The following is a 57671-nucleotide window of genomic DNA, read 5'->3' on the forward strand; positions in this document are numbered from 1 at the left end:
GGTGCTGGTTCTAAGGGTAAAACTGGAGGAAATGGGATGAACGGAGCTATGATAATAACTTATTTATGTCCAGCTGCTATTACTATTACGGCTCAAGCTCAATCTAGCACTGAATCCTGTGATTACTCTGTAAGTTTAGAAACCAATGGCTCAAACACAACTTGGTCACCAGCAACTGATTTATATATTAACTCAGACCTTACATTTCCTTACACAACGGGAACAGTAGCAAGTAAAGTTTTTGCAAAACCTTCTGCAACTACCACTTATACTGCAACCAATAACACTTCATCATCATGTACTTCAAGCACGACATATGAAGTAAAAAACTACAGCAAAACATTCATTCAAAACGGTGAATGGAACGATCCTAACAATTGGTCTCCATATGGTGTACCAACAAGTGAAAATTGCGTAACCATAGCTTCAGGAAAGACAGCAACAATAAGCTCAGGAGCTAATGCTATGGCTAAAACAGTGACTATTACCAATTCAGCTCAATTGATCTTAAAATCAAATCAAAGCTTAATAGTTACTAACCAAATAATAAATAATTCAGCTCCTCAAAATTTTGATATTCAAAACAACGCAAGTTTAGTTCAAATCAACAACGTAGCTAATACAGGCCAAGTGACTTACAAAAGAAATGCAACCGTAAAAAAATACGATTACGTGTATTGGTCATCACCTGTCATAGATTTCAACATGAACGGCATACCTGCATCAGCAAGATATGCATGGAATCCTACAGCTCCAAATGCCAACGGTGGCCAAGGAAACTGGTATGCAGCTTCAGGAAACATGGCTACTGGAACTGGATACATTTTTAGAGTACCAAATAGCACCTCAACAACTTCTACACCAGATAACCTAACAACTACGTTTAATGGAGTACCCTTCAACGGTACAAAAAATATAACTGTTTCGAGAGGTGATGATTTTACTGGAAACGGAACCTTAGGCACTCCAAGAACAATTAGTGATGACAATTGGAATTTAATTGGAAATCCATACCCTTCTGCAATTGGTGTAAATGAATTCTTAGAAGCAAATTCTGCTATTGAAGGGTTTGTATATGTATGGACACACGGGAACTCACCATTATCAGGTAATTACCAAAATCCATTCTATCAAAACTATGCCTATAATTACAATCCAAATGATTATATTCAAATTAACAAAACAGGATCTACATCAGGGTCAGGTGAGTACAAAATTGCATCAGGACAAGGATTCTTCGTCTTAATGAACGCAGGTTCTGTTCCCGGACCAGCATCTGCAACGGTTACTTTCAACAATTCAATGAGAAGTGAAAACTTTTCAAATAATATGTTCTATAAAAATGCTAATACAAGCAATAATTTAACCCAAGATAATAATAGAATTTGGTTAGACTTAAACTCAAGTGCTGGTTCTTCACGAATTTTAGTAGGATATATCCAAGGTGCAACTAATCAAAAAGACCGTATGTTTGACGCGTTTACTGAAAATAAAGACGAACAAAACTTTTATTCTATCATAGATAATGCAAATAATGAAATGTTTAAAATTCAAGGAAAAGCACTTCCTTTTAATGATGACGATATAGTTCCATTAGGAGTAAAAATTATTGCTAGTGGAAACCACAGCATTGCTATTTCTGAAGTAGACGGACTATTTCTACAAAATCAAGACATCTATTTAAAAGATGAATTATTAAACATTTATCATGATTTAAAATCAGCTCCATATACATTCACGGCTACTGCTGGAGTTCACAACGATAGATTTAAATTAGTCTACAAATCAGCAACCGTTTTAAGCAACCAAACTTTCAATGAAAACGAAATCCAAATTGCAAAAAACAACAACATTATCAATATCGAATCAGGAAATGAAACGATGGATAATGTAAAAGTATTTGACACTAGAGGACGATTAATTGTAGATAGAACAAAAATCAATAACAATACAATCTCAATTGATGTAAATACTGTTCAAGATCAAGTTTTAATCCTAAACATTACAACTACAGAAGGAATTAAAATAATTAGAAAAATACTTTAGACTTTAAATAATCAATACCCTTACGAAAAGCCTTTACTTCAAACAGTAAAGGCTTTTTTTATAAAAACAAAAACAGATTAAATGATAAAGCTAACTATCAACATTCATACTTCATACATACTTCATACATACTCCATACATACTCGATACATGCTCGATACATAAAAGATGGTTCTAGTACCTAAATTCTATAAGAATATATATATTTTACGAATATCCAACTGCGATAAAACAAGCAATCATTATATTCATTAAAACGTAATATATCTAAAAAAACTCCAAAAAGACCTTTGCTTTAAATAATGAAGGTTATTTTCATTTTGATACGCTTCTCTTTCAAAAGAAATATTCAAGTAAGCCGCTTTCCAATTTCTAAATTGAAACAATCGAATCAAATATTCTATTCCATACCATAGAAAAAAAGGCAACACTAACAATTCTATTTGTTGTCTAATATGAATTTTTTCATGATTAATTAAAACCACATTTTCCAAATCTTGTTTATAAGAAAGCACTATAAAAGGAAAAATTGTAATTCCTCTTACCCACTTTGGCGTTAAATATTTAAAAACAATTAGTATCATTTGATGCAAAGTTGCTAAATTTGTACATATGAACAATGAAATAAATCCGAATAATTTAAAAGAAGGTGAAGATTTCTATTATACACCTGAAGGATATAAGTGTTTCACTGAGAAATATCACCTAAAAAGAGGCTATTGTTGCAAAAGCGGATGCAGACATTGTCCATACGGATATGATAAAAAAACAGGAAAAATTAAGAAATCAGATATTCAGATACCAGATATTCAGACCAAACAATCCGAAAATCCAATATCCGAAAATCTAAAATCCAAAATAATGACTTTCAAAGAACAAATACAACAAGGAATTCCAACTATTTTACCCAATGTAAAACCGTACGAAACCGAAATAAATCATGCACCAAAACGAAAAGAAATTCTATCAGATGCTGAAAAAAAATTAGCGCTACAAAATGCTTTGCGTTACTTTGAACCAAAACATCACGCAACTTTACTTCCTGAATTTAAAGAAGAATTAGAAAAATACGGAAGAATTTACATGTATCGTTTTCGCCCCGATTACGAAATGAAAGCGCGTCCAATTTCAGAATATCCAGGAAAAAGCGAACAAGCAAAAGCAATTATGTTGATGATTCAAAATAACTTGGATTATGCCGTAGCACAACATCCTCATGAATTAATTACTTATGGTGGAAATGGTGCTGTGTTCCAAAATTGGGCTCAATATCTATTAACCATGCAATATCTGTCTGAAATGACAGACGAACAAACCTTAACTATCTATTCAGGTCATCCAATGGGTTTATATCCAAGTCACAAAGATGCTCCAAGAGTTGTAGTTACAAACGGAATGGTTATTCCAAATTATTCAAAACCGGATGATTGGGAAAAAATGAATGCATTAGGTGTTTCGCAATACGGACAAATGACAGCTGGAAGTTATATGTACATTGGTCCACAAGGAATTGTACACGGAACTACAATTACCGTTTTAAACGGATTTAGAAAAATCAAAAAATCACCAAAAGGTGGATTATTCGTTACTTCTGGATTAGGTGGAATGTCAGGAGCACAACCAAAAGCAGGAAACATTGCAGGTTGTGTAACGGTTTGTGCCGAAGTAAATCCTAAAATCACGCACATTCGTCATTCACAAGGTTGGATAAATGAAATTATAGAAAATATTGACGAATTGGTTCCAAGAGTAAAAAAAGCTTTAGAAAATAAAGAAGTAGTTTCCATTGCTTATTTAGGAAATGTAGTAAATGTTTGGGAGCGTTTCGATAAAGAAAATTTACACATTGATTTGGGTTCAGATCAAACTTCTTTACACAATCCTTGGGCTGGTGGCTACTACCCTATTGGATTTACCTTTGAAGAATCTAATGAAATGATGGCAAATAATCCATCTAAATTCAAAGAAGAAGTTCAAAAAACATTACGTCGTCACGCAGCTGCCATTAACAAACACACTGCAAAAGGAACTTATTTCTTCGATTACGGAAATGCGTTCTTACTAGAAGCTTCTCGTGCTGGAGCAGATATTATGGCTGAAAACGGCATCGATTTCAAATATCCAAGTTACGTACAAGACATTATGGGACCAATGTGTTTTGATTACGGATTTGGTCCTTTCCGATGGGTTTGTGCTTCAGGAAAACCAGAAGATTTAGCCAAGACAGATAAAATTGCTTGTGATGTTTTAGAAGAAATGATGAAAAATTCCCCTGAAGAAATTCAGCAACAAATGGCTGATAATATTCAATGGATCAAAGGTGCGCAAGAAAATAAGCTAGTAGTTGGTTCACAAGCCAGAATTCTTTACGCTGATGCAGAAGGAAGAATAAAAATTGCTGAAGCTTTTAACCAAGCTATTGCAAAAGGAGAAATAGGATACGTTGTTTTAGGTCGCGATCACCATGATGTTTCAGGAACGGATTCTCCTTACAGAGAAACTTCTAACATTTATGATGGTTCAAGTTTTACCGCAGATATGGCCATTCAAAATGTTATTGGAGATAGTTTCCGTGGAGCAACATGGGTTTCCATCCATAATGGAGGTGGTGTTGGTTGGGGCGAAGTTATAAATGGTGGATTTGGTATGGTTCTTGATGGTACTAAGGAAGCTTCAAGACGCTTAGAATCAATGCTTTTCTGGGATGTAAATAACGGAATTTCAAGAAGAAACTGGGCAAGAAACGAAGGAGCCATTTTTGCTATAAAAAGAGCTATGGAAACGCAACCTTTATTAAAAGTAACCATCCCTAATATAGTGGAAGATCATTTGTTCGAATAGTATTTTATTTTCGAACAATTCTATTGTCGAATATTTTAAATAAAAAACGCTATGAAAAAATTAATCCCTTTATTTATACTCTTCATACTGGCTTCATGCAGTTCAGTAAGAGTAAACGCAGACTATGATAAAAAAGTAGATTTTAATCAATATAAAACGTATGCTTATGTAAAAGCTAGTATTGATAAAGTTGAAATTTCTGATTTAGATAAAAAAAGAATTTTACATTCGATTGATGACGCTATGAGTACTAAAGGTTTTTCAAAATCTGAAAATCCAGATATGCTAATCAGTATTTTTACCAAAGAAAGTGAACGTGTAGACGTTTACAACAACAATTACTGGGGAATGGGCTTCGGTTGGGGTTGGAATCCTTATTGGGGAATGAACCACAACAGAGTTAGCACTACTCCAGAAGGAACTTTATTCATTGACATTTTTGATGGGAAAACCAAAGAAATGATTTGGCAAGGGGAAGGAAGTGGTTATTTAACGAAAGACACCCATAAAAAAGATGAAAGAATCAAAGAATTTGTAGATAAAATTCTAGAACAATACCCACCTGTTCTAAAAAAATAAGAATTTAAAACAAGAATTAATATACAAACCGTAGCAAAAAAAGTTACGGTTTTTTTAACACTTTCTCACTCTTTTGTAATTTCAAATCTGAATATTCATACCTTTGCAAAAAATACATTTCAGGTTATGGCAGAAGGTAAAAAAATGCTTTTTAAAATCCTAAAGATCTCTGGGATTACATTTGTTGTTAGTCTGTTGCTTCTAACCCTTTTACCCATTTTATTCGCTGATACAATTACAGAAAAAGTAAAAGTATTAGCCAATGAAAATTTGGAAGGAGAATTAAATTTTAAAGATTCAAATTTGTCTTTTTTCAAACATTTCCCTTCATTGACTTTAACTTTAGATGAATTTTCTTTGAATGGTTCAATTCCATTTAAAAATGAATCATTGATTACTGCTAAAGAAATTGGTTTTGGTATAGATATTCCAAGTATGCTTTTTGGAAGTGAAGCTCAAATAGACAAAATATTTTTAGAGAATGCTAAAATAAATGTTCAAGTAAATAAGAATGGAGAAGCCAATTATAACATTTATAAATCAAACGCAACAACTGCTTCAAATGACAAATCTGCTTCATTAAATTTAAAAAGCATTATAATTGAAAACAGTGAAATCATTTACAACGATGCTTCCACAAAAATATTGATTGATGCCAAAGGTTTTAATTACAAAGGAAAAGGCAATCTTTTAGATGTCAATTTCAGCTTAACAACTTCGGCTAGTATTGATGATCTTAATTTTACTTTTGATTCTAATGAATACCTTAAAAACAAAAAAGTTAAAGCAGATTTAATTACCAAAATAAATACCAATTCTTTAGCTTTTGTATTTGAAAAAAATGATTTAATCATCAATAAATTGCCCGTAGAATTTAGAGGTTTTTTCAACTTTCTTACGAACGGTTATGATATGGATTTTAACCTAAAAACCGAAAACAGTAATTTAGAAGATTTGTTTACAGCTTTACCTGCAGAATATATTTCATGGAAAAGCGAAACTCAAATGAAAGGAACAACTTCAGCTTCATTTTCATTAAAAGGAAAATATATTGCTTCCGAAAATTTGAGTCCAAATGTGGAATTTAAAATTAATGTTCGTGAAGGATTTGTAAAAAATAACAAAGCTCCCTATCCAATCGAAAATATTTATTTAAATTTAGAAACACAACTCCCAAATTTAGACATCAACCACTTAAAAGTTCAATTGGATTCCTTGTATTTTGATGTGAATAAAAATAAATTAAGTGCTATTTTAAAATCAGAAGGTTTTGGTAAGAAAATCAATATTGACACCAAAATAAAATCAAAAATTGATTTAAAAACACTTTCAGATGCACTTCAAATTCCTAACATGAAAATCACAGGAAATCTTGATACAGATATTGTTTCCAAGGGAGTTTATAATGCTGAAGAGAAAAAATTTCCAATTACAAAAGGATATTTCAATGTAACAAACGGTTCGTTAAAAACAACTTATTACCCAAAACCAATTGAAAAAATAAACTTTAAAGCGGATTTGAATTGTCCAACTTCTGATTTCAAAGATGCTAGTTTAAAAATTTCACCAGCAACTTTTACTTTCGAAAACGAACCTTTTACGCTGAATGCTTCATTTAAAGATTTTTCAGATTTAAATTATGACATTCAAGCCAAAGGAATTATCAACCTTGCTCCTATTTATAAAGTTTTTGCTAAAAAAGGATTAGACTTAAATGGAATTATAAAAGCTGATGTGTCATTAATTGGTAAACAAAGTGATACTTCAAACGGAAAATATCAAAACTTAAAAAACATTGGAACACTTGATTTAACCGACATTCAAACAACAAGTGATTTTCTTCCAAAACCATTTTTAATAGAAAAAGGACTTTTTACGTTCAACCAAGAAAAAATGAATTTTGCAGATTTTAGAGGAAAATATGGAGCGTCTGACATTACAATGAATGGGTATGTTTTGAATGTTATTAATTTTTATTTATCCGAAAAAGAAACTTTAAAAGGAAACTTTACTTTACAATCAAATTATTTGAACATCAATGAATTTATGCCAACTGAAACTACAAAATCAGAAGAAAATCTAACTTCTACTGCAGTTTCAGGTGTGATTGAAATTCCTGCTAATTTGGATGTAACTATTAAAACATTAGCCAAAAAAGTTACCTACGATGATTTAGTCATAGAAAATTTAGGAGGAATTATTCAAATGCAAAATGGTGTTGCTTCATTGAAAAATGGTACTTTAGGAATTATTGGTGCAACAGCCAACATGAATGGAACCTATAAAAATGAAGGTAAAGAAAAAGCCTATTTTGATTACAACATCAAAGCCAATGATTTTGACGTAAAACGAGCTTACAACGAAATAAAACTATTCAAAGAAATCGTAACAGCTGCCGAAAATGCAGAAGGAATCATTTCCTTAAATTATGCCATAAAAGGTGTTTTAAACAACCAAATGCAACCTGTAATGCCATCACTTGAAGGAAAAGGAACACTTTCTGTGAAGCAAGTCAAAATGAAAGGGTTCAAATTACTAAACACAGTCGCTTCAAGAACAGAAAATCCAGATATTAAAGATCCAGACATTACTAAAGTTGACATCAATTCGACCATTAAAAATAACATTTTAACGATTGAACGCTTTAAATTTAAAGTTTCAGGATTTCGTTTGCGTTTTGAAGGACAAAGCAGTTTGGATGGAAATCTTAATTTAAAAATGCGTGTTGGTCTGCCACCACTAGGAATAATAGGAATTCCAATAAAAGTTACTGGAAATCAAGAAAATCCTGAAATTGAAATTGGCAAAAAATCAGAAGAATTAGAAGAAACTATCTACGAAGATGGCGTAACTCCTATAAATGCACCCGTTAAAAGTGATAGTATCCCAAAGGCAATTATTCCGGTTGAGAAAGTGGAGTAATGTTAGTGTTCAGTTGGCAGATTATAGTTGGCAGTTTTATCAAACTTGTCTTTTTTAATTTGATTTAGAATCTTAAAAATTCATAATTAAAATTTTATCACAAATTATTCTTTTAAAGACTACTACCCTAGCCCAGATTGTAACGGCATCCTTTTCTTTTTTTCTTTAAAAAAGAAAAGATATAGTGGAAAGCTGGAAATTGCTCCAAAAAAAAAGTAAGCAATGTTCAGTGTTTAGTATGCAGTAACTGAACACTAAAAACTGAACACTGATCACTAATAATTCAACAACTCCTCTATCTTAACTTTCACTTTATCCACATTTGGAATCATAGTGAATTCTAAAGTACTGTTTAAAGGAATGGCTGGCATATTTTCAGAACCGATAACCATCACTGGAGCATCTAAATTCTTGAAACATTTTTCTTGAATTAAACCAGCTAAACTTCTGGCAAAAGAATTATTGGTAGGTTCTTCGGTTACTACTAAACATTTTTTAGTCTTTCTTACTGATTTTAAAATCGCTTCTTCATCCAAAGGATATAAAGTACGTAAATCGATAATTTCAATTTGCTTTTTGATATCAGCTGAAGCATTCAAAGCCCAATGAACTCCCATTCCATAAGTAATAATTGATATTGTTTCATCGGTTTCTTGTTCCCAAATTTCTTGAACGATATTCGCTTTTCCGAAAGGCAACATATAATCTTCACTTGGTTCGTTTACTCTTGCAGCATCTGTTCCTTTGACTTTGCTCCAATACAAACCTTTGTGCTCTAAAAACACTACTGGATTTGGATCGTAATAAGCTGCTTTCAACAATCCTTTTAAATCGGCACCATTACTCGGATAAGCGATTTTGATTCCTCTAATATTTGTTAAAACACTTTCTACTGATGAGGAATGATAAGGTCCACCACTTCCGTAAGCTCCAATAGGAACACGCAAAATCATACTTACTGGCCATTTTCCATTCGATAAATAACACGAACGACTAACTTCAGTAAACAACTGATTTAAACCAGGCCAAATGTAATCGGCAAATTGCACCTCAACAATAGGTTTTAAACCAACAGCTGACATTCCAACCGTTGAACCTACTATAAATGCTTCTTGAATGGGTGTATTAAATACTCTTTCATCTCCGAATTTTTGGGCTAATGTCGCTGCTTCTCTGAAAACACCACCTAATCGTCCTCCAACATCTTGTCCGTATAACAAACTTTCAGGATGTTTTTTCATGATTTCTTCGACTGCAAACAAAGCACAATCCACCATTACGACTTTTTCTTCACGTTGTGGATTTCGCTCTCCAACTTCTTCTGTTATAGGTGTTGGAGCAAAATCATGTGTAAATAAATCTTCTGGACTTGGATCTTCTGCTTGTTGGGCTTTTTCGAAATCTTTTTGTACAGTGGCTGAAGCCACTGCCAATTCATGTTCTATTTCTTGTTGTGAAAATCCTGCACCTAACAATTGTTGGATTAGAACTGGAAATGGATCTCGAGTTTGGGCTTCTTCAAGATCATCTCGATACCATTCCATACGAACTCCAGATGTGTGGTGATTCAACAAAGGAACTTTAGCATGCACTAAAAACGGTCTTCTTTCTGTACGAATGGTCGCAATTACTTTTTCAAGTGCTTCGTAACTTTCTGTAAAGTTGGCTCCATCGATAGAAATGGCTTCAATTCCGTGGAAACCTTTGGCATATTCAAACGCATTTTGAGCACGAGTTTCGGCTGCATTGGCTGAAATATCCCAACCGTTATCTTGTACCAAATATAAAATGGGCAGTTGTTTTAAAGCTGCCATTTGAAGTGCTTCAGCAATTTCTCCTTCGGTAACAGAAGCATCACCTAAAGAACAAACTACTATAGGTTTATCTGCTAAATTTTCAGCAATATTTGTTTTTTCTTTATACCAAAAACCCATTGCTGCACCAGTAGCTGGAATAGCTTGCATTCCGGTTGCAGAAGATTGATGTGGAATTTTAGGTTTATCAGCATCATTCAAACTTGGATGACAATAGTAAGTTCGACCACCAGAAAATGGATCGTCTTTTTTTGCCATTAATTGTAACATCAAATCGTAAGGTTGCATTCCAATTCCCAACAACATCGCATCATCACGATAATAAGGAAAAGCATAATCTTGAGGCAATAATTGCATCGCAACAGCAATCTGAATCGCTTCATGACCACGAGAAGTTGCATGTACGTATTTTGAAACTATTTTGAAATTTTCTTCATACAATTCGGCCATGGCTTTTGCGGTTGCCATAGTTGAAAATGCTTTTTGTAATATGTTTTTGTTTACCATTTTAATAAGTAATCTTTTTTTTTGGAACACAGATTTAAGAAATTAGAGAAATTTTAAAAATCTGTTTAATTTCTCAAATCTGTGTTCCTTTACTATTTATTTTGCTTCAACAATCCAACCGAATTTATCTTCTGCTTTTTGAACTTTTATGGCATTCAAAGTATTATTAACCATATTTGAAACAGGATTTTCAGCTGGTAATTTTAAAGTGAAATCATCATTTCCGATTTCTTCAATCATGGCAATTCCAACGGCTGTTCCTACTCCGAATGCTTCTTCTAAAGTTCCGTTTGCAGATGCTTCTTTGATTTCAGATAATTTGATGGGTCTTTCGGTTACTTTAAAACCTTTGTCTTTTAATAAATCAATCACACTCATTCGTGTAATTCCAGCAAGAATAGAACCTGATAAATCTGGAGTTATGAATTTCCCATCTATTTTGAAGAAAATATTCATCGTTCCAACTTCTTGAATGTATTCAAAATCTTGTGCATCTAACCACAATACTTGATCATATCCTTTTGCTTTTGCAAACTCTGTTGGACGAATCGCTGCCGCATAATTTCCTGCTGCTTTTGCTTCTCCTGTTCCACCGTTTACAGCACGAACGTATTTGTTTTCAGCAAAAAGTTTAATTTTTTTACTGAAAAATGGTCCTGCAGGTGAACCTAAAATTATAAATTTATAACTGGTTGCAGCTCTCATTCCAATAAAAGGTTCGTCTGCATACATAAAAGGTCTTAAATATAAAGCACTTCCTTCTTTGGTTGGAATCCAATCTTTTTCAATCGCTGTAAATTGTTTCAAGGCTTCCACAAACATATCTTCTGGAAATTGTGGCATTCCCATTCGATCTGCACTAAAATTTAAACGTTTTGCATTTTGGTCTGGACGAAATAATAATGGTGTTCCGTCTTGTCCTTTTGTAGCTTTCATCCCTTCAAAAATGGCTTGTCCGTAATGCAAAGCCATAGCTGCAGGATGAGTAGGTATTAAATTTAAAGCTTCAATTCTTGGATTTTGCCATTCACCATTCATATAATCGCAGATAAACATATGATCTGTAAAATTGAATCCCATAGTAACATTATCCAAATCTACTTGGGTAACTTTTGATTCTTTGACTTTACTTATTTTTATTTCTGATGTCATAATCTCTGTCATGTTTTATATCGTTGTATTTGTATCAAATTGTTCTAAATAATCTCCCACTTTTCGCAAGAATGAACCTCCTAAAAATCCATCAACAACTCTGTGGTCAAATGAAAGGGAAAGGTACATCATACTTCTGATGGCAATTTCATCTCCTTTTTCAGTTGTGATAACTTCTGGACGTTTTTTGATAATTCCCAAAGCTAAAATGGCTACTTCTGGCTGGTTGATTATTGGAGTTCCCATTAAACTTCCAAAAGTTCCCACGTTTGAAATCGTGAACGTACTTCCTTGAGTTTGTTCGGGTTTTAGTTTGTTATTTCTTGCACTTTCAGCTAAATTATTTACTTCTTTAGCAATCTCAATGACATTTTTTTTATTAGCATTTTTTACTACAGAAACAATTAAATTCCCTGAAGGCAATGCGGTTGCCATACCAATATTAATATCTTTATGTACGATGATGTTTTTCTCATCCACAGAAACATTTATCAAAGGAAAATCTTCAATTGCTTTGGCTACAGCTTGAACGAAAATTGGTGTAAATGTTAGTTTCTCGTTATGTTTTTCTTGAAATTTATCTTTATTTGCATTTCTCCAATCCACCAAATTCGTAACATCCACTTCAATATATGAAGTCACGTGAGGCGAAGTTTGTTTCGAATAGACCATATGATCTGCAATCATTTTGCGCATGCGATCCATTTCTACAATTCGGTCTTTTCCTTCTACGTAATTGATTTTTGGTTTTGGGAAAGTTGTCGGTTGTAGGTTATCTTTTATCGGTTTAGACTGGAGTGGATATTTTCTATTTTTTAAATAGTTGAAAACATCGCTTTTTTGAATTCGACCATCAGTTCCTGAACCTGGAATACTTTGTACTTCTTCTAAAGAAAGGTTTTCTTTTTGAGCAATGCTAATGATTAAAGGTGAAAGAAAGGCATCAGGATTACTTTTTAATTGCTTAAACTCAGTATTTGATTGCTTAGCAACTTCTGGTTGAGCTTCAACTTTAGTATTGACAACTTCTTTTTTTACACTTTTAGTTTCTTGTTTTCCATCAGCATCAATTAGGGCTAAAACAGTTCCAACAGCCACTACATCGTCTTTTTGAAAACGAATTTCGGTAATTGTTCCTGAAACTGGAGAAGGTACTTCGCTATCGACTTTATCGGTTGCGACCTCTAAAATGGTTTCTTCAGCATCCACAAAATCTCCTACGTTTTTCAACCAAGAAATTATCGTTGCTTCGGATATACTTTCACCCATTTTGGGCATTTTGAATTCTATTGTCATTTTTTTAGTTGTAAGTTGTAAGTTGCAAGTTGTAAGTCAATGACTATTCACTCTTCACTTATTACTAATTACTTATTTTTAAATTCTTCTAATGTTTTATAAAACGCTTCTTGTGTTGGACGATTGGCTGGAATATCTCTCAATGGTTCAACTGCATTTAAACTTTCATAACATTCTGATGGAAGTTTTTGATATAAAGCGGTTCCTTTTGTTTTCCAATCAATCATTTCGTCTGAAACATCTTTTATAATTGTGGCTGGATTTCCAACTACCATTTTTCGATTTGGGATTTGCATTCCTGCTTTTACGAAAGCTAAGGCTCCAATTATACTTTCATCTCCGACATTCACATCATCCATGATTACTGCGTTCATTCCAATCAAACAATTAGCTCCAATATTTGCTCCATGAATTATGGCTCCGTGACCAATATGTGCTCCTGGTTTTAAAACCATTGATTTTCCTGGAAACATATGAATGGTACAATTTTCTTGAACGTTGCAACCGTCTTCAATAATGATTTCGCCCCAATCTCCACGAATAGCTGCTCCTGGACCAACATATACGTTTTTTCCAATAATGACATTACCCGTAACAGCTGCTTGCGGATGAATGAAACTACTTTGGTGTATTACTGGGATGAACCCTTTGAATTCGTATACCATTTTTTAGTGATTAGCTATTTAAACTTCTTTAATGTTTCTTTTGTAAAATCTGACAGAACAAGTCTTCCGCTGATGGCTGCTCTTTCGGCTAAAAGGTTATCCCAATCTTCTGTTCCTCTCCAGAATACTTTTTTCATTTCCTGCATGGCTTCTGGATTATAGGTGCATAAATGCTCAGCGAATTTTTGTACTTCTGTATCTAATTCTTCTATGCTTTCGTATGTATTAGCAAATAGTCCTTTTTGTTTTGCCCAAGTTGCTTCGTAAAACGTATTGGCATCAATAGCTATTTGTGACATGGCTGAAACTCCCATTTTTCTTTCGATAGCTGGTGCAACTACGAATGGTCCGATTCCAACATTTAATTCTGATAATTTAATGGCAGCAAATTTTGTTGCCATACAATAATCCGTTGCGGCTGCAATTCCTACTCCACCACCAACAGTTTTTCCTTGTATTCTTCCGATGATGAATTTTGGACATTTACGCATCGCATTGATTACGTTGGCAAATCCTGAAAAGAATACTTTTCCGGTAGCTGCATCGTTTATAGAAATTAATTCTTGAAAACTTGCTCCTGCACAAAAAGTTCTGTCACCACCACTTTTTAATATGATGACTTTTACTTCGTTGTTGTTTCCAACTTCTGTAATGGTGTTGGCTAATTTGGCTAATATATCGCTTGGTAACGAGTTATGTTCTGGATGAAAGAACTCGATGGTTGCAATGTTGTTTTTTATTTCGTGTTTTACGTATGCTTGTGACATGTTTTTATTTTTTGAACGCTGATGACACAGATTTTACTGATTATCGCGGATTTTTTTTTCTTTAAATTCTAGCCCAGATTGGAACGGCATCCTTTTCTTTTTTTCTTTAAAAAAAGAAAAGATACAGTGGAAAGCTGGAAATAGCTCCTAATTATTTTATATCAAATCGAATTGTTCGAAGTGATGGTTTAAATGTTTTCTTTCTAATAGATATGATGCGTATTTGTTCATTTCTCCGAATACCATGTTTTTTACTTTTGCATCTGGATTTTCTTTGAAATAGGTTTTGTAAGCTTGTCTGGCTTCGAAAAACTTGGCTTTTGCTGTTTCAAAATCGGGATGAACTAATGCTTCTACTTCACCTTTTTTCATGGTTGGAAAAGAAGTTCCCATTGGGAATTTATCGTAATTGTATAATGAATTGTGTACTTTATCTAGAATTTTTTCGGGTGTTGAAACTTCAAAATCTTGAATTTCACCTGACATAATTCTATAACCATGTTCTAAATGTTCTAACAAATGTTGAGGCGTTAAAATTCCCCATTTTGGTTTTGTGTTTTCTGTCAATTTATTGAGGCATTCTTCGATTTTTTCATCGGTCATCTCTACAAATGTTTCTTGTTTTTTCTGCACCATTGTTAGGATAGTTGCGACTGCTACTAATTCGTCTTCAGCATCAAAAACTTCCACAAACCATTTTACAATTCCGCTTGGATGTTCAGCTGAAGCTACATCTCTATCTACTTTTTGCTTGCAAGTTAATCTCACATAAACTGTATCATTATGATAAATAGGACGTAAGAAACGGCATTCTTCTAATCCGTAATTTGCGGCAACTGGTCCTTTGTTTGGATAAACGAATAATCCTGCTGCAGCTGAAATAATGAAATAACCGTGAGCCGTTCTTTTTTCGAAAATACTTCCTTCAAGTGATGTGATATCAGTGTGTGCATAGAAATGATCCCAAGTTAAATTGGCAAAATTGATGATATCTGTATCTGTGAAAGTACGTTTGTGTGTTTTTAAAGACATTCCAGGTTGAATATCTTCCCAATGATATTTAAAAGGATGTTCTGGTGCTTCTTTATATTTGGCATTGGCTTGATAAATGCCTGTTATTTCTGTAATTGTAGTTGGTGAACCTTGAATGGCACAACGTTGCATATAATGTTTGATGCCTCGAACACCACCCATTTCTTCTCCGCCACCAGCACGACCTGGACCACCGTGAACCAACATTGGTAAAGGTGAACCGTGACCTGTACTTTGCTTGGCCATTTCGCGATTTCCGACTAAAATTCGGCCATGATGTGATGCTGCTCCGATTACATAATCTCTTGCAATGGCATCATCATAAGTAAAAATTGAAGAAACTAAGGAACCTTTACCCATTTGCGATAAAGTGATAGCATCTTCCAAGTTTTTATAAGGCATAATCGTAGAAACTGGTCCGAAGGCTTCAATTTCGTGACAAGCTGTATTTACAAACGGATTGTTCTCACGCATTAAAATTGGTTTCAAGAACGAACCTTTTTTAGCATCTGCTCCGATGGTTTGAACCTCATCAAAGTTTCCGTAAACCATTTGTGCTGTTTGAGCGATTTTGTTTACTTGAGTTTTTACACTTTCGACTTGGGTTTTGTTTACCAAAGCTCCCATTCGGACTTCTTTTAATCTAGGATCACCGATAGTGACTTTATCTAATTGTGATGCTAATGCTTTTTGAACATCATCTATTAATTCTTCTGGAACAATTATTCTTCGTATTGCCGTACATTTTTGTCCAACTTTAACCGTCATTTCGTTTTTGACTTCTCTTACGAATAAATCAAATTCTGGTGTTCCTGGAACAGCATCTTTTCCTAAAATAGAACAGTTTAATGAATCGGCTTCCATTGTGAAAGGTACCGATTCTTCAATTAATCTTGGATGGTTTTTTAGTAATTTTCCAGTGTGTGCTGAACCCGTAAACGTTACAACATCTTGAGAATTTACAGTATCTAAGATGGATTTTGTCATTCCGCTTAATAATTGTAAAGCTCCTTCTGGTAATATTTTTGAAGCGATTATTTCTCTCACTACAGCTTCTGTTAAAAAAGCCGTTTGTGGTGCTGGCAAGACTACAGCTGGCATTCCTGCCATCCAATTGACAGCACATTTTTCTAACATTCCCCAAACTGGGAAATTGAATGCGTTTATATGAACCGCAACTCCATGTTTTGGAACCAAAATATGATGTGCCATAAAACGACCTCCTTTTGATAAGTCTATTGGATCACCTTCTACATGAAACGGTTGGTTTGGGAATAATTTTCGTAAGGATGCATTGGCGAAAAGATTTCCGAATCCACCTCCAATGTCTATCCAACTATCTACTCGAGTTGCTCCAGTTCGGTAACTTAATTCGTAAAAGGCTTCTTTCTTTTTGGTAAGATACAAGGCTAATGATTTGATCATATTTCCTCTTTCTTGGAACGTCATTTTACGTAGTTTTTCACCACCTTTTGTTCTTCCGTATGCTAAAACGTTAGGAATATCTAATCCATCAGTTGTAGTAAAACCGATTATTTCTCCGGTTATGGCATCAAACATTGGAGTTCCTTCTCCTTGTCCTTCTACCCAATTTCCGTTTATGTAGTTTTGTAACTTCATATTATGTTTTTTTAACCGCAAAGCTCGCAAAGGTTTTTCGCAAGGTTCGCAAAGTTTTATTTTTATACTCTTTCAATAATTGCTGCGTAACCTTGCCCTACTCCGATACACATGGTGATTAATGCGTATCTTTTTCCTGTTAATTGTAATTCTAATGCTGCTGAATAAGCTATTCTAGCTCCTGTAACTCCTAATGGATGTCCGATTGCGATGGAACCACCGTTTGGATTTACTCTTGCGTCATCGTCTTTTAAGCCCAATTCACGTAAGCAAGCTATACTTTGTGAAGCAAAGGCTTCATTTAATTCGATGATGTCGATTTGGTCTAAAGTCAAATTGGCTTTTGCTAATGCTTTCTTAGAGGCTTCTACTGGTCCAATTCCCATTATTCTTGGTTCTACTCCAACTACTGCTGAACTTACAATTCTAGCAATTGGTTTTAAATTGTATTTTTCTACAGCTTCTGCAGATGCGATAATTGTTGCTGCTGCTCCATCATTTAGTCCTGATGAGTTTCCTGCTGTTACGCTTCCGTCTTTTTTGAATGCTGGACGTAGTTTTCCTAATACTTCTAATGAAGAATTTGGTTTGATAAATTCGTCTTTTGCAAAAACTATTGGATCACCTTTTCTTTGTGGAATTTCTACAGCTACAATTTCTTTTGCTAAACGACCTGAATTTTGTGCTGCAGTTGCTTTCATTTGACTATTCAAAGCAAATCTATCTTGATCTTCTCTTGAAATATTATATTTTTCTACTAAATTTTCAGCAGTTTCTCCCATTCCATCTGTTCCGAACATGCTGTGCATTTTTGGATTAACAAAACGCCATCCGAAACTTGAATCGTACATTTTCGAATCTGTTCCGTAAGCTGATGATGGTTTTGAAACTACTAGTGGTCCGCGAGTCATGTTTTCGATTCCACCAGCAATAAAAACGTGTCCGTCTCCAGCTTTTATTGCACGATTAGCATGAATAATGGCTGATAAACCTGAACTACATAATCGATTTACAGTTTCTCCTGGAACTGTATAAGGTAATCCTGCCAATAATAATGACATTCTCGCTACATTACGATTATCTTCTCCAGCTTGATTGGCACAACCCATGATAACATCGTCGTAAGCTTCTTTTGGTATGTTTGGATTGTTTTCAACTACAGTTTTGATTACCAATGCACCTAAATCGTCTGGACGAACTGGTGCTAAACTTCCTTGATAACTTCCTATTGGAGTTCTTACTCCGTCTATTATGTATGCTTCCATGTTGATTTATTTGATTGTTGATTCACGATTGCTGATTTTTGATTTTAAATACTTCTGAAATCAAAAATCGTTAATCTTAAATCGTTAATTTTTTATTCTTCCCATTCTTTCTGAGTACGATACACTACGCCTTTGAAAAGAGCCACTAATTCACCATTTCTTTTTACTTCTATGATATTGAATCCTAGTTTATTGTTTACTTTTTCTATTACAGATTCGGCTACCAAATAATCTCCTTCATTAACTGCTTCTATGTGATTTATGGATGTTTCAATGGATACTGCAAATTTTCCATGTGTGTTGGCTGCGAATCCGAAAGCTGTGTCTGCTAACGAATAAGTGATTCCACCATGTGCTTTTTGCATGCTGTTTAGCATTTCTGGACGAACTTTCATGGCTAGTTTGCAACGACCGATTTCACATTCTAAAATCTCGATACCTAACCATTGGCTGTAGGCATCTTGAGAAAGCATTTTGTATGGTATTTTTGTTCCTTCCATTTTTTTGTTTTTAACCGCAAAGAGCGCAAGGATTTACGCAATGTTCGCTAAGTTTATTTTTAGAAAAAAGTTTTATTCTCTTTGTTCATTCGACGTAAAATCGGACTACATCTGTATCTATCTTCGTGATATTCGTTGTATAATTCGTCTAGCTTTTCTACACACCAATTGATTCCTTTTTCGTCTGCCCAAGCTAATAATCCTTTTGGATAATTTACTCCTTTGGTCATTGCGGTGTCGATATCTTTTGCTGAAGCGATATTTAAAAATAAAGCATCTGCTGCTTCGTTTATTAACATTACTAAAACTCTATCAAATATTTGTTGTGGTTTTGCTTTATCTTCTTTTGGTTTTGGCAATTCTTTACTGTAATCATAAAAACCTCTTCCTGATTTTCTTCCTAGATAACCTGCTTCTACTAAGCGTTTTTGAGTTAAAGACGGTTTGTATCTTGGGTCGAAATAAAAAGCTGTGAAAACCGTTTCAGTTACTACATAATTTACATCGTGACCAATAAAATCCATTAATTCAAAGGCTCCCATTTTAAAACCACCGATTTCTTTTAAACTCCAATCTATAGTTGCCATGTCTGCAAAACCTTCTTCTAGAATTCGTAAGCTTTCGCTGTAAAATGGTCTTGCTACACGATTTACAATAAATCCAGGTGTATCTTTTGCAACAGCAACTACTTTTTTCCAATCAGATATAGTTTGTACAGTTTTATTTAAAACTTCTTCACTAGTTTGAATCGCTGGCACAACTTCCACTAATTGCATTAAGGGTGCTGGATTAAAAAAATGAATTCCAATGACGCGTTCTGGTTTTTGGCAAGAAGCAGCAATGGAAGTTATGGATAATGAAGATGTATTAGATGCTAAAATGGTGTTTTCCGAGACTACTATTTCTAATTCAGAAAACACTTTTCGCTTGACTTCAAGGTTTTCAACTATGGCTTCGATTACTAAATCAGAATCGGATAAATCGTTTAATGTATTTACGTATGAAATATTATTTTGAATTCGATTTTTCTCAGCTGCATCAATTTTTTGCTTTTCGATCAATCGATCTAAAACTTTTTCTAAACTGATTTTACTTTTGATTAAAGCTTCATTATTTAAGTCGAATAATTTTACCTGACAACCAGAAGTTGCAGCAACTTGTGCTATTCCACTTCCCATTGTTCCTGAACCAATTACTGATACTTTCATTCTTTATATATTTTTAACCTCAAAGAGCGGAAGGTTTTACGCAAAGTTCGCAAAGCTTTATTTTTTTATTAGTTTCCTTTAAATTCGGGTTTTCTTTTTTCTACGAAAGCCGTTACACCTTCTTTATAATCGTTTGACGAACTGGCTTCTATTTGCAAATCGCTTTCTAAAGCTAATTGTTGTTCTAGGTTATTAGTTAAAGATTGGTTTAATAATCTTTTGGTTAATCCTAATGCTTTTGTTGGCATATTTGCTAAAGTTGTGGCTAATTTATTGACTTCTTCTTCAAAAGTTTCTGCTGAAAATACTTTGTAAATCATTCCTAAATCTGAAGCTTCTTGTGCAGAAACTTTATCTCCTAACATCATTAAGGCTGTTGCTTTTTGTAAGCCAATTAATCTTGGTAAAAAGAAGGTTCCAGCGCTATCTGGAACTAATCCGATTTTACTGAAGGCTTGAATAAAACTTGCACTTTCAACGGCTAAAACAATATCACAAGCTAAAGCTATATTTGCACCAGCTCCAGCAGCCACACCATTTACAGCAGCAATTACTGGTTTTTCAATGGTTCTGATTTTTTGGATGATTGGATTGTAATGTTCTTCTAAAATTTTTCTGAAACCTGGATTTAAATCTGGATCAGTTACTTCTTTTAAATCTTGTCCAGCGCAAAATGCTTTTCCGTTTCCGGAAATTACAATTGCTCTTACATTTGAATCACTAGCACAATTATCTAGTTTTTCTTGCATAGACAATGCCATTTCGCGATTGAAACTATTGAATACATCTGGACGATTCAATGTTATAAATGCTATTTTATTTTCAATTTTTAAAAGAATTGAACTCATAATTTTATAATTAAAAGCTACAAGGTTTTGGAAACCTTGCAGATTATTTTAAACATTTAAAATAGTCGAAAGGTTCTAAACATTCTTCGCATTGAAAAAATGCTTTGCATGCTGTAGAGCCAAATTGACTGACTAATTTTGTATTTAATGAACCACATTGTGGACATTTCACTACTTTTTTATTTCCAAGAAGTGCTTCTTTATCGGCTGATTCTGATAATGGTGAAGCAATTCCGTATTCTTCAAGAGCTTTTCTTCCTTTTGGAGTTATCCAATCGGTTGTCCAAGCTGGTGATAATATTAATTCGACTTTGGCTTTATATCCTTTGTCTTTGAATGCTTTGATGATATCTTCTCCAATGACATCCATTGCTGGACAACCACTGTATGTTGGTGTGATTTGAACCTCAACAATATCATTGACTAGTTTTGCAGAACGCACAACTCCCATTTCCATAATCGATAAGACTGGAATTTCTGGGTCGGAAACTGTTTCGAGTATTTCGAATAGTTTTGGGTCGATATGTGTTAGTTCTTCTGTCATAAAGATTTATTTGATTGAAGAATAACGATTTTTGATTTTTTGAACTTCTGAAATCTTAAATCAATATTCGTTAATCGTTAATCACTACCAATTCATATTTGGATAAGCCAATTGCATGTATTGCATTTGTGCTAAAAGATAACCCATGTGTTCGCTATGGATTCCTTGTTTTCCTCCTTTTTGGAAATATTTTATATCCGGTATTTGTAATGTTGCTTCTGAAAGAATTTCATTTACTTTTTTGTAAAATAGTTCTTTTAATAAACTTACATCTACTCCAATTCCTTCTGAAATCATAGCTTTATCAGCGTCAGTTGTGTGGAACAATTCATCTGTGAATTCCCATAAATCGTTGACTGCTGTTTGAATTCTGTTGTTACTTTCTTCAGTTCCATCTCCTAAACGTTTCATCCAATCTGATGAAAAACGGGTGTGATACGAAACTTCTTTAATGCTTTTTTTAGCAATTGCAGCTAATGTTTCGTCTTTACTATTTTGTAATTCTGAAAGTAATAACAAATGATAAATATCAAAAAAGAATTGTCTTGTAATAGAATATGCAAAATCACGATTAGGTTGTTCTACTAAATGGACATTTTTGTATTCACGCTCTTTTCGTAAAAAAGCGATTGTGTCTTCTGTAACTTCTTCTCCTTGCAATTTGGCAGCATATTGAAAATAACTTCTCACTTGACCAAATAAATCTAAGGAGATATTTGTCATTGCAATATCAGTTTCTAAACTTGGACCGTGACCGCAAAGTTCACCTAAACGTTGTCCTAAAATCAGAGCGTTATCTGCAATTCCGTAAATATATTGAACTAAATTATCCTTCATCTTACATATGTTTTAGTTCGTCAGGCAATTCATAAAAAGTTGGATGACGATATACTTTATCATTTGCAGGTTCAAAAAGTTCTGCATTATCATCTGGATTTGATGCTGTGATTTGTGCAGAAGGTACTACCCAAATACTCACACCTTCATTTCTTCTTGTGTAAACATCTCTCGCATTTTCAAGTGCCATCGTTGCATCACTTGCGTGAAGTGAACCACAATGACGGTGTTCTAATCCATTTTTACTTCTTATAAATACTTCCCAAAGAGGCCAATTTTTCATAGTGTTTAGTGTTCAGTATTGAGTGTTCAGTTATTAGTATTATGCGTAACTGCCAACTAATAACTGAACACTCAATACTTTTTTATATTGCTTGTTTTACTACTTTATTTTCTTGTTTTTCTGCGTAAGCCATGGCTGCATCGCGAACCCATTTTCCGTTTTCCCAAGCGTTTACTCTTGCAGAAATACGTTCTTTATTACATGGACCGTGACCTTTGACTACTTGCCAGAATTCATCCCAGTTCATTTCTCCGAAATCATACGATTGTTTTTCTTCGTTCCATTTTAAATCAGGATCTGGGATTGTTAAACCAATCATGTGTGCTTGTGGAACGGTTTGATCGATGAATTGCTGACGAAGTTCGTCGTTACTTTTACGTTTTAATTTCCACTTCATCGATTGTTCTGTGTGAACCGATTCAGCATCTAAAGGACCAAGCATCATTAAAGCTGGCCACCACCAACGGTTTAAAGCGTCTTGAGCCATTTCTTTTTGTTCTGGAGTTCCTTCAGCTAAAGTCATCATGATTTGAAAACCTTGCCTTTGGTGGAAACTTTCTTCTTTACACACACGAACCATTGCTCTTGCGTAAGGTCCATATGAAGTAGAACATAAAGGCACTTGATTGATAATGGCTGCACCATCAACTAACCAACCGATTGCTCCCATATCTGCCCATGTTAAGGTTGGATAATTAAAAATACTTGAATATTTTGCTTTACCTGAATGCAATTGTTCGTATAATTCTTCGCGAGAAACTCCTAATGTTTCGCAAGCAGAATATAAGTATAAACCATGACCTGCTTCGTCTTGAATTTTTGCTAATAGAGCTACTTTTCGCTTTAAAGATGGAGCACGAGTTATCCAATTTCCTTCTGGTAACATTCCTACTATTTCAGAATGTGCGTGCTGGGAAATTTGACGAATGTGTGTCTGACGGTATTTTTCCGGCATCCAATCTTTTGGTTCGATTTTTTCGTCGCGTGCAATTTTTGCATCGAAAATTTCTTCTAGGTTTTTTACTTCTTTTTCTGACATAACTTTTTAGGTTAAAAGGTTATTAGTTTATAAGGTTAAAAGTTAATAACTATAACCGATTTATTTTTACCGCAGATTCGCAGATTATTTTCTAATTTTATTCAATACATTTCTCTAATAGCCCTGATTGCAGTGCAAATCCTTTTTTGAAAAAAAAGATTGTAACGGAAAGCAGGAAAATGGACCACTAAAATGCCCGAGCCATTTGCTTCTAAACTCCAAAATCTACTACTACTTTGTCTGTAGTTGGCACAGCTTGACAGCTTAACACCAATCCGCGTGCAACTTCGTGAGCGTCTAATGCGTAATTTATTTTCATTTCTACTTCTCCTTCTACTACCATACATTTGCATGTGCTACAAACTCCTCCTTTACATGCGAAAGGTAAATCGGCTCCAGCTGCTAATGCTCCATCAAGAATATTGTCGTAAGAATCTTCCATGATGAAGTGAAATTCTTTTCCTCCGTCTATAATGGTAACATCGGTTCCGCTGACTTTATGTTCTACTATTTTTTGTATTCTTTTTTTATCTTCTTCAGAAATTCCTGACGTGAATAGTTCGTAATGAATTTTTTCTTTGTCTAAACCCGCAGCATTTAATTCGTCACGCAATAAGAAAATCATATCTTCTGGTCCACAAATAAAACATTCGTCAATTGATGGAATATCTATGATTTTATCTGTAAGAACTTGTATTTTTTCTTTGGTGAATCTTCCATTGAATAATTCTGAAAAACGGTGTTCTTTGGTTAAGAAATGAAATATTTCAAAACGACCGAAGTATCTGTTTTTCAGCTGTTCTATTTCTTCTTTAAAGATAATTGATTTTACACTTCTATTCAAGTAAAACAGTTTAAAAGTACTATTTGGTTCTTGAGCTAGATGTGTTTTTATGATGGAAAGTATAGGTGTGATGCCACTTCCTGCTGCAAAAGCGATATAATTTTTGGATTTTTCTGGACTAACTTCCACATTAAACTTTCCACTTGGAGCCATTATTTCTAAGAAATCTCCTTTTTTCAATGTGTCGTTTACAAAAGTTGAGAATAAGCCACCATTTATTTTTTTAACAGCAACTTGCCATTTATTTTCAACTGGACTTGAGCATAATGAATAAGAACGACGAATATCTTCTCCGTCAATTATTGCTTTTAAAGTTAAGTGTTGTCCTTGTTTGTATTGAAAATCGGCAACTAATTCTTCTGGAATTTGGAAAGTAATTACAGAACAATCTCTTGTTGCTTTGTAAATATCTTGAACTTGTATGTTATGAAATTTAGCCATTTAATCGTGTAATTATCAAAACTAACAATTGTTAGTTTACTATGCAAATTTAATGAAAAAATATTAATTTTACGAAAACGTTGTAAATTTTTAACTTTTGTTGTAGCAGATACTAAAAAAATAACAAAAAATTTAGTTTACAATTCCTTTTAAAAGTACTTCTGCCATATCCTTTTTTAAAGAAGATTCAGTCAATCTGTTTTTCTTTCCATACCAAATATACAATGTTCTTAAAGTGGAAAGAATGGAAAAAATAATAACTTCAGGGTTTAAGTTTTTTATCTCATTGGATTGAATGCCTGTGTTTATCAAATGTCTAAAAGTTTCCTCATAGTCCTCTCGCATTTTTATAAAATAGGTTAATTCTTTATCAGTTAAATGCATCCAATCGTTATTTAAACAAGCAAGAGCGTCAGGATTTCTGATTGTAATATCAATGTGAAGTTCGATTACTTTTTCAATTTTTTTTATTGTATTTAAATCTGAAAAAGCAATTTCGTTAATTCTATTGGTAAACTCTTCAGCAATTTCTAAAACAATCAACACTAAAATTTCTTGTTTGGATTTTATGTGATTGTATAAACTGGCTGCTTTTATATCTAATGCTTGAGCAATATCTCGCATCGTCACTGCACTGTACCCTTTTTCTTTAAATAGTTTAGCAGCACAATTTATAATTTCGGTTTTTCTATCCATTGGTTTCATCTTTTCAAAAATAGTAAAATGAATTGAGTGACGTAACATTTGTTACAAAAGTATAATTTACAAAACGTATTTTTGAACTTTAAAATTAGTCAAAAAACGCAAATCATGGGAATATTAGATGTATTAGGTTTTGGAAACAAAACAAATGAAATTCAGGAATATGTTGCTAAAGATGCAATAATTTTAGACGTTAGAACTTCTGAAGAATTTAAAGAAGGACATATTAAAGGTTCAAAAAATATTGCATTACAAGTTTTGAATGAAAAAATTGCTGAAATAAAAAAATGGAACAAGCCAATTATTGCATGTTGTCGTTCAGGAATGCGAAGTGGTCAAGCTACTTCAATCTTGAAACAAAACGGAATTGACTGTATTAATGGTGGTGGTTGGTCTAGTTTAGAAAACAAATTATAATAAAAAAGGCTTTAATTAACGAGGCCTTTTTTATAGTTTTAATTCTAAGTCATTTTCTTTTTTAATAACATTTCCGTTAAATTTTAATGTCCAACCCATTGAATTGGTTAACACTAACATTTTTGATAATTCCGATAACAATCGATTTTTAGCATTTGATTTTAACGTAGATTTTTCAATTTTTTTTGCTAAATTAGTTCTGGCTATTTTATTGATCTTGTTGTAATCTTCACCTGTAAATTCGTTAAAAGTGGAAGATTCAGTGTCATAATATTTGAAATCTGGACTGATTTTAATTTCTTCTTTTGGGATATTTGTAATCGTTAAAATTTTGTTTTCAGCATCAATATCATATTCCACTTTACTTAAATCGAAGCTAACGGTTACATCAGCATTTATAACTACTAGAGCTTTTTTATCAAAAGACAATCCAGGAATGTAAGTTTTCTTTTTGTCTTTATATGTTAAGACTTCAGCAAAATGACCTTCTGTAACTACTAATTTTCCAACGTTTTTTATTTGTTGTTGAATGAGATTGGTATCGTATTCAACCGTTGAAGATTCATTACTTTTTGTGAAATAATTGAATATCCAAAAAAGAAGAAAAGAAACAATCAACACTAAAATCCACTTTCTGATTTCAGATAATTTTCCAAAAAAACCAAGATTGTTTGAATTGTTAGATTTCATTTATACTAATTTGATACGAAGATATAAAAAAGAGTCTATATCAAATTATTTCTTTGTGCTTTTTGAACAGCTTCTAATTTAGAATGTACTTGTAATTTATTGTAAATATTTTCGATATGTTTTCTAACCGTTGAAGGAGACAAAAATAAATTTTCGGCAATGATAGTGTAGCTTAATCCTTGGGCTAATTGTTCTAAAACGTCTATTTCTCTTGCCGTTAATTCAATTTTTTCTTTTTCAACATCTGAACTAAAATCAACTGGATTTCTTAGTAATTTTAAAGTTTTTAAAGCAATTGAAGGATTCATTGCTGCTCCACCATTCATGGTTTCCACAATTCCGTTAAAAAGAGTGTGAGGATTTACATCTTTCAACAAATAACCATCTGCACCTGCTTTTATAGCATTGAAAATATTTTCGTCATTATCAAAAACCGTTAGCATGATAATTTTAATTTGAGGATATTTTTGTTTTACTAATTTAGTAGCTTCAATTCCGTTTAAATTTGGCATTTCTATATCCATTAAAAGCACATCTAAATTGTGGTTTTCTTCTAATTTATTAAGTAAATCTTGACCATCTGTTGCAGTGAATTTTATCTGAATTTCCTCAAAAAAAGATAGTTTTTCCTTGATGGAAGCAATTAAAAAACTATTATCGTCTATGATGGCAATTTTCATGTTTGAAAGATTATTGAGCTATGTGTTCGAGTAAATTAATTTGTTTTTTGATTATATCTAATTTAAATTCTGTTTTATTATCTAAATTAATATTTTCGTTTAAGAGCTGTTTTTTTTGTTTCTCCAAATCTAATTGTATGAGTAATGAACTAACTACTTTATCAAATATTGCTGTGCTTTTCTTCTGCTTGATTGTATGCAAAATCACGATACTTATCGATAATATGAAAAAAAACAGCAAACTAATCATTGTTAAAAAATTTATGGATTACTTACAAAAGTACATTCTAACTTTGAGTTAATAAATAAGGCAACTGCCCTATATTTTAGGTACTTCTACCACAACTTGCATGCCATTTTGGCTTATGAATTGAATACTTGCCTTAATTTCTTTGGCTCTTTTTTCTAATGAATTTATACCATTCCCTTTTTCGATAGTTTTATAATCAAATCCTTTTCCGTTGTCCGTAATATTTATTTTGATGTTATCTGATTTTACAACTATTGTGACAGAAATTTGAGTCGCTTTTGCATGTTTTATAGCATTATTTACAGATTCTTGAATTATTCTGTAAAGAGTAATACCTGTTTTTGAGTCTAACTTTATTTTTTCATGTTCTTTGGGATACACAAATTCAAATTGTATTCCCTGAAGGGAAATTTTTGCATTTTCTATGAAATTTGCTGTTCTTGCTTTTAAATCTTCAAAAGTGATTTCTTCTTTGTTCATGGCCCAAATGGAATCTCGAAGTTCTGTAATTGTATTTCTTGTGAAACCAGTAATAGAATCGTATTTTTTATTGAAATCTTCTTTAGACAAGTCGAAAAACTTCAAATTATCAATTGAAGAAATGATGAAAGTTAATTGTGATCCAATATTATCATGCAATTCTCTTGAAATTTCTATACGTTGTTCTTGAAGCCTATTTTGGGTTTCAATTTTAGTTAAAGCTTGTCGTAATTCATTTTCTTTAAGCAATTGCTCATTTTTTAATTTTTGCTGTTTGTAAACCAAAAAACCAATTAATCCAAGTAAAAAAGCCAATCCAAAAGCTCCATAAATGAGATAATTTTTACGTTTTATTTTATTTTCTTTTACTAAATTTTCATTTTTAGCTTGCGCTAATTCTAATTCTCTTTTTTCTGATTCGTATTTGGTTTCTAATTCCTGTAAAGCTTTTGCAGAAGATTCTTTAAATTTTAGTGCTATTTTTTTATAATACAACTCATTATAAAAACTCCCTTTTACACTATTTCCAGTTTTAAAATATGCTTTTGCTAAAGTTTTATATACATTAACTTCATAGACATCAGCATCAGTTTCTTTATTAATTTCATATACAGATTTTTCTCCAAATTCAATGGCTTTTTGTGTTTGATTTAACTGTAAATACAGTTCAGCAATTTCGCTAGTCATTTTTACTAAAGAAGAAGAATTGATAGGAACTTCTGCTGGTCTATTATAAGATTCTAAGTAGAGTTCTAAAGCTTTTTGCGGCTTATTTTCTAAAGCATAAATTTGTGCTAAACCTTGTAAATTGTTGTAATAAACCGTTTTGTCTTCAGCTTTATTGGCTTTTTGAATTCCGTTTTTAAAAGAAGTTTTTGCTTCATTAATCTTATTTAATTCTTTGTAGCAAATTCCCAAATTATTGTAGGACGAAGCTTCACCTTGAGCATATTTTCGTTCTGAACGAATTTCCAAAGCTTTTTGATGATACGGAATTGCTTTTTCGAATAATTCCATTTCTTGGTAAATTAATCCAATGTTGTTTAATGTGGCATCAATTTTAATAGTGTTATCTTTTATTTGATTTTTTTCAGCTAGTTTTAAGGCTTTAAAAAACCAATTTAGAGCTTCTTGAAATCGTCCTTTATTCCAGTTAAACATTCCTAAATTGTTATAAGAATATTGTTCTTGAATTAGAAATTTGTTTTTGATACTGTAAGCAACTGATTTTTCAAAATAAATTTTAGCTGAATCTGAAAACCCGTTGACATCGAAAAATATTCCTTTGTTGTTTAAAAATGTATTATAACCGTATTTCTGATTGGTTTTTAATGCATACTTTTCGGTAATTTTTAAAATTTCTAATGCTTTTTCTTTATCGGTGAAAATATATTTCCAAGACAATTTATTGTAGACATCAACTTTTATGGAATCATTTTTTGTGGTATTAATAACCTGAAGCAAGCTGTCAATTTTGTTATTTTGAGCTAGCATCATGTTAAAAAAAAGAAGAAATAAAAAGTAGGTTTTTTTCATTATAAATTTTTAACTAAAATAAGTATTTTTTTGTAATTAAAACTTTGAAAATTTCAAACGATTAAAGTTAAAAATAAAATTCTTACATACCATTATATAAAAAAGGAGCCCAAAACTGAGGATGTTTATACCTTTCTCCAAAATCACCGTTAATGAATGCTCTTTTTATCTGGTTTAAAGTTGTAGAAGCTTTTGCATTTTCTTGAACTACTTTTTTGAATAAATTTTGCATGGTCAATGCTGTTCCAGCATCATTTACTGGCCATAATGACAACATTGTAGCATTTGAACCTGCAACTAAAAATGATGAATTTAGTCCATTTATTCCTTCTCCTCCATAGAGTTTGCCAATACCTGTATCACAAGCACTAAGGACAACTAAATCTGCATTCAAGTTTAATTTTGCAATTTCTGGAGCTAATAAAAAAGTATCTTCTTTGCCATCACCACCATTAGGTTGTGAAAACATGACACCACTAAATTCTGGAATGACAGTTCCTGTGAAACCATGCGTTGATATGATTAAGTTTTTGTATTGTTTTAATTCTCCACTAGCATTGAGTTTTTTGAAATTACTTTCGCTCATGCTTAATCCTGTAAAAACTTTAATATCATTTGAAAGTGTGCCTATAAATTGAACTTCTTTTAATGTGCCTTCTAAATAATTTGCACCTCCAAAACCTATAGCTTCTAGTTCAGGTTTGAAATTATAAATGCCTTTATTGATTTTTTGGTTTACAGCATCCGAAATTTTATAAAAGTCTTCCATGCCACGAGCCGTTGGTTTCACATTTCCTGAAGGTTGGTACAAGGCACCACCAAAAGCAATGACCGATTTTCTATTTTCTGCATATTTTCTGTTGGCAATGATTTTCCAAATGGTTGTATTTGGAATGTATTTTACATCATGTGTACTTACAAAATATTGATTTTTAGGAGATAAAAAAGCTTCGAAAGGCAAATAGTTTAATTCATCTGCAGCACTAATAATTACTTTTGGATGACTTATTAAAACATCTTGAATTGGCAGTAAGGTTAAATTATACCAAAAATGTAGAAAGTCGTTTTGCACATTTTGAAGTTGCGGATTAGCTTCTTTTAAAAGTTGTCTAGTCCATTCAATTAACATTACAAAATCTTCTTTTTTATAAGCAGCTTGTTTGGTAGCATATCGCACTAGTTCGCCATCTTTGTAATCAACTTGTAAATCACTCAAATAAGGATTGATGTTGGATGGAATTTTTTTGGCTTTGTTGGTATATGCTTTTTTCAAGCGAAGCAATTCATCTATAGGATAACTGTATCTGATTTGGGCTTTATCTTTTGTAATCACACTCATGATAATTTCTCCAGGTTGACCAATCGAATAAGTAATCAATACCTCATCATTTTGCAAGAGTTGTTGTGCATCACTTATAGTAGCTAAAGGAATATTTTTATTCAATTGCTCTTTTAAATAGCCACTTCGACTTTGTTCTTGTGTGGAAAATAATTTTGCTACATCTTTAGTGTATTGACAACTCATAATCATACCTGCATATACACCTTCAATAGTATTGGTATATTCTAACTTTTGTTTGGCTGTAAGATTTTCTTTTACCTTATCTGCTAAAGCAATACTTTTTTCAAATTGAGTAATCGCATTTTTGTAATCTTTTTGGTTGTAATAGAGAAATCCTAAATTATTGTATAAGTTTTGTGCTCCTGCAAAATCATTTTCTTTCAAGCTGTAGGCAACCGTTTCTTCCGTTATTTTTTTAGCTTCCTCATGTAAGCCTTGTTTTGCTTTTATCATCACTAAATTTCCGCTAACCTCATTGATTAAACTTTTATCATTAATTGCTTTAGCCAAATTATAAGCTTTGGTTAAATAGGTTCCAGCTTTTGTTCTTTCAGCTTGTGGACCATCAAAAATATGATATGCTCCAATAGAATTAAATGCTTTTGCCTTAAAATAATCGTTATTAATTTTGGTTGCTATTTGTTCTAATTGGTAAGCCGTTTGTAATTTTTCCTCTTGTTTGTTTTCCATTTTAGCCAGCACTTGAATTTTATGCAATTGCATATTCGCTAAAGCTAATGTCGGATAAGGCAATTTGAGTTTTTCACTTAATCCATCATTAATAGTAACCAATGCTCCTGGTTTATTAAAGGAATTATTTTTGATTACTGATAAAAAATACAAAGCATAACCTCTTTGGCTAACCAAAGACGAATTGTTTTTACTAATTTCTAAAAAATATTCAAATTGATTGATACTTTCGCTAGTATTTCCTCCATAATAAAACGTTACTGCTTTGAGCAAAGGCAACATTTTTTGGAACAAAGGATTGGCATTTCTTTGGCTGGAATAATAAGCAAATAGAGCATCTAAATTAGCACATTTTTTACCTTGGGTTAGAATTCCATTCACACAATTGTCTAATTCAATGGCTTTGTTGATGTTTACTGTATTGTTTTGATAATAAGAAAGCCATTTGTTTTTTAATGGAGACAAATCTTTTTTAGTAAATGTTTCAATTTTCACCATATCATCGATGGTTTCTTGAGGGTTTTGAAACGTTGACAATTGCATGGCCCATTCTAAATTTTGAAGTGCCTTTTCTGTATTTCCATTCAAGAATTGAATGTAGGATTGTGTGAAATAAGGAAATGGCATTAAAGGCTGAATATTTAAAGCTTGTGTAGAAGCCATCTGTGCAGCATTTAAATCACCTTTCAGAATTTGATAATACGAATGAAGATAATATCCTGCAAATTCATCCGAATAATTTATCATTAGGTTTTCACTTCCTTCTTTCATTTTTGCTAAATCACTAGATTTATATCCCTGAATATAAACATCATAATAAGCATTAAAACTTAGAGGTTGCGATACCATTATTCCTCCTAACAATAACAGAAAAAGCACTAAAAAATTTTTCATTGGTAACAGTTTACATTGCAGTTTTTAAAACACCACCTTCGTAATATCCCTTTTCGATAATAGTTCCGTTTTTATCAATCATAAAACCAATTCCTTCTTTGTAGTTATCGTCCCAATCTCCAATATATTTTTTTCCATCATTGTAAAAATAGACACCAAAACCTCTTCGTTTGTCATATAAATATTGTCCATAATATGCATCACCATCTTTCCAAACATGTATCATTGGGAATAATCGGTAACCATGTTTAAAATAGCCTAAAGCAAAGCTTCCATTATCATACTTATCCATAGTGAAACCACTTTTCCCATCGCCTTTTATCAAAGCATATTTTCCTGGAGGTTCAACTACATAGCCTTTCAAATCAATTTTATCATCTTTGTATTGCTCACTCTTAGTAGGTTTTCCATTAGTTAATATAAATGAAGGACCATCTTTTTTTCCGTCTCTGTAAGTGTATAGTTCTACAATATCTTTTTCTTTATCCATTTTGATAACCGTTCCATCCAATTGATTGTCTTTATTGTAAGTTTGATACGTTACTTTTCCATCAGCATGAAGAATCATATTGGGTCCAACAATTAAACTATCTTTTCTAAATCCATAAGAAACATCACCATTTTCATTGGTAAATGATTTAAAACTGATTAGTCCTTTTTTTACATCTTTTTTCCCAACTTGTTTGCTGAAATTTTGTTGAGCATAGCCTAAAGTTACTACCAACAAGGCTATAATTTGGATTGTTTTTTTCATGTTTTTTTGTTCTTAATATTAATTTGTTGCTCCTTTTTTGTGAATTTTAATGACTTCACCATTAGAAAATTCGGCTGCAAACGGAATGTTTTTTACGATAGCATATGATTTACCATGAAATTTTCCGTCTTTCCAAAAGCCATAATAGTTGTCACCAGATTCTTTGTAGTACATATAACCATAGCCATCATTTCTTTGAGTTTCTGGATGAATATTTCCTAAATAAATATCACCATTATTGTAAGAGTAAGTGCCTTTTATCATTTTTAAATTAGAAAACTCACCAATAAATTTATCACCATTTGCATAAATATAAGCTCCATATCCGTTGTCACAATCTCCGTAAACACAGCCTTTTGTGAGGTTATTACTTTTATAATCAAGTTCTCTTACAAATTTTCCGTTTTCGTATTCATTTGCTTTTGTAACGTTAGTAGATTTAACGTAAAATCTTCCTTTCCCGTGAATGTAACCGTTGAGAAAACTTCCATCATAACCGTTATCATTAGCATAAGTGTAAGAACCAAAACCATGCATTTTATCATTTTTCCATTCACCCATGTAAGAATCTCCAATATCCCAAAAATACATTCCAAAGCCACTTTTTTTACCATTTTCCCAGTAACCTTCATAGCTTCCTTGAGAATATTTATATTTTCCCCAACCATTTTGACAATCACCTGTGCAATTTGAATTAACAGCTGCAACTTGACTAGCAGTTTTAGGAACATATTCATAATAAACAGGCACGCTTTCTTTGTTAAAAGCTACAGTGTTGAGGGTTTTTAAGTTTTCTAACGCCTTTTGTTGAATAGCTTCTGTTATCGTTTTATATCCTGAAGTTTTACCGTTTTCAGAGGTTAAATATCGTACTTCCACTTTTTTTAACTCGTTGAGTTTTCCATTATAATTGGGAAAATATTGGTATTCATACTTTACAATCCAGTTTTGATTTTCGTCAAACTCATACATGTACAAAGTATACATATCAAGAGTGTTGTCGTTGGGTTTGCCTTTTCTCATGTCATAAATGCGAAGAGAAACTAACTTTGTTTTTGGATCATAAGCGTAGTAGTAGATTCCGAAAGTGTCGTTATAATCTTGAATTAACAGGTTATCTTCGTTATAAACTTCCGTTTTTATATAACTTTTATCTGGTGTGATGATAGTTTTGCCAGACGAATAGTTAAAATTTAACGAAGTATTATATTCTTCTTTTTCTGCCTTAAAATAAATTGATTTGATACTTCCATTAGGATTTTTTACAACTTCATTGGTTAAAGCCAAATACGATTTAAAAGGAGTTTTAATGATATGATAATCGTTTTGATTTTTATCATAAATCATTTTTACATTTTGATACGATTTAGTGTAGATTGCATTTTTCAAATAGGAATTTGAAAGCTGATAACCATCTTTATTAAAAGTGTATTTTGTAGTTACTGGTTTTCCAAAATCTTTACTATAATACACATAAGTTTGTTCAACGGAAGTGACATTTTTTGAATTTACTTCATTGTCTTTGAGTGTAAGATTTGTTCCAAATTGGGCATAAGAAAATTGAAAACAGATGAACAGCAATAGATAAATTTTTGATTTCATAAGTTATTGTGTTTATTTTTCAAATTTGCAACTACTTAACCATAAAAAAAATACGACAGTTGTCGTATTCTTTCAATTATTCGATGGCTCTTCTGTTACAAAAATCAGAATCTTCAAATGAAATGTTTTTGATAGAAACTGAGTTTGATGGAATATTTATGGATTCATAATTTACACTGGTTACATTCGGAGTAGTATTGGACACAGAAACAAAATTGTAAGGTAAAAGATTTACATTTTTACTTACATTTCGCATTCTTGAAACATTTAAAGTAAAACAATCTTTATTTTTATTAAAAATCATTGGACCTTCATAAGAATTATAATAAGCAGACTGAGAACCATTAAAAATTAAGTAGTTTTCCTCTGAAATTTTGAAAACATAACCTTGATAAAAATGATTTCCTAATACATCTCCATTTTCATTTACATAATAAGACATGGTTCCTGTTCTAACTAAAAAAACATTTTGAGCAATTTGTTCAATAGGCAAACCTCCTCTGTTTGTCCAAACTTGGCTAGGTGTGTCTATTCCGAATTGATTATTCCAATGGTTGATTAAATTACCTTGCATATCTAAGACTAAATTTCCACCTCTTCCTTCTGTATTGTATTGATAAGTATTATATGGAATTATTATTTTATCAGATATTGTTTTTATTGGATTTGAACAAGTTAATAATGCATCTGGTCTGGTATCTTGAGCATATTTCATAAAAATAAGATTTCCATTCCAGTCAAATTTTGAAATATAAAAGTCTACACCAACTCTACCAAAAGACATAAAACCATCAGTCAAAGCCAATGTTCTCAACCAATGCAAACTACTGAATTGCAATGTTTTTATCAAATTTCCATTGGAAGCATCAATAATTAGGAGGTTTCCTAAATTACAAATTACTAATCTAGAATTTGAGATATTGCTAATTGCATTGTAATAATACCCTTCATAATAAGGTAACGAATATTTGTCGTATTTTTTCTGCCATAGAATTTCTAAATTTTCATTCATTTTGACTGTAAAAACTCTACCTGTAACTACATTTGAAGAACTGTATATTGTTCCACAAATTACTAAATTACCTTGCTCATCTTTGTTAATATCGTGTAAATCTGTTTGACCAGAAAAAGTGATCTGTTTTAGTTTTTTACCCTCTAAATCAATAAATGAAACTTCAATATTTTTTGTATTTAAATCATTTTTAACGCAATAAATTCCGTTGTTTGTTTCTATATTTTTTGAACTAATTCCTAAAGAAGTATCAACATTTCCGTCAAACAAAATTCTTTTACTGCTTGCTGTGTTACTTCCGTTTAAAGTTTTGTTTGAATCATCATCTTTTGAACATGACACAACAAAGAGCAATAAAGTTATTCCTAAAAAAAATTGTAAAGTAGTTTTCATTTGAAGTATTAGATTTTTAAAAAATTAGTTTAAACAATAAAATTTAAACTCTCTTTTCTTTTCTTCTCCCATATAATTTTCTGTTACAGAAATTTTAGTATTATTATTCAAATTAGTTGCAATAGAAAATTGATCCATCTGAATATAACCGACGTTATTGCGAATGGTTCTAGCAATGATTTGATATTGCAAACGATTTCCATAATGATCGGTTTTCAATACCGCATAAACTGATTCTGTTCCTTCAGCTTGTGGACCACGCAACATGACTAAAAACACATTAGATTCATCACATTCAAAAAGCTTTCCAATGGCATAAACAGTAGTGTTTGGAGATAAAAACAATCTTTTAGACATTTTTAAATTGGTAATATCTCTACCTTGTGCTTTGCTATAATCATATGTAAAAGTTTTGGGTAACGCCTCAAAATTGGCTTTAAATTCTACAAATTCAGCTTTTTGACCTGCATATTTTTTGTCCAAATCATCTTTGGTTTTGTTTAATCGCATTTCTTTTAAAACATCAATTTTCTCTTTAATTCTTTCAATTTCTGCTTTGTCTGAAGTGGTAATTTGTACTTTTTTAGTGTCTTTGCTTTGCTTGTTAGTAATTACTAAATTGATTTCTTTATTATTTTGCTCTAGCTTCACCTGATAATTCATCATTTCACCCCAATAATATTCCATGTTATTATTTGTTGGAGCTTTATTAAACGAACCTATTGTTAAAGCATTTAAATCAAAAAGAGCAACTTTATCTATTCCGTGTTTGGGTTTATATTTAGAAGCATAAGTATTTCCATCTTGATAATTTGTAACTATGTTGTCGAAAATTGGGGTTGTTTGTGTTAAAAAAGTAGCAGTTTTCAAATCGAAATATTTCATTTTATTACCATCTTCAAACAACAACAAACTTCTACATGGTAAATTTTCTTTGAGTTTTAATGTTTGTTTAAACTCTCTCCATTTTTTGGTTTTCCAATTATAAAATTGCACAAAACTGTGTAATGGTTTTTTAAGATTCAATCTACCTTTACCGTCTTTTTGATAAATGGTAAAAGCAAAAACGATTTCATCGCCAATTATATCATGAATAATTCCATGTTGTGATGGTAAATCTTTTCCTGTATAAAATGTATTTGATGCTTCATCCCAAATAAAATAATGTTCGGGTTGAAGGTTGTTTTCATCCCAACCTGCTAAAATGACATTATCATCTCTATAGTCAAAAATTTGTGGTATAAAATTATTATCAGAAGTAAAACCCTTAAAAATCAACTCTCTGACTTGTTCACCTGTTTGCAAATCATATACTAATCCATAACTTCCATCTTCATGCCAAACTAAAGCATGGGTTTGCGATTTACTGAGATGAATTTTTAAATCTCTTATACTTCTTGTGCTTGTAAAAAAACCATTTTGTGCAATAGAATTGAAACCAATTAGTAAAATTAAAATTCGGATTATTTTCATGATTATTATTTTATCACAAAGTAATAATCCAAAATACATTTATGAAATAAGGCAATTGGCGTATTTTACAACAAACCACTTCTTTGGAAAAAATAGCGAAGTAAAATAAAAGGAAGGATAATGGCTACTGAACTCCAATTATTTTCGGAAGTGAAAAAATTGGGAAAATTGGGTACTACTAATAACATCATAAAAGCTCCTAAAATGATAGAAATGTGCAAAATGATTGCTCTAGAACTAAAAGGATGAATAGTAGCATTTTCAATTTCGTTTGGATTAGTTTTGTAAAACCAAATGATTTCTAGTAAAAAAAACAACAAATTGAAGTTAAAGAAAATGTTCTGAAAAAATAAAATTTCAAAATTTATGGCTATCAAATCATAATTTTTATAATGAGCCATGAAACCAAAAAACACAAGAATAAAAATGAAATAAATACCCATCAGAAAAAATTTGGACGACAAACTTGTCTCGATATTTTTTCTTCTTTTGAAATAATATGTTACTATAGAATACAGCACTTCATTCCACCAAAAAAGATAAAGTATATAAAAAACAGTTACTTGATTATTGTAAATGGCTAAGAGTGTAAAAACAACTATAGCTAATGTATCAAGCGTATTAATATCTTTTTTATGAATGAGTTTCATTATCATTTTTTGATACTTTTCTTTTTGAAAATTTTATAAATAACAATTATGAGAAATAGTACTAAAATAAAAGGACTCGCTATGGCTGCAAAAATGAGTAAACCTGGCAAAAAAGACCAAAAGTTACCTTGTACTTCATAGGGATTTTTAGCCTCGTAAGATTTTAATTTTTGAGGCATATTTCCTTTTGAAAAAACATCTATTTCTTCAAAAAGTTCTTCGGATTTAAGGAGTTTTGATTCAAAATGAAAGTTAGGTTGGTGTTTGTAATAGGTAATTACTAAATTATCCTTAGGTTTTGGTGAAAAATTAGTTTTAGTTCCTACTAGAATTTTTTCAGTTACATCTGTTTGAAAATTGAAATGAGATGAAATTCCTGATACGTCTTCAAGTTTTAAATTGTCTTTTAATTCGATAATAAAATTCCCTTTTTCTATAGGTTGTTTCCAAACATTGCCTGATTCAAGTAAGTAAATAAAAGCATTTTTGCGTTCGTTTGTGTAGCCTTTTGTAATACCTGCTTCGTTTGTATTGACTAAAAAATAAACCTCAACATCTTTACTTTCTTTCGGATTAAAAGCTATTTCCCAAGTAAACCAATTCTCGTTTTGAAAAGTTTGCGTTTGATTAGAATCGCCTATTGTTTGCTGGTTGATGATTTGCTCTTTCCCGTTTGTTTTAATTTTAAATTTGTATAGCGAATCTAACTGTACTTGATTCAAATTCACTTCACCACCTTGATAAATTCCGTTCACAGGATAACCCATAGTAAAGTTTAAAGAATCTGTTGTCGTATTCACCATTTTATAAGTTCCTTTTACCACAGCAAAACCTTTATGAAGTTGTATATAAATGGTTTCATGCTGCATTTGCACTTTTTTATACGATAAGGAATCATCAGGAAAAAGCATGCTGAAAGATGTTCCTCCAGCATTATAAATTCCAGGTTGTGAAACATTGGAACACAACAATAGAAGGAATGCTACTATAAAAAAATATTTTGCCGTTTTATTCATTACTTTCTATTTGCAATTCTCCATTTTTCCAATAGCCAACTAATTTTTTGTCTTCAACAATGTTGTGAAACATTCCGTAACCTTCGTAGGTTGAGTTTTTCCAATTTCCAAAATAATAATTTCCATTTGAATAGACATAAATCCCAATACCATTCATTTTTCCTTCCGAATCAAATTCTCCTATATAAGTAGTTTTATTGGCAAAAACATAGGAACCAAATTGCATGAAATTTCCCTTAAAAAAACCATTAAATTCATCTCCGTTTTCAAATTTATATCGACCATAGAAGTTTTGGCAATTTCCATTTACACAACCTATTTCTACAAGATTTTTTTGAAAATCGAAATAGGATTTGACAGAATCATTTTCAAACCAAGCTGCTTCAATAGTATTATCTTTAAAGAACTTCACTCCTTTTCCGTTGAGTTTTCCATCTTTAAAAATTCCTATTATAGTGGATATTGAATCATTTATTTTTATAAAACCAAAACCTTCCATTTTATCATTAGACCAAGTTCCTATATACATGGAATAATCATTAAACTGAAAAGAACCTGAATTCGTGCGTTTTCCATCTTTAAAAAAGCCCTCATATTGTCCGTTGATATACATTTTAGTTCCATAACCATCTTCGCAATTGCCTTGAAGACAATCGTTTTGAGCAAAAATAAAATGAGATAGAAAAAGACTTAGATAAAAAAGTTTATTCATTTAATTTAGCTTTCAATTCGTTTACTTTAAAAATATCAAAATCTACAGAGCCACTTGTTGTTCCATCAGCATAAGTAATTTTTCTAAAAGTATAATAGTTTTCGTGCTGTTTGTAACGGTAATACGTTCCTGCTCTTACAATCCAATCTTTTTCATCATTAAGTTGTTGAATTTCTTTAGCTTCAACTAGTCGATAAGGTTGGTTTTTTTCGTTTAAAAGATTTTCTTTTAATTGTTTTATGGTCAACCCATCGTATTGAATTTCCGATGCTATTCCATTGATGTTTTCAATTGGGTTTGGATAATTCATTTTAAACACCAAATTTTCAGTATCTTCATTTAAATACACTATTAAATATTCATTTTTAGGATTGCATTCAATCACTTTCTTTCCATCTATGTAAAGTGTGATGGTTTCAGATAAAACTGCATCATTGTCAAAATATTGATTTACGGATTTTAACAACTTCCCATCTTCATAATAAAATTTTTCTACTGAATGATTTTTAGCATAAATCCCCTTAATTTCAGCTAACTTATTAATGGAATCATAGCTAAAAATAAAGTCATTTTCGTATTGAGAAGACTTGTATTTTTTTTGAATCAAATTTTTGTTTTTATCGTATTTATAAGTAATTATGGCATTAAAATTAGGTCGGTTTTTTACTAAAATCTCTCTTTTAGTCAATAATCCATTTTCATAAGTAGATTTTTCAGCTGTTTCGCTTGCATATTTTCCATAAACAAAATAGGCGTGATTAATAATATTACCATTTTCATCAAATTCATAAACATCACTTGACTTGTCTGTTACAAATTTATCCTCAAAAGAATAAGTATAAGATTCAACCTGTTTGATTTTTTTTGTAAAACCTAAATCTTTGTAATTGACTTCGGGTTTTTGAGCAAAGGAAACAAGAGAAAAAAAGTAAATTATTAAATAAATGTTTTTTTTCATGACTTCAGTTGTATTCAAAACTAAATAATAGTGTTATTTATTTAGTATTTCATTGATGTGGTTTTTTAAAAAAGCATTACCACCTTTAATGACACCTGCTTTGTATTTTTCAACATCTACAGGTAAAATTAAACTATTTTCAACCGTAACATTTTGAGCTCTATACACTTTTCCAAAAGCTGTTTCTGTACCAATATAATCTTCGTCATTTTTAGCTTCACTTTTAATGGTTTGTGTTTCCAATGCACCTTCAATAACAATATCATTTTTGATGTTTCCAATGTAACTCACATCTGGAGAACCACCAATTGGATTTCTACCACAAGTGATATCAATTTGACTTTGCGCAAAAATATCTACTTGCTTCTTTTTGCCAATCGTTAATGCTTGTAATTTGCTTACTTTTTTTTCATTTATTGCTTTTATATGATCATAAGCAACAATTCTCAATTGGGTTTCTACCTTAATATTTGCACTTTTATTTCGTTGTGCCCATGAATTTTTATCCTCAATAAAGAAAACAAATAACTCTACATTTGCCACCACAGCATCATCTAAATCTTTTGATAATTTAGAACCATAATTCATCTTTATGAAATTTTCGTTAGAAGAATAAAAAGGATAATTAGATGGACGAACCGAAGCAACACCTGGGAAAATATCATACTCAACCGCTACATTTTCTTGTCGTTCTCTACCTTTAAATGCATCTGTATTTTCATATTGTTTTCCGTCAATAAATTCATATCCATCGGCAATAAATTCTGATTTAAACTGCGAAAAAATGGAATCTGTTATTTCTTTAAAATTCTGTTCTGTTAAATTATCTAAACCTAAAAAAAGTTTAGATTTTGCATCACCTTTTAGCACATTGTTTAACATACCACCTTTTGACGTTTTTTCTTTTTGATTATAAAACTGAAAGTGAATAACAAAATCGTTTACAAAGACTTTCTTAGGTTTATTTTTGAGCTGTTTTGTGCCGCCAAAAGTTTTGATTTTCACTTCCCCAACCGTTTGAGCATTAGATGGAAACACACTAATAATAAAAACAACAATTAAAAGATATTGGACTACTGATTTCATAAGATTAAGATTTATAATTAATAGAAATCAAAAGTCACAAAAAATAAACCTTAAGAAAATACGTCAATTGCCCTATTTTGTTAAAATTGCATAAAAGGAAACTGATTTTGAAGCATTTGTATTTTTTTATTAAGGTTTTCCAAAAACTTTTGATGACTTTCAGAATTGGGATTGAAAGGTTTATGCAAAAGTGATTTTTGAATACTATCAACTTCTTGCATTACTTTTTGACTTTCGTCTGAAATATAATTTTCAGAAAATCGTTCCCAAATGTAATCAATAGCTATTTGATTGGGATGCAACATATCTTCTCCATAAAAACGATAATCACGAAGTTCGTCCATCATGATTTCATAACTTGGAAAATAGTTGTGAATTGTGAATTGTGAATTGCGAATTGAATGTATTGCGGAAATAAGATGCGATTTACTTCTTTGATTTTCTACAAAACCATCTTTTATATGACGAACTGGGGAAACGGTGAAAATGAAATTACAATTTGGATTAACTTTTTGGATTAATTGAATTGTATTTTGAATTGATTTTTCAATGGTTTCTATGGAAAGGATTTCTTTTGAGAATTGTTTTTGTGGTACTTTGTGACAATTAGCTACAATTTCGTTTGATTCGATATTTCTATAAACCCATGAAGTTCCGTAAGTAATTATTATGTGAGTTGAACTGTTTAATTGGTTATAAGTTGAATGAATTAAATCGTTTAAAGTTGCTAAAAACTGTTCTTTATTTGGGTTTGATAATTCGGAATGCACTTCATAGCAATGCCACAAATCGTTGTAAAAAAAGATGTCATTTTCTGTGAATTCTATTTTATTTACAATTCGATTTACTAACTTTTCAATAGAAACTGGATTGAATATTATTCCGAATGGGTTGGTTGTAATATGGAATTTAAAATATTCAAACTTTTCACTCATATTTTCTGCAAAACACGAACCCAAAGCCATTATCTTACTTTCATAAGTTATTGGGTTTTTAGATTTTTCTATTGGTATTTTTGTGGTGAAATGCATGGGCTGTTCTCGCAAAGACGCAGAGGCGCAAAGTTTATAAATTATTTACTATTCTTTTTATTCCTGTTTTAATTAGTGGTTCATTAAAATTGATTAATAAACCTAATTTTAAATTAGTAATTTTTAATTAAGTTAAAACTTGTTTTGGATGAACAGCCACAATTTGCTCAACTGATTTTACTTCAATAATAACTTTATTTTCAACTATTAAATCAGCCCTAAAGCCAATATCCATCTTTGTTTCATTCCAAATTACTGGTAAAGATTTTTGTCTTTCAACTTTTAAACCTCTTGAAGTCAATTCATAATTTAAGATTGTTTCATAAACAGATTCTAACAATCCTGGTCCAAGTTTTGTATGAATTTTATAACAAATATCTACGATTATCTTAGAAATTTCATTTTCAGTCATTCTCTGTAAATTAACATTAAAAATCTTTGCGACTCTGCGTCTTTGCGAGATTCCTTCTATTTTACAAAATCAACCACTTTCTCCAAAACCTCATTTATTCCTAAAACATTTTTCCCTTTTCCAGAAGCGAAAAACGGTTGTCCACCACCATTTCCATCAATATATTTTCCTAATTCTCTGATGACATTTCCTGCATTTAAAGACTTTTCAGCAACCAATTCTTTTGAAATATAACAATGAATATTTGGCATATCATCTTCAATTGAAGCTAAAAACACGAATGAATTGGGTTTTGAAGTTCCAATAGCTTGAGCTAAATCTTTAGTGGAACTCATAGACAAATCTACTTGTTTGGCTAAAAAGTTAATACCGTTTATTTCCTGAAAATCGGCAACTAACATGTTTTTTAGTCCTTCAACTTTTTCTTTTAACAGTTGCTCAATTTGTTTTTTCAACTTTGCATTATCATCTTGTAAAGTTGTAACCGATTTTAAAATATCTTGAGGGTTTTTCAACGTTTCTTTGATTTCGGCCAAAGTCGTTTCTTGATTTTTATAGAAATCTTTTACTGCATCGCCAGTTATTGCTTCAATTCTACGAATTCCTGCTGCAACTGCTCCTTCTGAAATTATTTTGAAATGCCAAATATCAGCCGTGTTTTTTACATGAATTCCTCCACAAAGCTCTTTGCTTTCGCCAAATTCAATCATTCTAACAGTATCACCATATTTTTCACCAAATAAAGCCATTGCACCTTTATCTAAAGCTTCCTGAATTGGAATATTTCTGTATTCTTGCAATTGGAGTTGAGCTTCGATTTGAGCATTCACACTTGCTTCTACTTGACGTAATTCATCATCAGAAACTTTAGAAAAATGCGAAAAGTCAAAACGCAAATAATTTGGGTTAACCAACGAACCTTTTTGCTCCACATGAGTTCCTAAAATGTTTCTCAAAGCCAAATGCATTAAATGTGTAGCCGAGTGATTTTTAGAAGAAGCTGTTCTTAAATCTGTATTTACTTTAGCTACAAAACTTGCTGAAACATTTTCGGGTAATTTTTTAGCAATATGCAATATTAAGTTGTTCTCTTTTTTAGTATCTATAATTTCGATTGATTCGTTAGATGAAACTAGGGTTCCTTTGTCACCCACTTGTCCACCACCTTCAGGATAAAATGGAGTTGCATCTAAAACGATTTGGTATAAAACTCCATCTTTTTTTGAATCAATTTTACGAATTCTTGTGATTTTAACTTCATTTTCGGTTTGGTCATAACCTACAAAAGATTCGGTGTTTCCTTCCACTAAAATTTTCCAATCATCTGTTGAAACTTCCGAAGCTGCTCGAGAACGATTCTTTTGTTCTTGCATGGCTTTTTCAAAACCAGCTTCGTCTAATTCATAACCTTTTTCTCTTAAAATTAGAGCCGTTAAATCAATTGGAAACCCAAAAGTATCATATAATTCAAATGCTTTCGCACCGTCAACTTGTTTTCCTTTTGTATTTGAAATAACATTATCTAACAATTGTAATCCTTGATCTAAAGTTCTTAAAAAAGACGTTTCTTCCTCTTTAATTACTTGAGTTACTAAGTTTTGTTGGGTTTTAATTTCAGGAAAAAATTCACCCATTTGATTTGCAAGAACTTCAACTAATTGGTAAATGAAAGGTTCTTTTGTGTTTAAAAATGTAAATCCGTAACGAATAGCTCTACGCAAAATTCTACGAATTACATAACCAGCACCAGTGTTTGAAGGCAATTGTCCATCAGCAATAGCAAAAGCTACAGCACGAACGTGATCCACAATCACACGAATCGCAATATTAGTCTTGTTTTGTTCTTCTGATATATTTTTAACTTCGTTTGAAGTGTATTTTAAACCTGTAACTTGTTCTACTTTCTCAATTAATGGTGTAAAAACATCTGTATCATAATTTGATGTTACGTTTTGCATAGCCATACACAAACGCTCAAATCCCATTCCTGTATCAACATGTTGAGCTGGTAATTTTTCCAAAGAACCATCCGCTTTACGATTGAATTCCATGAATACATTGTTCCAAATTTCCACCACTTGAGGATGATCTGCATTAACCAAACTAAAACCTGAAACTTTAGCTCTTTCTTCATCCGAACGCAAATCGATATGAATTTCAGAACATGGACCACAAGGACCTTGGTCACCCATTTCCCAGAAATTATCTTTTTTATTTCCTTTTATGATTCGGTCTTCGTTTACAAATTGTTTCCATAAATCGAATGCTTCTTGATCGAAAGGAACATTTTCTGAAGGATTTCCTTCAAAAACAGAAACATAAATTCGGTCTTTGTCTAATTTTAAAACTTCTGTCAAAAATTCCCAAGACCAATTAATTGCTTCTTTTTTGAAATAATCTCCAAATGACCAGTTTCCTAACATTTCAAACATAGTGTGATGATAAGTATCAAAACCTACATCTTCTAAATCATTATGTTTTCCTGAAACACGAAGACATTTTTGTGTATCGGCAATTCGATTACTTTTTGGCTTGGCATTTCCTAAGAAGTACTCCTTAAATTGAGCCATTCCAGAATTATTGAACATTAAAGTTGGGTCATCTTTAAGCACAATTGGTGCAGATGGAACTATTAAATGTCCTTTTGATTCAAAAAATTGTAAAAATTGCTTTCTAATGTCTTGTGATTTCATTTTCGGTAATTGGATTTTTATCGCTTTCTGTTGTTAGATATTGAATTCATTTGCAAATTTGAGAAAAGTTTTACTTTAAAAAATAGATTAGAATGAAACATTTCTTAAATTTGTTCGTATAACTATTGTCTAACATTATAATTAGGCACAAAAATACTATATTTTATACAATGTCGAAGGTAAAATATTATTACGACCCAGAAAATTTATCATATAAAAAAATAAGTCCAAGAAGAGGACGAAAAATTGGATATGCCTTATTGTTTTTACTATCAGCAGCTTTATTTGGCTTTTTAAGCTTTATCATATTGATTAACAGCAGCTTTCTTGAAACTCCTAAAGATAAATTCCAAGCTAGAGAAATTCAAAATTTAAGTATTAATTACAAACTTCTCAATAAAAAAGTAGATCAAATCGAAGAAGTTTTGGGCGCCATTGAAGATAGAGATAACAATATTTATCGAGTTTATTTTAATAGTGAACCTATTCCGATGGAACAACGAAAAGAAGGTTTTGGAGGTGTAAATCGTTATAAAGAATTGGAAGGATATAACAATTCTGATTTGGTAATCAATACTACAAAAAGAGTTGATATGCTTACAAAAGAATTGGTTATTCAATCAAAATCGTTAGATGAAATAATTAGCTTAGCCAAAGGAAAAGAAAAATTATTAGCTTCAATTCCAGCAATTCAGCCAGTTAAAAACGAACAATTAAAAAGAATGGCTTCTGGTTTTGGATACAGAAGTGACCCATTTACAAAGGCTAGAAAGTTTCATTATGGAATGGATTTTACTTCTCCGCAAGGAACACCAATTTATGCTACTGGTGATGGAACTGTTTTGAAAGCCGACAATTCTTTGTCTGGTTATGGAAATCATATTGAAATTAACCACGGTTTTGGATATGTTACACTTTATGCCCATTTGAGTAAATACAATGTTAGACGTGGTCAAAAAGTGAAACGTGGAGATGTCATTGGTTATGTAGGAAGTACTGGTCGAAGTGAAGCACCTCATCTACATTATGAAGTAATCAAAGATGGTGAAAAAGTAAATCCGATTAATTTCTACTATGGTAGTATTTCGGCTGAAGAATATATCAACATTTCAAAAATTGCTAATCAAGAGAATCAGTCACTTGATTAAAGAAAACGGTTGGAATTTAGAATTTATTAATTTGGAATTTATAAAATTATGCACATAGATTTACCTGAAGGAAAATTGTACTACAGCATTGGTGAAGTGGCTAAAGCATTTGATGTAAATGCATCATTGATTCGTTTTTGGGATAAGGAATTTGATATTTTGAAGCCTAAAAAGAATGCAAAAGGCAATCGCAAGTTCACTTCAGAAGACATTAAAAATTTAAAATTGATTTATCATTTGGTAAAAGAAAGAGGTTTTACATTGGATGGTGCCAAAACGCATTTGAAAGAAAACCAAAAGAAAACTTTAGACAAGTTCGAAATCATTTCAAAATTAGAATTCATCAAAAATGAATTAATAAAATTCAAAGGAGAATTATAGATTTATTTTATAAAATTGAAACATTTTAAGACAAAATAAGACAAATAATAAAACAATAAATTAAAAACAAGAAATTATGAAAAAATGGTTAATTCCCGTAATAATTATAGTTGTAATCGTATTTGGATTATACAGTTGGGCAAAAGGAGTAAATAATACAGCAGTAACATTAAATGAAAACATTTCAGAAGCTTGGGGAAATGTAGAAACATCTTACCAAAGAAGAAATGATTTAATTGGAAATTTAGTAAAAACAGTAAAAGGTGCTGCAGATTTTGAAAAATCTACTCTTGAAGCGGTAATTTCTGCTCGTTCAAAAGCAACTTCAGTTACGATTGACCCAACAAATATTACTCCAGAGCAATTAGAACAATTCAACCAAGCACAAGGTGGAGTTAGTTCTGCATTGTCACGATTATTAGTTACTGTTGAAAGATATCCTGATTTAAAAGCGAATCAAAACTTTTTGAAATTACAGGATGAATTAGCTAGTACGGAAAATCAAATTTTAACAGCTAGAACTCGTTTTAATGAAGCTGTTAAACCTTACAACAATCATATCAAAGTTTTTCCTAATAACTTATTAGCAGGAATGTTTGGTTTTACTGAAAAAGCATATTTCAAAGCAGTTGAAGGAGCTGAAAAACCAGTTGAAGTTGAATTTGATTTCGATAACAAACCACAATAAACATGTCAAAAACCGAAGACTTTTTAACTTCTAAAGAAGAAGAAGAAATAGTTGAAGCTATTCGAATTGCTGAAGAAAACACTTCGGGAGAAATTCGTGTGCACCTTGAAGAAAAATCAGATAAACCTTCTATTGAAAGAGCTAAAGAAGTTTTCAATTTTTTAGAAATGTATAAAACAGAAGCCAGAAATGGTGTTCTGTTTTATATAAACGTTTCCGGAAATCAATTTGCCATTTTAGGTGATGAAGGAATTGACAAAGTGGTTCCTGCAGATTTTTGGGAAAGCACTAAAGACGTTGTTTTAAAAAACTTTTCAGAAAAAAAATTCAAAAAAGGTTTGATAGAAGGCATCATAAAAGCTGGTGAACAATTGAAACATTATTTTCCATACCAAACTGATGATATTAATGAGTTACCAAACGAAATTTCAAGAGAATAATGATACATACACTATATAAAATTATTCAATTTGTAATCTTCGCTACCTTGATGTTGATGTCATTTTTGGGGTTTTCGCAATATAAAATTCCGGATGTTCCTAAATTTCAAACTTCGGTTTATGATTATGCAGATGTTTTAAATGCAACGGAAGAAAAAGCTTTAGAAGATAAATTAATTCATTTTTCTGATTCAACAACGACACAAATAGTAGTAATTACAATTGAAAGTTTAAAAGGAGAAGATATCGGAATTCTAACACCAAGATGGGGACAAGAATGGGGAATTGGTGGAACAGCAAAAAACGACAATGGTGTAATAATTTTATTAGCTAAAGAAGAAAGAAAAATATGGATTTCTCCTGGCTATGGATTAGAACAATACTTAACAGCAGGAACTGTTGGTGAAATTACTCGAAACATAATAATTCCTGAATTTAAAGCCGGAAGTTACTACAAAGGTTTAGATGCTGGAACAACTGCTATTTTTGAAGTCATCAAAGGAACATACAAAGGATCACGAATTCAAAACAAAAACGACAACCCTTTCCCTTTCATAATGTTTTTTATCATTTTGATTATCATCTTTATTCTAATTGCAAAAAATAGAAATAATGGTGGTGGAAATAATGGAACTGGAAAATTTGGAGGACCAGGTATTTTAGACATGATTATTTTAAGCAGTCTTGGTAGAGGTTCTGGAGGAAATTTTGGTGGTGGCTCTTCTGGAGGTGGATTTGGTGGTGGAGGATTCGGTGGTGGATTTGGTGGTGGAGGTTTCTCTGGTGGTGGAGCTGGTGGAAGTTGGTAAGTTGACAATTATCCTAAACAAAATATGCTATTAATTTATTCATTAGTTATTCTATTTCTTGTAGCAATTATAATTTATTATTTCTTGTGGAAAGATAGATTACAAGACAAAAAGAATTTAGAGAAAGATTGGCAAAGATTCCGCAAATCTGTTTCAATAAATGATATTAAAGGAATAGCTATTCATGGAGATAAATTAATTTGGAATACATATCTACGTAAAGAACAATTAAAAGAAATAATTGATGTTGTAGATTTAATAGTGTCTAATTATCCTGCTTTAAAAGAATTAAAAAATAATGCTTTTAATAAAAAATTGCATTATGACCGAATTATACCATGTCCTGGAAGCAGTGGTGGAATAAAACAAAGTTGGTAATTCTAAAAAAATAATCCTAGGATAGAATTTATAAATCATAAATAAAAAACTCGTTTCGTCTTAGTGAAACGAGTTTTTTATTTATGCATTCCCTTTAAAATTAATCAAAGAAAATCCCATTATTATTTTTCTTTTTTCCACCAAATTTTTCTAGTTTATAAGTTAAAGAAAACATTACATATTGCTGTAGAACTGTATTTTCAGCATCTGTAATGGCAGTGGGAGTAATTGTTCTAGTTGCATTAACATTTTGATTTAATAAGTCATACACTTTTACTTTAGCAAGTAATTGATCTTTAAAGAAATTATAACCTAAACTAGCATTCCATAAATAAAAATCTTTTTGAAAACCACCTGTAATGTTAGAGTTATAGTTATATCCAAAATCATTTCCTAAAACGAAGTTCTTTGGCCAATAACTCGTAGTTTCTAATTTAAAACTGTGTCTAAAGTTATCTGTTTTATCAATGATGTAATTATCAAAACGAGTAATATTATAAGTATATCTATAAGAAGGAGAAATTGTAATTTTATCTTGAATGATGTATGAAAAGTTAACTCTTGGATTTAATTGTAATGCTTTAGACTCATATAAAGCAGCATTTGTTAATCCTTGGTTGAAGTTATAATTCACCCAAATTCCATAACCGTATTTAATGGTTCTTTTTTCTTTTTTATAAGATTTATTTACACTAAAACCGGTGAAAGCGTTGTAAGATCTATCCACGTTTTCATAAGTCGTTATTGCTTTAAAATCATTGTCATAAACCGTTGAACTCACCACTTCATTAGCATTTACATTTCCACCCAAATAAGCATAAAAACCTGAACGTGTAGCATAATCATAATTATTAAAATTAGTATAAACTCTATAACGTTCTGTTGGCTTTAAATTTGCATTACCAATTATAGTATTTAATGGATTTGCTAAATTTTCAAAAGGCAATAATTGATTTGCAGAAGGTAAAGAAGCTTCATAATTAAAATTGGCATAAATAGACTTTGATTTAGCCAATGTATAACTCAGATAACCATTTACTTTTGGATAAACATAGTTGTCTTTTAGTTTTGTTATTGTTCCTAAATAATCAGATTGATTGTCGTAATTTAAAAAATCAGCTCCAACAGCTAAACTTCCTCTAATTTTCTTTTTACTTAATTGCAATCCAACAGAACTTCCAAAAGTGTTATTTTTTGAATCAATAGTATTAGACAACAAATCATTAAAAGTATCATATTGATTAGTAGTTTCATTAAAATTAAAAGTGTTTCGAGAATCTGTTCCTCTTTTTGAATCGTAATAATTTTGAAAATTAAAAGTCAATGAATCGTTGATTGGTTCACTATATCCTAATTCAACTCGAACATTATTATTGGTTTCTTTGTTAAATATGTTTTGATTTCGACTGTCATTAGCATTTCCTGATTGGTAAAAAATAGTATTGGTTATAGTGTTTAATGTGTTCGCATTATTTACATGTTCATTATCAATATCAACACTTATAGACCTACCCTTTTTATTGAAACTTTTATTGAAATACAAATTGTTGCTAAATTTATTATTATCCGTTTCATTGAAGTTAGAACCATTAGTTTCATTTAACAAATCATCACTTTCATCAAAAGATTTTGAGAAACTTGTGCTTCTGTTTTTAGCATCACTTTTGGCAAAAGAAGGACTTATATATAAAGTTGCGGTAGAGTCAATTTTAATTTCAAATTCAGATGAAAAATTATGACCAACCACATCGTTTTTGAATGAAGATTCTGCATCTGTTTTTGTCGTGCCTGTTGGTAAAAGATTGGTTCTTTTAGTTCTATTTTTATTTTCGGTAATAGCTGTATTTAAATAGTAACTAAAATTTGGATCTATTTTTTTATCTAACCATTCATCCGCGTAATTAAGTCCTACTAAATTAGAACGAGTAATTCCTGAATTACCTCCAAATTGCATTCCATTTATGCTAAAAGCTCCGCTATCATTAGCCCAAAGAGACATATTTCGACCACCACCCATATTGTCAAAAATTTCATTCATAGAAAATCCAACAGAGTTTATATTATTAGAAGAACCTAAAACGCTTATTTTTTGAGAGTCTTTAAAGTAATTGAAAAGCAAACTAGATTCGTAACGTTTATCTGTACCATATCCTAATGTTGCTTTTCCAAACAAACCTTTATTTTTATCTTCTTGAATTGTTAGGTTTATAGTACTTTCATTAGAACTTGCTGCTCTACCAGAAATTTCTTCTGCTTTTGTTTTTGTGTCAGTAACTTGAACTTTATCAATCATTTCTGCTGGTAAATTTTGAGTTGCAATTTTTCCATCTTTACCAAAGAAAGGTTTTCCGTTGACTAAAATATTATTAACTTCTTTTCCATTTACCGTAATTTTACCTTCTTCATCAATTTCAACACCAGGCAATTGCTTTAACAATGCTTCAACATTGGCATCTGGTGTAACTTTAAACGAACCCGCATTGAATTCTAGTGTATCCGTTTTAATTTTAATAGGTGGAATTTCTCCTTTTACAATAACATCATCTAATTGAGCAGTTTGTTCAAATAATTCGATTACTCCAAAATTTTTATCGGCTAAAATGTTATCCAACTTTTTATTGTAATTCTTAAAACTATTATAGGAAATTTTAAAATTAACAGGAGATTCTGTTTTTCGAGACTTTAAAGAAAAGTTTCCGCTTTTATCAGAAATTGTATAATCAATAATTGTAGAATCTTTAACACTTGTTAGATAAATTGTAGCAGATTCTAAAGGAGCTTTTGAAGCATTGTCGATAATTTTCCCTGTAAGTTGAAAGGTGTTTTGACCAAAACTGATACAAGCAAATAGTAAAGTTGCAAGGAACGTAATTTTTTTAAACATAAAAATTTGATTGATGATTGTTTTTTGTATTAACTAGCAAATAAAAAATTTATTGTGCAAATAGAAAAATTCTTACGAAAATTTTAACAAGACTTTATAAAAAAAGCACCCAATTGGATGCTTATCATTTATTTTTGTCTGAAGTAAATTTCGATAGGAACTCCTTCAAAATTAAACTCTTCTCTTAATTTATTTTCAATAAATCTTTTGTATGGATCTTTTACATATTGAGGCAAATTACAGAAAAATACAAATTGAGGTGTTGGTGTTGGTAATTGCATACAATACTTAATTTTTACATATTTTCCTTTTAATGCTGGTGGTGGATTATGTTCAATAATTGGCAACATTGTATCATTAAATTTAGAAGTTGGAATTCTATGTTTTCTGTTTTCAAAAACATTTACAGCAACTTCTAACGCTTTAATCAAACGTTGTTTATTCAAGGCTGAAACAAATAGAATTGGCACATCTGTAAAAGGCTGTAATTCTTCTCTAATTTTTCTCTCATAATCTCTGGTTGACATGGTATCTTTTTCAACTAAATCCCATTTATTTACAAGAATTACAATTCCTTTTCTGTTTTTTTCCGCTAACCAAAAAATACTTTGATCTTGACCTTCAAAACCACGAGTGGCATCAATCATTAAGATACAAACATCACTGTTTTCAATTGCTCTAACCGAACGCATCACTGAGTAAAACTCTAAATCTTCTTTTACTTTAGCTTTACGTCTAATTCCAGCTGTATCCACTAAATTAAATTCAAAACCAAAACGATTGTATTTAGTATCAATTGCATCACGAGTTGTTCCTGCAATATCAGTTACCACAAATCTATCTTCACCAATTAAAGCATTGATAAAAGATGATTTTCCTGCATTTGGTCTTCCAACCACACAAAAACGTGGTAATGGATCAACTTCTTCAGTAACTTCTGGCATTTCAGGTAAAACATTGACTAATTCATCTAACAACTCACCTGTTCCACTTCCTGTCATTCCAGAAATGGCAAAATATTCTCCTAATCCTAAATTATAAAACTCTAATGCATCATTAGTTCGCATTGCATTGTCTACTTTATTGACAACTAATAATACTGGCTTTGTTACTTTTCTTAAAAGTTTAGCCACTTCATCGTCCATTGGAGTAATTCCTTCTTCCACATCAACCACAAAAATAATAGCATCAGCTTCATCAATGGCTAATTCTACTTGTTTTCTAATTTCTGCTTCAAAAATATCGTCAGAACCTTTAATGTACCCACCTGTATCAATTACAGAAAATTCTTTTCCATTCCACTCACTTTTTCCGTAATTTCTATCTCTAGTAACACCACTCACTGAATCTACAATCGCTTCTCTACGTTGTATCAATCTGTTAAAAAAAGTTGATTTACCTACATTTGGTCTTCCAACAATGGCAACAATATTATTCATTTATGTAAAATTTATTTTTATAAGTTATAAATAGTATCTTCTTTCATTAATTTGTCTTTGTGAGACAAACAGTTACTAGTGAAGATTTCATAACTTATATTTGAAAGTGCAAAAGTACGTTTTTTTAACTAACCTTTACTTATACTATAAAATAATACTTTTACGTTTATAAAATAAGTTGTAATTTAGTATTATCAAAAACTAATCCATTTCATGGAACAAGACAAAGAATTAAAATTAAGGTTTCGGTTTGAAAAAGTAGTTTCAAAATCTGTTGAAGCTATTTTGGAAAGTTGTGAAAAACTTAAAAACAAAGTAGAACCTGATTATAAAATTAAAATCTCTGACCAATATATTCGATTTTCAATTGGAATGCTCAAAAGAGAAAAATATTCTCCTAATTTGAAAATTACTTTGGAAAAAATGGAAGATGGTAACACCTTTATTAAAGGAACATATGGCCCAGATCCAGTTTTATGGTTTATATTTATGTTTTTGCATTTTGTAGTAGCTATTGTTTTCTTAATTTTTATGGTGATTGTTTATTCGAAATGGACTTTAAATCAATCTTTCAAATTTGATTTAATGATTATGTTTTCCATGACTATTATTTGGTTTTTACTTTATTTTATTGCTCGTTTAAACAGAAGTAAAGGAATTTCTCAAATGAAAGAATTGGAAAAACTGTATAACAAAGTAATTGAGTAAAAATGCAGTTTGATTTTCAAAAAGATTACATTCTTGAAAACGATAATGTTCTTTTGAGACCTTTAGAGATTTTAGATATTGAAAATCTTTTACACTTTTCTATAAACGAACCAGAACTTTGGCAATATTCGCTACTTCCAGCAAGTAATGAAAGTGAATTAAAACACTATATTCAAGTTGCTCTTGAAAAAAGAAATTTAAAAACAGATTATCCATTCATTGTTTTTGATAAAAAAACAAATTCTTATGCAGGAAGTACTCGGTTTTATGATATTCAATTAACTAACAAATGTTTACAACTTGGTTTTACTTGGTATGGAAAAGATTATCAAGGTACTGGTTTAAATAAAAATTGCAAATATTTATTATTAGAATTCGCTTTTGAAAAACTAAACATAGAACGCGTTGAATTTAGAGCTGATAATTCAAATGAAAAAAGCATAGCGGCTATGAAAAGCATTGGTTGTAAAATTGAAGGAATTTTAAGAAGCAATGGTGTTAGACCAAATGGTGAAAGACGCGACAGCATTATTTTAAGCATTTTAAAAACAGAATGGAAAAAAAGTGTTAAAGAAAATCTTTTGAAGAGGTTGTAATAAAAAAGAAATGGAAATAGATAATACAATTGCATTAAGACCAAGATTTAGCAAAGATGTTCCAAAGTCATTGGAAGAAATTCTTGAAAATGCCACTAAAATTAAAGAAGAAGTTAAAGAAGATTTTCTTGTAAAAATTTCAGATCATCATATTTTCTTTTTTATTACGCTTGCTAAACGAAAATATTATTCACCTCATTTACATATAGAATTAACCGAAAATGACGACAAAACAACGAACGTAAAAGGATTATATGGTCCAGATCAAACCGTTTGGACTTTTTTTATGTTTCTACATTTTATAATTGCAGGTGTTTTTTTGATTTTTTCAATGATTGCTTATTCGCATTGGAGATTAAAACAATCTACAACTTTAGATTTTGTGATAATGGGATTAATGATAGTTTTTTGGTTTGCTTTGTATTTTCAGGCTAGAATTAACCGAAAAAAATGCCAACCTCAAATGCATGAGCTTTACAAATTAATGGATAGGGTTGTTAGGTTTTAATATATTAGAAAAGCCAATAAAAAATTATATATTATTTCTGATTATATCCAAAACGTCTTAATTGATACTCACTACTTCTCCAATCTTTATTGACTTTCACATATAATTCAATGTGAATTTGTTTTCCAAAGAATTTTTCTAAATCGGCACGAGATTGCATTCCCACTTTTTTCAAAGCACCACCTTTGTGACCAATGATAATTCCTTTTTGTGTATCTCTTTCCACCATAATCACAGAACGAATTCTAATGATTTTTTCATCTTCTATAAATTCTTCGGTTTCAATTTCAACAGCATAAGGAATTTCCTTATCGTAATTCAAAAGAATTTTTTCTCGAATGGTTTCATTCACAAAGAAACGTTCAGGTTTATCTGTTAAAGCATCTTTTGGATAATAAGCTGGTGAAACAGGTAATAATTCTTTAATTGTATTAAAAACAGTCTCTACATTAAAATTCTCTAAAGCAGAAATTGGAATAACTGTAGCATTTGGTACTTTTTCTTTCCAAAAATCAACTTGCTCTTCTAATTGTTCTTGATTTGATTTATCAATTTTATTCAACAATAATAAAACAGGAATTTTCGAATAAATAATTTTATTAAAGAAAGCCTCATCTTTTAAGTCCTTCTCTCCTATTTCCACCATATAAATAAGAATATCTGCATCTTCAAAAGCACTTTTAACAAAATTCATCATCGAACTTTGCAATTCATAAGCTGGTTTTATAATTCCAGGTGTATCTGAAAAAATAATTTGAAAATCATCTCCATTTACAATTCCTAAGATTCGATGACGCGTTGTTTGTGCTTTACTAGTTATAATTGACAAACGCTCTCCTACTAAGGCATTCATTAGAGTTGATTTTCCTACATTAGGATTTCCGATGATGTTTACAAAACCTGCTTTGTGATCCATAGTTTCTTATTGTTTTTGCAAAGGTAGTCATATCAACGCAATAGATAAAATAAAAACAATATTTAAAAAAGGTTTGTTTATTCAAATATTCATTGTATTTTTGCACTCACAAATCGCGGGATAGAGCAGTAGGCAGCTCGTCGGGCTCATAACCCGAAGGTCACAGGTTCGAGTCCTGTTCCCGCTACTAAGAAACTTCAATTGAAAAATTGGAGTTTTTTTATTTTAATAAGTTATGAAATTTTTTCTTAAA

Annotated in this window: 49 protein-coding genes, 1 tRNA gene and 1 pseudogene (1 of these 51 only partly in view); 15 read left to right on the top strand and 36 right to left on the bottom strand. The window is 31.3% G+C overall.

Translation table 11 applies throughout. From position 1 onward, the window contains the following. A protein-coding gene (locus AABJ49_RS03985) for a glycine-rich domain-containing protein (protein WP_338376233.1) crosses the window boundary here: on the top strand, positions 1-2046 show its 3' portion. The gene continues 723 nt to the left of window position 1, outside the view; the window shows 2046 of its 2769 coding nt (coding positions 724-2769); its start codon lies beyond the left edge, outside the window; it ends in the stop codon at positions 2044-2046. A gap of 251 nt (positions 2047-2297) precedes the next feature. Here AABJ49_RS03985 and AABJ49_RS03990 read toward each other — a convergent pair whose 3' ends face one another. Then, a complete protein-coding gene (locus tag AABJ49_RS03990) occupies positions 2298-2630 on the bottom strand; it encodes a hypothetical protein (RefSeq protein ID WP_338376235.1) in 333 nt (110 codons plus the stop codon). Between the two features lie 28 nt (positions 2631-2658). Between AABJ49_RS03990 and AABJ49_RS03995 the strand changes: the two genes are divergently transcribed. The 3 genes from AABJ49_RS03995 (at position 2659) to AABJ49_RS04005 (ending at position 8388) form a co-directional block, all read left to right on the top strand. Further along, positions 2659-4887, top strand: coding sequence for a urocanate hydratase (locus AABJ49_RS03995; protein ID WP_338376236.1), 2229 nt, complete (start codon positions 2659-2661; stop codon positions 4885-4887). Between the two features lie 51 nt (positions 4888-4938). Then, positions 4939-5466, top strand: coding sequence for a DUF4136 domain-containing protein (locus AABJ49_RS04000; RefSeq protein WP_338376238.1), 528 nt, complete (start codon positions 4939-4941; stop codon positions 5464-5466). Positions 5467-5592: 126 nt separating this feature from the next. Continuing rightward, complete coding sequence (locus AABJ49_RS04005) at positions 5593-8388, top strand: AsmA-like C-terminal region-containing protein (protein WP_338376240.1); 2796 nt, start codon at positions 5593-5595, stop codon at positions 8386-8388. 275 nt (positions 8389-8663) lie between these two features. On the opposite strand, the gene AABJ49_RS04010 is transcribed toward AABJ49_RS04005, so the two are convergent. The 16 genes from AABJ49_RS04010 to AABJ49_RS04085 form a co-directional block, all read right to left on the bottom strand. Further along, a complete protein-coding gene (locus AABJ49_RS04010) occupies positions 8664-10709 on the bottom strand; it encodes a thiamine pyrophosphate-dependent enzyme (protein WP_338376242.1) in 2046 nt (681 codons plus the stop codon). A 96-nt stretch (positions 10710-10805) separates the two neighbouring features. After that, complete coding sequence (locus AABJ49_RS04015; protein WP_338376243.1) at positions 10806-11861, bottom strand: branched-chain amino acid aminotransferase; 1056 nt, start codon at positions 11859-11861, stop codon at positions 10806-10808. A gap of 15 nt (positions 11862-11876) precedes the next feature. Next, positions 11877-13157 (bottom strand): dihydrolipoamide acetyltransferase family protein, encoded by a 1281-nt coding sequence (locus AABJ49_RS04020; protein WP_338376244.1) that lies wholly within the window; start codon positions 13155-13157, stop codon positions 11877-11879. Between the two features lie 68 nt (positions 13158-13225). Next, complete coding sequence (locus AABJ49_RS04025) at positions 13226-13822, bottom strand: transferase hexapeptide repeat family protein (RefSeq protein WP_338376246.1); 597 nt, start codon at positions 13820-13822, stop codon at positions 13226-13228. A gap of 14 nt (positions 13823-13836) precedes the next feature. After that, entirely contained in the window at positions 13837-14589 is a 753-nt protein-coding gene (locus tag AABJ49_RS04030; protein ID WP_338376247.1) for an enoyl-CoA hydratase/isomerase family protein, read from the bottom strand. 156 nt (positions 14590-14745) lie between these two features. Next, complete coding sequence (paaZ, locus tag AABJ49_RS04035) at positions 14746-17241, bottom strand: phenylacetic acid degradation bifunctional protein PaaZ (protein WP_338376248.1); 2496 nt, start codon at positions 17239-17241, stop codon at positions 14746-14748. A gap of 62 nt (positions 17242-17303) precedes the next feature. Further along, positions 17304-18506, bottom strand: coding sequence for a 3-oxoadipyl-CoA thiolase (gene pcaF / locus AABJ49_RS04040; protein WP_338376250.1), 1203 nt, complete (start codon positions 18504-18506; stop codon positions 17304-17306). Positions 18507-18598: 92 nt separating this feature from the next. Next, a complete protein-coding gene (locus tag AABJ49_RS04045) occupies positions 18599-19006 on the bottom strand; it encodes a hotdog fold thioesterase (protein ID WP_338376251.1) in 408 nt (135 codons plus the stop codon). A gap of 59 nt (positions 19007-19065) precedes the next feature. Continuing rightward, complete coding sequence (locus AABJ49_RS04050) at positions 19066-20214, bottom strand: 3-hydroxyacyl-CoA dehydrogenase NAD-binding domain-containing protein (protein WP_338376253.1); 1149 nt, start codon at positions 20212-20214, stop codon at positions 19066-19068. Between the two features lie 68 nt (positions 20215-20282). Beyond that, positions 20283-21062 (bottom strand): enoyl-CoA hydratase-related protein, encoded by a 780-nt coding sequence (locus tag AABJ49_RS04055; RefSeq protein ID WP_338376254.1) that lies wholly within the window; start codon positions 21060-21062, stop codon positions 20283-20285. A gap of 43 nt (positions 21063-21105) precedes the next feature. Continuing rightward, on the bottom strand, positions 21106-21606 hold the full coding sequence (gene paaD, locus AABJ49_RS04060; RefSeq protein ID WP_338376256.1) for a 1,2-phenylacetyl-CoA epoxidase subunit PaaD: 501 nt from the start codon (positions 21604-21606) through the stop codon (positions 21106-21108). Positions 21607-21690: 84 nt separating this feature from the next. After that, the gene (gene paaC / locus AABJ49_RS04065; RefSeq protein ID WP_338376258.1) at positions 21691-22443 is read right to left on the bottom strand and encodes a 1,2-phenylacetyl-CoA epoxidase subunit PaaC; all 753 of its coding nucleotides are present in this window, start codon (positions 22441-22443) and stop codon (positions 21691-21693) included. A gap of 1 nt (position 22444) precedes the next feature. Further along, positions 22445-22726 (bottom strand): 1,2-phenylacetyl-CoA epoxidase subunit PaaB, encoded by a 282-nt coding sequence (gene paaB / locus AABJ49_RS04070; protein ID WP_338376259.1) that lies wholly within the window; start codon positions 22724-22726, stop codon positions 22445-22447. 82 nt (positions 22727-22808) lie between these two features. Next, positions 22809-23765 (bottom strand): 1,2-phenylacetyl-CoA epoxidase subunit PaaA, encoded by a 957-nt coding sequence (gene paaA, locus AABJ49_RS04075; protein WP_338376261.1) that lies wholly within the window; start codon positions 23763-23765, stop codon positions 22809-22811. A gap of 211 nt (positions 23766-23976) precedes the next feature. Further along, positions 23977-25050: a 1,2-phenylacetyl-CoA epoxidase subunit PaaE gene (paaE, locus tag AABJ49_RS04080; RefSeq protein WP_338376262.1), complete on the bottom strand. Its 1074-nt coding sequence runs from the start codon at positions 25048-25050 to the stop codon at positions 23977-23979. A gap of 132 nt (positions 25051-25182) precedes the next feature. Further along, entirely contained in the window at positions 25183-25794 is a 612-nt protein-coding gene (locus AABJ49_RS04085) for a TetR/AcrR family transcriptional regulator (RefSeq protein ID WP_338376264.1), read from the bottom strand. Positions 25795-25860: 66 nt separating this feature from the next. On the opposite strand from AABJ49_RS04085, the gene AABJ49_RS04090 reads away from it, so the two are divergent. Next, the gene (locus AABJ49_RS04090; protein WP_338376265.1) at positions 25861-26169 is read left to right on the top strand and encodes a rhodanese-like domain-containing protein; all 309 of its coding nucleotides are present in this window, start codon (positions 25861-25863) and stop codon (positions 26167-26169) included. Positions 26170-26199: 30 nt separating this feature from the next. Here AABJ49_RS04090 and AABJ49_RS04095 read toward each other — a convergent pair whose 3' ends face one another. The 16 genes and pseudogenes from AABJ49_RS04095 to alaS form a co-directional block, all read right to left on the bottom strand. Continuing rightward, on the bottom strand, positions 26200-26859 hold the full coding sequence (locus AABJ49_RS04095) for a DUF4230 domain-containing protein (protein WP_338376266.1): 660 nt from the start codon (positions 26857-26859) through the stop codon (positions 26200-26202). Between the two features lie 35 nt (positions 26860-26894). Further along, positions 26895-27539 (bottom strand): response regulator transcription factor, encoded by a 645-nt coding sequence (locus AABJ49_RS04100; protein WP_338376267.1) that lies wholly within the window; start codon positions 27537-27539, stop codon positions 26895-26897. Between the two features lie 319 nt (positions 27540-27858). Next, positions 27859-29805, bottom strand: coding sequence for a tetratricopeptide repeat protein (locus AABJ49_RS04105; RefSeq protein WP_338376269.1), 1947 nt, complete (start codon positions 29803-29805; stop codon positions 27859-27861). An 82-nt stretch (positions 29806-29887) separates the two neighbouring features. Beyond that, entirely contained in the window at positions 29888-32731 is a 2844-nt protein-coding gene (locus AABJ49_RS04110; RefSeq protein WP_338376270.1) for a CHAT domain-containing tetratricopeptide repeat protein, read from the bottom strand. A gap of 10 nt (positions 32732-32741) precedes the next feature. Beyond that, positions 32742-33485, bottom strand: coding sequence for a hypothetical protein (locus AABJ49_RS04115; RefSeq protein WP_338376271.1), 744 nt, complete (start codon positions 33483-33485; stop codon positions 32742-32744). 18 nt (positions 33486-33503) lie between these two features. Continuing rightward, positions 33504-35087, bottom strand: a complete 1584-nt coding sequence (locus AABJ49_RS04120; RefSeq protein ID WP_338376272.1) for a hypothetical protein — start codon at positions 35085-35087, stop codon at positions 33504-33506. A gap of 76 nt (positions 35088-35163) precedes the next feature. Continuing rightward, complete coding sequence (locus tag AABJ49_RS04125; protein WP_338376273.1) at positions 35164-36492, bottom strand: hypothetical protein; 1329 nt, start codon at positions 36490-36492, stop codon at positions 35164-35166. A 24-nt stretch (positions 36493-36516) separates the two neighbouring features. After that, complete coding sequence (locus AABJ49_RS04130) at positions 36517-37965, bottom strand: hypothetical protein (protein WP_338376274.1); 1449 nt, start codon at positions 37963-37965, stop codon at positions 36517-36519. A 65-nt stretch (positions 37966-38030) separates the two neighbouring features. Next, a complete protein-coding gene (locus tag AABJ49_RS04135) occupies positions 38031-38615 on the bottom strand; it encodes a hypothetical protein (protein ID WP_338376275.1) in 585 nt (194 codons plus the stop codon). 2 nt (positions 38616-38617) lie between these two features. Beyond that, the gene (locus AABJ49_RS04140) at positions 38618-39631 is read right to left on the bottom strand and encodes a hypothetical protein (protein ID WP_338376276.1); all 1014 of its coding nucleotides are present in this window, start codon (positions 39629-39631) and stop codon (positions 38618-38620) included. Further along, on the bottom strand, positions 39624-40343 hold the full coding sequence (locus AABJ49_RS04145; RefSeq protein WP_338376278.1) for a hypothetical protein: 720 nt from the start codon (positions 40341-40343) through the stop codon (positions 39624-39626). Before AABJ49_RS04145 ends, AABJ49_RS04140 begins: the two co-directional genes overlap by 8 nt. Then, the gene (locus AABJ49_RS04150) at positions 40336-41301 is read right to left on the bottom strand and encodes a hypothetical protein (RefSeq protein WP_338376279.1); all 966 of its coding nucleotides are present in this window, start codon (positions 41299-41301) and stop codon (positions 40336-40338) included. Before AABJ49_RS04150 ends, AABJ49_RS04145 begins: the two co-directional genes overlap by 8 nt. Before the next feature lie 33 nt (positions 41302-41334). Continuing rightward, positions 41335-42387, bottom strand: coding sequence for a hypothetical protein (locus AABJ49_RS04155; RefSeq protein WP_338376280.1), 1053 nt, complete (start codon positions 42385-42387; stop codon positions 41335-41337). 80 nt (positions 42388-42467) lie between these two features. Next, positions 42468-43418, bottom strand: coding sequence for a GSCFA domain-containing protein (locus tag AABJ49_RS04160; protein WP_338376281.1), 951 nt, complete (start codon positions 43416-43418; stop codon positions 42468-42470). Between the two features lie 34 nt (positions 43419-43452). Next, positions 43453-43830: pseudogene (locus AABJ49_RS04165) on the bottom strand (GxxExxY protein). A 56-nt stretch (positions 43831-43886) separates the two neighbouring features. After that, positions 43887-46523: an alanine--tRNA ligase gene (alaS, locus tag AABJ49_RS04170; protein WP_338376283.1), complete on the bottom strand. Its 2637-nt coding sequence runs from the start codon at positions 46521-46523 to the stop codon at positions 43887-43889. 170 nt (positions 46524-46693) lie between these two features. Here alaS and AABJ49_RS04175 point away from each other — a divergent pair, with 170 nt between their 5' ends. The 6 genes from AABJ49_RS04175 (at position 46694) to AABJ49_RS04200 (ending at position 50367) form a co-directional block, all read left to right on the top strand. Next, the gene (locus AABJ49_RS04175) at positions 46694-47671 is read left to right on the top strand and encodes a M23 family metallopeptidase (protein WP_338376284.1); all 978 of its coding nucleotides are present in this window, start codon (positions 46694-46696) and stop codon (positions 47669-47671) included. 48 nt (positions 47672-47719) lie between these two features. Beyond that, on the top strand, positions 47720-48052 hold the full coding sequence (locus AABJ49_RS04180) for a MerR family transcriptional regulator (RefSeq protein WP_338376286.1): 333 nt from the start codon (positions 47720-47722) through the stop codon (positions 48050-48052). 76 nt (positions 48053-48128) lie between these two features. Then, the gene (locus tag AABJ49_RS04185; RefSeq protein WP_338376287.1) at positions 48129-48740 is read left to right on the top strand and encodes a LemA family protein; all 612 of its coding nucleotides are present in this window, start codon (positions 48129-48131) and stop codon (positions 48738-48740) included. A gap of 2 nt (positions 48741-48742) precedes the next feature. Beyond that, a complete protein-coding gene (locus AABJ49_RS04190; protein ID WP_338376289.1) occupies positions 48743-49180 on the top strand; it encodes a TPM domain-containing protein in 438 nt (145 codons plus the stop codon). 50 nt (positions 49181-49230) lie between these two features. Then, positions 49231-49989, top strand: a complete 759-nt coding sequence (locus AABJ49_RS04195) for a TPM domain-containing protein (protein ID WP_338376449.1) — start codon at positions 49231-49233, stop codon at positions 49987-49989. A gap of 24 nt (positions 49990-50013) precedes the next feature. Further along, the gene (locus tag AABJ49_RS04200; RefSeq protein WP_338376291.1) at positions 50014-50367 is read left to right on the top strand and encodes a hypothetical protein; all 354 of its coding nucleotides are present in this window, start codon (positions 50014-50016) and stop codon (positions 50365-50367) included. A 100-nt stretch (positions 50368-50467) separates the two neighbouring features. Here the strand turns inward: AABJ49_RS04200 and AABJ49_RS04205 are convergent, their stop codons facing one another. Both AABJ49_RS04205 and der read right to left on the bottom strand, forming a co-directional pair. Then, positions 50468-53251, bottom strand: a complete 2784-nt coding sequence (locus AABJ49_RS04205; protein WP_338376292.1) for an outer membrane beta-barrel protein — start codon at positions 53249-53251, stop codon at positions 50468-50470. A gap of 128 nt (positions 53252-53379) precedes the next feature. Then, entirely contained in the window at positions 53380-54690 is a 1311-nt protein-coding gene (gene der, locus AABJ49_RS04210; RefSeq protein WP_338376294.1) for a ribosome biogenesis GTPase Der, read from the bottom strand. Positions 54691-54903: 213 nt separating this feature from the next. Here der and AABJ49_RS04215 point away from each other — a divergent pair, with 213 nt between their 5' ends. Genes AABJ49_RS04215 through AABJ49_RS04225 form a run of 3 tightly spaced genes read left to right on the top strand, consistent with a single transcriptional unit; the run spans position 54904 to position 56502 of the window. Beyond that, entirely contained in the window at positions 54904-55398 is a 495-nt protein-coding gene (locus tag AABJ49_RS04215) for a hypothetical protein (RefSeq protein ID WP_338376295.1), read from the top strand. 2 nt (positions 55399-55400) lie between these two features. Continuing rightward, positions 55401-55994, top strand: coding sequence for a GNAT family protein (locus AABJ49_RS04220; RefSeq protein ID WP_338376296.1), 594 nt, complete (start codon positions 55401-55403; stop codon positions 55992-55994). 10 nt (positions 55995-56004) lie between these two features. Then, positions 56005-56502, top strand: coding sequence for a hypothetical protein (locus tag AABJ49_RS04225; RefSeq protein ID WP_338376297.1), 498 nt, complete (start codon positions 56005-56007; stop codon positions 56500-56502). 31 nt (positions 56503-56533) lie between these two features. Here the strand turns inward: AABJ49_RS04225 and era are convergent, their stop codons facing one another. After that, positions 56534-57418: a GTPase Era gene (era, locus tag AABJ49_RS04230; protein ID WP_338376299.1), complete on the bottom strand. Its 885-nt coding sequence runs from the start codon at positions 57416-57418 to the stop codon at positions 56534-56536. A 114-nt stretch (positions 57419-57532) separates the two neighbouring features. Between era and AABJ49_RS04235 the strand changes: the two genes are divergently transcribed. Further along, positions 57533-57605: transfer RNA gene (locus tag AABJ49_RS04235), tRNA-Met, on the top strand. Positions 57606-57671 lie beyond the last annotated feature (66 nt).

The organism is uncultured Flavobacterium sp. (genome assembly GCF_963922255.1).
GTDB lineage: Bacteria > Bacteroidota > Bacteroidia > Flavobacteriales > Flavobacteriaceae > Flavobacterium.

Bases quoted from the DNA above. Each gene is read 5' to 3' on its own strand.
- AABJ49_RS04115 (WP_338376271.1), bottom strand. From the start codon at position 33,485: ATGAAAAAAACAATCCAAATTATAGCCTTGTTGGTAGTAACTTTAGGC.
- alaS (WP_338376283.1), bottom strand. From the start codon at position 46,523: ATGAAATCACAAGACATTAGAAAGCAATTTTTACAATTTTTTGAATCA.
- era (WP_338376299.1), bottom strand. From the start codon at position 57,418: ATGGATCACAAAGCAGGTTTTGTAAACATCATCGGAAATCCTAATGTA.
- AABJ49_RS04185 (WP_338376287.1), top strand. From the start codon at position 48,129: ATGAAAAAATGGTTAATTCCCGTAATAATTATAGTTGTAATCGTATTT.
- AABJ49_RS04015 (WP_338376243.1), bottom strand. From the start codon at position 11,861: ATGACATCAGAAATAAAAATAAGTAAAGTCAAAGAATCAAAAGTTACC.
- AABJ49_RS04190 (WP_338376289.1), top strand. From the start codon at position 48,743: ATGTCAAAAACCGAAGACTTTTTAACTTCTAAAGAAGAAGAAGAAATA.
- AABJ49_RS03990 (WP_338376235.1), bottom strand. From the start codon at position 2,630: ATGATACTAATTGTTTTTAAATATTTAACGCCAAAGTGGGTAAGAGGA.
- AABJ49_RS04160 (WP_338376281.1), bottom strand. From the start codon at position 43,418: ATGCATTTCACCACAAAAATACCAATAGAAAAATCTAAAAACCCAATA.
- AABJ49_RS04000 (WP_338376238.1), top strand. From the start codon at position 4,939: ATGAAAAAATTAATCCCTTTATTTATACTCTTCATACTGGCTTCATGC.
- AABJ49_RS04175 (WP_338376284.1), top strand. From the start codon at position 46,694: ATGTCGAAGGTAAAATATTATTACGACCCAGAAAATTTATCATATAAA.
- AABJ49_RS04095 (WP_338376266.1), bottom strand. From the start codon at position 26,859: ATGAAATCTAACAATTCAAACAATCTTGGTTTTTTTGGAAAATTATCT.
- AABJ49_RS04130 (WP_338376274.1), bottom strand. From the start codon at position 37,965: ATGAAAATAATCCGAATTTTAATTTTACTAATTGGTTTCAATTCTATT.
- AABJ49_RS04020 (WP_338376244.1), bottom strand. From the start codon at position 13,157: ATGACAATAGAATTCAAAATGCCCAAAATGGGTGAAAGTATATCCGAA.
- AABJ49_RS04110 (WP_338376270.1), bottom strand. From the start codon at position 32,731: ATGAAAAATTTTTTAGTGCTTTTTCTGTTATTGTTAGGAGGAATAATG.
- AABJ49_RS04100 (WP_338376267.1), bottom strand. From the start codon at position 27,539: ATGAAAATTGCCATCATAGACGATAATAGTTTTTTAATTGCTTCCATC.
- AABJ49_RS04140 (WP_338376276.1), bottom strand. From the start codon at position 39,631: ATGAATAAAACGGCAAAATATTTTTTTATAGTAGCATTCCTTCTATTG.
- AABJ49_RS04090 (WP_338376265.1), top strand. From the start codon at position 25,861: ATGGGAATATTAGATGTATTAGGTTTTGGAAACAAAACAAATGAAATT.
- paaZ (WP_338376248.1), bottom strand. From the start codon at position 17,241: ATGAAGTTACAAAACTACATAAACGGAAATTGGGTAGAAGGACAAGGA.
- AABJ49_RS04050 (WP_338376253.1), bottom strand. From the start codon at position 20,214: ATGAAAGTATCAGTAATTGGTTCAGGAACAATGGGAAGTGGAATAGCA.
- AABJ49_RS04180 (WP_338376286.1), top strand. From the start codon at position 47,720: ATGCACATAGATTTACCTGAAGGAAAATTGTACTACAGCATTGGTGAA.
- AABJ49_RS04025 (WP_338376246.1), bottom strand. From the start codon at position 13,822: ATGGTATACGAATTCAAAGGGTTCATCCCAGTAATACACCAAAGTAGT.
- AABJ49_RS03995 (WP_338376236.1), top strand. From the start codon at position 2,659: ATGAACAATGAAATAAATCCGAATAATTTAAAAGAAGGTGAAGATTTC.
- AABJ49_RS04120 (WP_338376272.1), bottom strand. From the start codon at position 35,087: ATGAAATCAAAAATTTATCTATTGCTGTTCATCTGTTTTCAATTTTCT.
- paaB (WP_338376259.1), bottom strand. From the start codon at position 22,726: ATGAAAAATTGGCCTCTTTGGGAAGTATTTATAAGAAGTAAAAATGGA.
- AABJ49_RS04200 (WP_338376291.1), top strand. From the start codon at position 50,014: ATGCTATTAATTTATTCATTAGTTATTCTATTTCTTGTAGCAATTATA.
- AABJ49_RS04215 (WP_338376295.1), top strand. From the start codon at position 54,904: ATGGAACAAGACAAAGAATTAAAATTAAGGTTTCGGTTTGAAAAAGTA.
- AABJ49_RS04055 (WP_338376254.1), bottom strand. From the start codon at position 21,062: ATGAGTTCAATTCTTTTAAAAATTGAAAATAAAATAGCATTTATAACA.
- paaE (WP_338376262.1), bottom strand. From the start codon at position 25,050: ATGGCTAAATTTCATAACATACAAGTTCAAGATATTTACAAAGCAACA.
- AABJ49_RS04220 (WP_338376296.1), top strand. From the start codon at position 55,401: ATGCAGTTTGATTTTCAAAAAGATTACATTCTTGAAAACGATAATGTT.
- AABJ49_RS04135 (WP_338376275.1), bottom strand. From the start codon at position 38,615: ATGAAACTCATTCATAAAAAAGATATTAATACGCTTGATACATTAGCT.
- AABJ49_RS04105 (WP_338376269.1), bottom strand. From the start codon at position 29,805: ATGAAAAAAACCTACTTTTTATTTCTTCTTTTTTTTAACATGATGCTA.
- AABJ49_RS04045 (WP_338376251.1), bottom strand. From the start codon at position 19,006: ATGGAAGGAACAAAAATACCATACAAAATGCTTTCTCAAGATGCCTAC.
- AABJ49_RS04155 (WP_338376280.1), bottom strand. From the start codon at position 42,387: ATGAAATCAGTAGTCCAATATCTTTTAATTGTTGTTTTTATTATTAGT.
- AABJ49_RS04205 (WP_338376292.1), bottom strand. From the start codon at position 53,251: ATGTTTAAAAAAATTACGTTCCTTGCAACTTTACTATTTGCTTGTATC.
- AABJ49_RS04145 (WP_338376278.1), bottom strand. From the start codon at position 40,343: ATGAATAAACTTTTTTATCTAAGTCTTTTTCTATCTCATTTTATTTTT.
- paaD (WP_338376256.1), bottom strand. From the start codon at position 21,606: ATGACAGAAGAACTAACACATATCGACCCAAAACTATTCGAAATACTC.
- paaA (WP_338376261.1), bottom strand. From the start codon at position 23,765: ATGTCAGAAAAAGAAGTAAAAAACCTAGAAGAAATTTTCGATGCAAAA.
- AABJ49_RS04150 (WP_338376279.1), bottom strand. From the start codon at position 41,301: ATGAAAAAAAACATTTATTTAATAATTTACTTTTTTTCTCTTGTTTCC.
- der (WP_338376294.1), bottom strand. From the start codon at position 54,690: ATGAATAATATTGTTGCCATTGTTGGAAGACCAAATGTAGGTAAATCA.
- AABJ49_RS04225 (WP_338376297.1), top strand. From the start codon at position 56,005: ATGGAAATAGATAATACAATTGCATTAAGACCAAGATTTAGCAAAGAT.
- AABJ49_RS04010 (WP_338376242.1), bottom strand. From the start codon at position 10,709: ATGGTAAACAAAAACATATTACAAAAAGCATTTTCAACTATGGCAACC.
- AABJ49_RS04030 (WP_338376247.1), bottom strand. From the start codon at position 14,589: ATGTCACAAGCATACGTAAAACACGAAATAAAAAACAACATTGCAACC.
- AABJ49_RS04125 (WP_338376273.1), bottom strand. From the start codon at position 36,492: ATGAAAACTACTTTACAATTTTTTTTAGGAATAACTTTATTGCTCTTT.
- AABJ49_RS04005 (WP_338376240.1), top strand. From the start codon at position 5,593: ATGGCAGAAGGTAAAAAAATGCTTTTTAAAATCCTAAAGATCTCTGGG.
- pcaF (WP_338376250.1), bottom strand. From the start codon at position 18,506: ATGGAAGCATACATAATAGACGGAGTAAGAACTCCAATAGGAAGTTAT.
- AABJ49_RS04085 (WP_338376264.1), bottom strand. From the start codon at position 25,794: ATGTTACGTCACTCAATTCATTTTACTATTTTTGAAAAGATGAAACCA.
- AABJ49_RS04195 (WP_338376449.1), top strand. From the start codon at position 49,231: ATGTTGATGTCATTTTTGGGGTTTTCGCAATATAAAATTCCGGATGTT.
- paaC (WP_338376258.1), bottom strand. From the start codon at position 22,443: ATGAAGGATAATTTAGTTCAATATATTTACGGAATTGCAGATAACGCT.